Source organism: Clostridium sp. CM037 (genome assembly GCF_055081095.1).
In genome coordinates, this window is the sequence record NZ_CM143650.1 from 3,577,552 (window position 1) to 3,635,222 (window position 57,671).

General features: G+C 30.9%; 51 protein-coding genes, 6 pseudogenes and 1 other annotated feature (2 of these 58 only partly in view). Of the genes and pseudogenes, 23 read left to right on the forward strand and 34 right to left on the reverse strand.

The window, feature by feature from the left end; translation table 11 throughout:
• The 6 genes from ACWJKP_RS17080 to ACWJKP_RS17105 all read left to right on the forward strand — a co-directional run.
• Nucleotides 1–88, forward strand: the 3' portion of a protein-coding gene (locus ACWJKP_RS17080) for a spore germination protein (protein ID WP_165413018.1). The gene continues 1,412 nt to the left of window position 1, outside the view; only the last 88 of its 1,500 coding nucleotides appear in the window; the start codon falls outside the window, past its left edge; it ends in the stop codon at nucleotides 86–88.
• Nucleotides 85–1,239 carry a Ger(x)C family spore germination protein gene (locus tag ACWJKP_RS17085; protein WP_165413019.1) on the forward strand — a complete coding sequence of 385 codons (1,155 nt, stop codon included), beginning with the start codon at nucleotides 85–87 and terminating at the stop codon, nucleotides 1,237–1,239. The genes ACWJKP_RS17080 and ACWJKP_RS17085 overlap by 4 nt, the downstream gene beginning before the upstream one ends.
• 18 nt (nucleotides 1,240–1,257) lie before the next feature.
• Nucleotides 1,258–1,473 carry a hypothetical protein gene (locus ACWJKP_RS17090; RefSeq protein ID WP_165413020.1) on the forward strand — a complete coding sequence of 72 codons (216 nt, stop codon included), beginning with the start codon at nucleotides 1,258–1,260 and terminating at the stop codon, nucleotides 1,471–1,473.
• A gap of 46 nt (nucleotides 1,474–1,519) precedes the next feature.
• Nucleotides 1,520–2,620: a GerAB/ArcD/ProY family transporter gene (locus tag ACWJKP_RS17095; protein WP_165413021.1), complete on the forward strand. Its 1,101-nt coding sequence runs from the start codon at nucleotides 1,520–1,522 to the stop codon at nucleotides 2,618–2,620.
• Between the two features lie 144 nt (nucleotides 2,621–2,764).
• The gene (gene mscL, locus ACWJKP_RS17100; RefSeq protein ID WP_165413022.1) at nucleotides 2,765–3,160 is read left to right on the forward strand and encodes a large-conductance mechanosensitive channel protein MscL; all 396 of its coding nucleotides are present in this window, start codon (nucleotides 2,765–2,767) and stop codon (nucleotides 3,158–3,160) included.
• A gap of 90 nt (nucleotides 3,161–3,250) precedes the next feature.
• On the forward strand, nucleotides 3,251–4,345 hold the full coding sequence (locus ACWJKP_RS17105; RefSeq protein ID WP_165413023.1) for a DUF3810 domain-containing protein: 1,095 nt from the start codon (nucleotides 3,251–3,253) through the stop codon (nucleotides 4,343–4,345).
• 103 nt (nucleotides 4,346–4,448) lie between these two features.
• Here ACWJKP_RS17105 and ACWJKP_RS17110 read toward each other — a convergent pair whose 3' ends face one another.
• Together ACWJKP_RS17110 and ACWJKP_RS17115 are read right to left on the reverse strand one after the other, a co-directional pair.
• On the reverse strand, nucleotides 4,449–5,672 hold the full coding sequence (locus ACWJKP_RS17110) for a C40 family peptidase (protein ID WP_165413024.1): 1,224 nt from the start codon (nucleotides 5,670–5,672) through the stop codon (nucleotides 4,449–4,451).
• A gap of 194 nt (nucleotides 5,673–5,866) precedes the next feature.
• Entirely contained in the window at nucleotides 5,867–7,075 is a 1,209-nt protein-coding gene (locus tag ACWJKP_RS17115; protein ID WP_165413025.1) for a serine/threonine-protein kinase, read from the reverse strand.
• A 487-nt stretch (nucleotides 7,076–7,562) separates the two neighbouring features.
• Here ACWJKP_RS17115 and ACWJKP_RS17120 point away from each other — a divergent pair, with 487 nt between their 5' ends.
• Both ACWJKP_RS17120 and ACWJKP_RS17125 read left to right on the forward strand, forming a co-directional pair.
• Entirely contained in the window at nucleotides 7,563–8,003 is a 441-nt protein-coding gene (locus tag ACWJKP_RS17120) for a cell wall hydrolase (RefSeq protein WP_165413026.1), read from the forward strand.
• Nucleotides 8,004–8,068: 65 nt separating this feature from the next.
• Entirely contained in the window at nucleotides 8,069–8,515 is a 447-nt protein-coding gene (locus tag ACWJKP_RS17125; RefSeq protein WP_165413027.1) for a hypothetical protein, read from the forward strand.
• Between the two features lie 74 nt (nucleotides 8,516–8,589).
• Here ACWJKP_RS17125 and ACWJKP_RS17130 read toward each other — a convergent pair whose 3' ends face one another.
• From ACWJKP_RS17130 to ACWJKP_RS17140, 3 genes are all read right to left on the reverse strand, one after another.
• Nucleotides 8,590–9,285, reverse strand: coding sequence for a peptidylprolyl isomerase (locus ACWJKP_RS17130; RefSeq protein ID WP_165413028.1), 696 nt, complete (start codon nucleotides 9,283–9,285; stop codon nucleotides 8,590–8,592).
• 169 nt (nucleotides 9,286–9,454) lie between these two features.
• Nucleotides 9,455–10,285: a type I phosphomannose isomerase catalytic subunit gene (locus ACWJKP_RS17135; protein ID WP_224578776.1), complete on the reverse strand. Its 831-nt coding sequence runs from the start codon at nucleotides 10,283–10,285 to the stop codon at nucleotides 9,455–9,457.
• 20 nt (nucleotides 10,286–10,305) lie between these two features.
• Nucleotides 10,306–10,800 carry a hypothetical protein gene (locus tag ACWJKP_RS17140; RefSeq protein WP_165413029.1) on the reverse strand — a complete coding sequence of 165 codons (495 nt, stop codon included), beginning with the start codon at nucleotides 10,798–10,800 and terminating at the stop codon, nucleotides 10,306–10,308.
• Between the two features lie 240 nt (nucleotides 10,801–11,040).
• Between ACWJKP_RS17140 and ACWJKP_RS17145 the strand changes: the two genes are divergently transcribed.
• Complete coding sequence (locus tag ACWJKP_RS17145) at nucleotides 11,041–11,184, forward strand: hypothetical protein (protein ID WP_165413030.1); 144 nt, start codon at nucleotides 11,041–11,043, stop codon at nucleotides 11,182–11,184.
• A gap of 82 nt (nucleotides 11,185–11,266) precedes the next feature.
• Here ACWJKP_RS17145 and cysS read toward each other — a convergent pair whose 3' ends face one another.
• The 4 genes from cysS to ymfI form a co-directional block, all read right to left on the reverse strand.
• On the reverse strand, nucleotides 11,267–12,673 hold the full coding sequence (gene cysS / locus ACWJKP_RS17150; protein WP_165413031.1) for a cysteine--tRNA ligase: 1,407 nt from the start codon (nucleotides 12,671–12,673) through the stop codon (nucleotides 11,267–11,269).
• 370 nt (nucleotides 12,674–13,043) lie between these two features.
• On the reverse strand, nucleotides 13,044–13,175 hold the full coding sequence (locus tag ACWJKP_RS17155) for a hypothetical protein (RefSeq protein WP_411955877.1): 132 nt from the start codon (nucleotides 13,173–13,175) through the stop codon (nucleotides 13,044–13,046).
• 197 nt (nucleotides 13,176–13,372) lie between these two features.
• On the reverse strand, nucleotides 13,373–13,702 hold the full coding sequence (locus tag ACWJKP_RS17160; RefSeq protein ID WP_165413032.1) for a hypothetical protein: 330 nt from the start codon (nucleotides 13,700–13,702) through the stop codon (nucleotides 13,373–13,375).
• A gap of 126 nt (nucleotides 13,703–13,828) precedes the next feature.
• Nucleotides 13,829–14,569: an elongation factor P 5-aminopentanone reductase gene (gene ymfI / locus ACWJKP_RS17165; RefSeq protein ID WP_165413033.1), complete on the reverse strand. Its 741-nt coding sequence runs from the start codon at nucleotides 14,567–14,569 to the stop codon at nucleotides 13,829–13,831.
• A 272-nt stretch (nucleotides 14,570–14,841) separates the two neighbouring features.
• Here ymfI and ACWJKP_RS17170 point away from each other — a divergent pair, with 272 nt between their 5' ends.
• Both ACWJKP_RS17170 and ACWJKP_RS17175 read left to right on the forward strand, forming a co-directional pair.
• On the forward strand, nucleotides 14,842–15,573 hold the full coding sequence (locus ACWJKP_RS17170; RefSeq protein ID WP_165413034.1) for a YesL family protein: 732 nt from the start codon (nucleotides 14,842–14,844) through the stop codon (nucleotides 15,571–15,573).
• Complete coding sequence (locus ACWJKP_RS17175) at nucleotides 15,566–16,873, forward strand: chloride channel protein (RefSeq protein WP_462961326.1); 1,308 nt, start codon at nucleotides 15,566–15,568, stop codon at nucleotides 16,871–16,873. Before ACWJKP_RS17170 ends, ACWJKP_RS17175 begins: the two co-directional genes overlap by 8 nt.
• A 7-nt stretch (nucleotides 16,874–16,880) precedes the next feature.
• Here the strand turns inward: ACWJKP_RS17175 and ACWJKP_RS17180 are convergent, their stop codons facing one another.
• Together ACWJKP_RS17180 and ACWJKP_RS17185 are read right to left on the reverse strand one after the other, a co-directional pair.
• On the reverse strand, nucleotides 16,881–17,120 hold the full coding sequence (locus tag ACWJKP_RS17180; RefSeq protein WP_165415064.1) for a hypothetical protein: 240 nt from the start codon (nucleotides 17,118–17,120) through the stop codon (nucleotides 16,881–16,883).
• Entirely contained in the window at nucleotides 17,101–18,324 is a 1,224-nt protein-coding gene (locus ACWJKP_RS17185) for an IS91 family transposase (protein ID WP_224578775.1), read from the reverse strand. Before ACWJKP_RS17185 ends, ACWJKP_RS17180 begins: the two co-directional genes overlap by 20 nt.
• 419 nt (nucleotides 18,325–18,743) lie before the next feature.
• Between ACWJKP_RS17185 and tkt the strand changes: the two genes are divergently transcribed.
• Both tkt and ACWJKP_RS17195 read left to right on the forward strand, forming a co-directional pair.
• On the forward strand, nucleotides 18,744–20,735 hold the full coding sequence (tkt, locus tag ACWJKP_RS17190; protein WP_165414304.1) for a transketolase: 1,992 nt from the start codon (nucleotides 18,744–18,746) through the stop codon (nucleotides 20,733–20,735).
• Nucleotides 20,736–21,150: 415 nt separating this feature from the next.
• Nucleotides 21,151–21,321: a DUF362 domain-containing protein gene (locus ACWJKP_RS17195; protein ID WP_165414303.1), complete on the forward strand. Its 171-nt coding sequence runs from the start codon at nucleotides 21,151–21,153 to the stop codon at nucleotides 21,319–21,321.
• A gap of 126 nt (nucleotides 21,322–21,447) precedes the next feature.
• On the opposite strand, the gene ACWJKP_RS17200 is transcribed toward ACWJKP_RS17195, so the two are convergent.
• Nucleotides 21,448–21,669, reverse strand: a complete 222-nt coding sequence (locus ACWJKP_RS17200; protein WP_165414302.1) for a CbiQ family ECF transporter T component — start codon at nucleotides 21,667–21,669, stop codon at nucleotides 21,448–21,450.
• 13 nt (nucleotides 21,670–21,682) lie between these two features.
• On the opposite strand from ACWJKP_RS17200, the gene ACWJKP_RS17205 reads away from it, so the two are divergent.
• Both ACWJKP_RS17205 and ACWJKP_RS17210 read left to right on the forward strand, forming a co-directional pair.
• Nucleotides 21,683–23,002 (forward strand): hypothetical protein, encoded by a 1,320-nt coding sequence (locus tag ACWJKP_RS17205; RefSeq protein ID WP_165414301.1) that lies wholly within the window; start codon nucleotides 21,683–21,685, stop codon nucleotides 23,000–23,002.
• Nucleotides 23,003–23,232: 230 nt separating this feature from the next.
• Nucleotides 23,233–24,021, forward strand: a complete 789-nt coding sequence (locus ACWJKP_RS17210) for a hypothetical protein (protein ID WP_165414300.1) — start codon at nucleotides 23,233–23,235, stop codon at nucleotides 24,019–24,021.
• Between the two features lie 306 nt (nucleotides 24,022–24,327).
• Here ACWJKP_RS17210 and asnS read toward each other — a convergent pair whose 3' ends face one another.
• The 4 genes from asnS to ACWJKP_RS17230 form a co-directional block, all read right to left on the reverse strand.
• On the reverse strand, nucleotides 24,328–25,719 hold the full coding sequence (asnS, locus tag ACWJKP_RS17215; protein WP_165414299.1) for an asparagine--tRNA ligase: 1,392 nt from the start codon (nucleotides 25,717–25,719) through the stop codon (nucleotides 24,328–24,330).
• Nucleotides 25,720–25,785: 66 nt separating this feature from the next.
• Nucleotides 25,786–26,061 (reverse strand) — a binding site (T-box leader).
• A 188-nt stretch (nucleotides 26,062–26,249) separates the two neighbouring features.
• Entirely contained in the window at nucleotides 26,250–26,483 is a 234-nt protein-coding gene (locus ACWJKP_RS17220) for a hypothetical protein (RefSeq protein ID WP_165414298.1), read from the reverse strand.
• A gap of 84 nt (nucleotides 26,484–26,567) precedes the next feature.
• Nucleotides 26,568–27,431, reverse strand: coding sequence for a YitT family protein (locus ACWJKP_RS17225; RefSeq protein ID WP_165414297.1), 864 nt, complete (start codon nucleotides 27,429–27,431; stop codon nucleotides 26,568–26,570).
• 240 nt (nucleotides 27,432–27,671) lie between these two features.
• Entirely contained in the window at nucleotides 27,672–28,421 is a 750-nt protein-coding gene (locus ACWJKP_RS17230) for an MBL fold metallo-hydrolase (protein WP_165414296.1), read from the reverse strand.
• Between the two features lie 329 nt (nucleotides 28,422–28,750).
• Here ACWJKP_RS17230 and ACWJKP_RS17235 point away from each other — a divergent pair.
• Nucleotides 28,751–29,047: pseudogene (locus ACWJKP_RS17235) on the forward strand (site-specific integrase); the annotation flags it as partial.
• A gap of 41 nt (nucleotides 29,048–29,088) precedes the next feature.
• On the opposite strand, the pseudogene ACWJKP_RS17240 reads toward ACWJKP_RS17235, so the two are convergent.
• Nucleotides 29,089–30,165, reverse strand: a pseudogene (locus tag ACWJKP_RS17240) (IS3 family transposase); the annotation flags it as partial.
• Nucleotides 30,166–30,344: 179 nt separating this feature from the next.
• Between ACWJKP_RS17240 and ACWJKP_RS17245 the strand changes: the two are divergent.
• The 5 genes and pseudogenes from ACWJKP_RS17245 to ACWJKP_RS17265 all read left to right on the forward strand — a co-directional run.
• Nucleotides 30,345–31,184, forward strand: a pseudogene (locus ACWJKP_RS17245) (tyrosine-type recombinase/integrase); the annotation flags it as partial.
• 1 nt (nucleotide 31,185) lies between these two features.
• Nucleotides 31,186–33,143: pseudogene (locus ACWJKP_RS17250) on the forward strand (tyrosine-type recombinase/integrase); the annotation flags it as partial.
• Nucleotides 33,136–33,515 (forward strand): annotated as a pseudogene (locus ACWJKP_RS17255) (DUF6262 family protein). The pseudogenes ACWJKP_RS17250 and ACWJKP_RS17255, both read left to right, overlap by 8 nt.
• Before the next feature lie 89 nt (nucleotides 33,516–33,604).
• On the forward strand, nucleotides 33,605–34,135 hold the full coding sequence (locus tag ACWJKP_RS17260) for a VanZ family protein (RefSeq protein WP_165414295.1): 531 nt from the start codon (nucleotides 33,605–33,607) through the stop codon (nucleotides 34,133–34,135).
• 221 nt (nucleotides 34,136–34,356) lie between these two features.
• Complete coding sequence (locus ACWJKP_RS17265; RefSeq protein ID WP_165414294.1) at nucleotides 34,357–34,725, forward strand: VOC family protein; 369 nt, start codon at nucleotides 34,357–34,359, stop codon at nucleotides 34,723–34,725.
• 71 nt (nucleotides 34,726–34,796) lie between these two features.
• Here ACWJKP_RS17265 and clpA read toward each other — a convergent pair whose 3' ends face one another.
• Nucleotides 34,797–37,094, reverse strand: a complete 2,298-nt coding sequence (gene clpA / locus ACWJKP_RS17270) for an ATP-dependent Clp protease ATP-binding subunit ClpA (protein WP_165414293.1) — start codon at nucleotides 37,092–37,094, stop codon at nucleotides 34,797–34,799.
• A 2-nt stretch (nucleotides 37,095–37,096) separates the two neighbouring features.
• Nucleotides 37,097–37,414, reverse strand: coding sequence for an ATP-dependent Clp protease adaptor ClpS (locus tag ACWJKP_RS17275; RefSeq protein ID WP_165414292.1), 318 nt, complete (start codon nucleotides 37,412–37,414; stop codon nucleotides 37,097–37,099).
• Between the two features lie 406 nt (nucleotides 37,415–37,820).
• Here ACWJKP_RS17275 and ACWJKP_RS17280 point away from each other — a divergent pair, with 406 nt between their 5' ends.
• Nucleotides 37,821–38,804, forward strand: coding sequence for a hypothetical protein (locus ACWJKP_RS17280; protein WP_462961327.1), 984 nt, complete (start codon nucleotides 37,821–37,823; stop codon nucleotides 38,802–38,804).
• Between the two features lie 11 nt (nucleotides 38,805–38,815).
• Nucleotides 38,816–39,298 carry a DUF7852 domain-containing protein gene (locus tag ACWJKP_RS17285; protein WP_462961328.1) on the forward strand — a complete coding sequence of 161 codons (483 nt, stop codon included), beginning with the start codon at nucleotides 38,816–38,818 and terminating at the stop codon, nucleotides 39,296–39,298.
• 76 nt (nucleotides 39,299–39,374) lie between these two features.
• On the opposite strand, the gene ACWJKP_RS17290 is transcribed toward ACWJKP_RS17285, so the two are convergent.
• From ACWJKP_RS17290 to ygfK, 15 genes and pseudogenes are all read right to left on the reverse strand, one after another.
• Nucleotides 39,375–40,794 (reverse strand): IS1182 family transposase gene (locus ACWJKP_RS17290; protein ID WP_462961329.1). Its coding sequence is split into 2 segments (ribosomal slippage): nucleotides 39,375–39,491 and nucleotides 39,493–40,794, totalling 1,419 coding nucleotides; the frame shifts between segments, so codons are not numbered across the junction.
• 199 nt (nucleotides 40,795–40,993) lie between these two features.
• Nucleotides 40,994–42,102, reverse strand: a protein-coding gene (locus ACWJKP_RS17295) for an IS3 family transposase (RefSeq protein ID WP_165415076.1) whose coding sequence is annotated in 2 segments (ribosomal slippage) — nucleotides 40,994–41,856 and nucleotides 41,856–42,102 — 1,110 coding nt in all. Because the reading frame shifts where the segments join, the coding sequence is not laid out codon by codon here.
• A 77-nt stretch (nucleotides 42,103–42,179) separates the two neighbouring features.
• Nucleotides 42,180–42,821 (reverse strand): annotated as a pseudogene (locus ACWJKP_RS17300) (transposase); the annotation flags it as partial.
• Between the two features lie 274 nt (nucleotides 42,822–43,095).
• Nucleotides 43,096–44,247 (reverse strand): CsxC family protein, encoded by a 1,152-nt coding sequence (locus ACWJKP_RS17305; RefSeq protein ID WP_165412666.1) that lies wholly within the window; start codon nucleotides 44,245–44,247, stop codon nucleotides 43,096–43,098.
• Nucleotides 44,248–44,638: 391 nt separating this feature from the next.
• A complete protein-coding gene (locus ACWJKP_RS17310) occupies nucleotides 44,639–45,430 on the reverse strand; it encodes a CsxC family protein (RefSeq protein ID WP_224578767.1) in 792 nt (263 codons plus the stop codon).
• Nucleotides 45,431–45,947: 517 nt separating this feature from the next.
• A complete protein-coding gene (locus tag ACWJKP_RS17315; RefSeq protein WP_462961330.1) occupies nucleotides 45,948–46,796 on the reverse strand; it encodes a CsxC family protein in 849 nt (282 codons plus the stop codon).
• A 672-nt stretch (nucleotides 46,797–47,468) separates the two neighbouring features.
• Complete coding sequence (gene modA, locus ACWJKP_RS17320; protein WP_165412665.1) at nucleotides 47,469–48,281, reverse strand: molybdate ABC transporter substrate-binding protein; 813 nt, start codon at nucleotides 48,279–48,281, stop codon at nucleotides 47,469–47,471.
• 79 nt (nucleotides 48,282–48,360) lie between these two features.
• Nucleotides 48,361–49,146, reverse strand: coding sequence for an ABC transporter permease (locus ACWJKP_RS17325; protein WP_165412664.1), 786 nt, complete (start codon nucleotides 49,144–49,146; stop codon nucleotides 48,361–48,363).
• Between the two features lie 52 nt (nucleotides 49,147–49,198).
• Nucleotides 49,199–50,221: a molybdopterin-binding protein gene (locus tag ACWJKP_RS17330; RefSeq protein WP_165412663.1), complete on the reverse strand. Its 1,023-nt coding sequence runs from the start codon at nucleotides 50,219–50,221 to the stop codon at nucleotides 49,199–49,201.
• 150 nt (nucleotides 50,222–50,371) lie between these two features.
• Nucleotides 50,372–51,181, reverse strand: a complete 810-nt coding sequence (yqeB, locus tag ACWJKP_RS17335; RefSeq protein WP_165412662.1) for a selenium-dependent molybdenum cofactor biosynthesis protein YqeB — start codon at nucleotides 51,179–51,181, stop codon at nucleotides 50,372–50,374.
• Nucleotides 51,174–51,767 (reverse strand): molybdenum cofactor cytidylyltransferase, encoded by a 594-nt coding sequence (gene mocA / locus ACWJKP_RS17340; RefSeq protein WP_165412661.1) that lies wholly within the window; start codon nucleotides 51,765–51,767, stop codon nucleotides 51,174–51,176. Before mocA ends, yqeB begins: the two co-directional genes overlap by 8 nt.
• A gap of 59 nt (nucleotides 51,768–51,826) precedes the next feature.
• Nucleotides 51,827–52,555 (reverse strand): selenium cofactor biosynthesis protein YqeC, encoded by a 729-nt coding sequence (gene yqeC / locus ACWJKP_RS17345; RefSeq protein WP_165412660.1) that lies wholly within the window; start codon nucleotides 52,553–52,555, stop codon nucleotides 51,827–51,829.
• A 114-nt stretch (nucleotides 52,556–52,669) separates the two neighbouring features.
• Nucleotides 52,670–55,228 carry a selenium-dependent xanthine dehydrogenase gene (xdh, locus tag ACWJKP_RS17350; protein ID WP_165412659.1) on the reverse strand — a complete coding sequence of 853 codons (2,559 nt, stop codon included), beginning with the start codon at nucleotides 55,226–55,228 and terminating at the stop codon, nucleotides 52,670–52,672.
• On the reverse strand, nucleotides 55,221–56,594 hold the full coding sequence (hydA, locus tag ACWJKP_RS17355) for a dihydropyrimidinase (protein ID WP_165412658.1): 1,374 nt from the start codon (nucleotides 56,592–56,594) through the stop codon (nucleotides 55,221–55,223). The genes xdh and hydA overlap by 8 nt, the downstream gene beginning before the upstream one ends.
• 20 nt (nucleotides 56,595–56,614) lie before the next feature.
• On the reverse strand, nucleotides 56,615–57,671 hold the 3' portion of the coding sequence (gene ygfK / locus ACWJKP_RS17360; RefSeq protein WP_165412657.1) for a putative selenate reductase subunit YgfK. 1,946 nt of this gene lie beyond the right edge of the window; 1,057 of the gene's 3,003 nt are visible here — the last part of the coding sequence; its start codon lies off the right edge, out of view — the gene reads right to left on this strand; it ends in the stop codon at nucleotides 56,615–56,617.

A 57,671-nucleotide genomic window follows, 5' to 3' on the forward strand; every position in this document is an offset into this window, starting at 1 on the left:
TCCCTGGTGGGATATGTATTTAAGACCGAAGCTGTTTACAAAAAATAAAAAGCGTCAAAAAAAATTAAGAAAGAGAGACTCCAAATGAAAAAAAAAATTGTAATAATAATTTTTATTATAGCTATATGTCCTATTATATTATGCGGGTGCTGGGACTATAGCGAAATAGACACATTAGCAATAGTAGCTGGCGTTGCTATAGATAAGGATATATCAACAAATAAATATATTGTTACAACAGAAGTTATAACTACGCAACGTCAAGGTGGTTCCTCAACCATTGGTTCTGAGCTTTATAGTTCCGAAGGTGACAGTATATTTAATGCGGTGAGAAATATGATAGAAAAAACTGGTTTAAAACTTTTTTGGAGTGATGAAAAGGTGCTAATAATAAGTGAGCCAGTCGCAAATGAAGGGGTAATTCCGGTAATTGATTGGGCCTATAGAGACTCCAGGCTTAGATCAGATATGTGGATTCTAATAGCAAAGGGTGATAGTGCTGCAGAAATTTTAAAACCTAAGGTTAATCTTAATAACGTAACTTCGTTTCATCTTAATGATGCCATGACTTCATGGGAAACACTCTCTAAATTTCCCAATTCAATGTTATGGTCATTTGTCGATGCAATGTCTTCAGAAGGTAAGTCTGAAGCAATAGCTACAGTTAAAAGTGATCTTAATGCTGGAACTATAGTCCCTATTTTAAATGGCTCTGCTATTTTTAAGTCAGATAAGCTTGTAGGATATATAGATGGGGACGAAACCCTATACATGCTTATGATTCAGAACAAAATAGAACAAGGGTTAATTACTTTGAAAGATGTTTCAGGTTCTGGCACCAGCATCACCTTAGAAATACATGAAAATAAAACTAAATTAACCCCCATTTATAACAATGGAGTATCATCGCTTATAATTGATATATACCCAGTTGTAACTATATCTGAGGTTGGAGGAACTAAAGATTTTATTCAAGAGGGAAATTTAAAAATACTTAAGAGTGAAGCAGAAAAAAAAATAGAAGGTAATATACAATCTATAATTAGTAAATTACAGAAAAATTACCATAGCGACGTTTTAGGTTTTGGAGAGATTTTCAAAAAAGAAAAACCAAAAGTAAGTGAGACTTACAAAAATAATGGAGAAGATATTTTGATAAGTCTAAAGACTGAAGTTAACGTGCACCTGAAAATAAAGGGTAGTGGGACAACAACAAACCCTATTCCAATAGGAAAATAATCAAAGGAGAATTTATAAATGTTTTTACTTGTAATAATTTTTTATATCATAGTAATATTTTTTGAAACTGTCGTATTATTAAAAGAAAAAAATATTGGTAAAATAGCACTTTATTTTTCTCTTATTATATTTTCAATGATAATTAGCACTCTTCTAACCTTAGGAGTACAGTTACCAAGTCCATCGAATCAAATAAAAGATATTGTAGTTTCAATATTTGGTAAAACAAATTAGTTTTATTTACTGTTTATCATTACAGTAAATAGTATGGGAGGCATAAATGAAAAATGAAGTTATTTCTGAAAGACAAGCTACAATACTTATAATACTTTTTATAATTGGAACTACTTTTCTAAACGGATCTGGAGGCGCTGCAAAACAAGATGCGTGGATAGCAATAATTATTGCTATTTTATGGTCTATTATATTGTTACTTATGTTTTCTAAAATTTTATCTTTATATCCTGGGAAAGATTTATTTGATATACTTCAAATCGTTATGGGGAAGTTTATAGGAAAAACAATAAGTATACTAATGATATGGTTTGCCTTTCATGATGGATCCTTAGTTCTTAGAAGTTTATCAGAATTTACTAATATCTCAGCGTTACCTGATACACCAGTGGTAGTACCTATGATTTTTTTTACTATACTTCTTATATGGAGTTTAAAAGAAGGTATTGAAGTCTTAGGAAGATGGTCTGAGTTCTTCATTTGGGTTGTAATTCTAATATTTTTTACTGTCTCTATATTTTCAATTTCACAAATGAATATAAGCAAATTAAAGCCAATACTAAGTAGCGGTTCCGCTCCACTTTTAAGAGGTGCTTTCTCAAGTTTTACTTATCCATTTGGTGAAACCGTAATTTTTACAATGGTATTTTCTAATATATCTAAAGTTAAAAATTATAAAAAAACATTTATGGTAGGCTTACTAGTGGGTGGAGGGCTTATATTTTTAGTAACATTAAGAAATATTTTAGTATTAGGTAATGAAACCTTATCAAGATTATATTTCCCTTCTCCCATGGTAATAAGCCTTATTCGCCTAGGTAATTTACTTGAAAGACTTGAAATGACAGTAGCTATTGAATTCTTAGTATGTGTCTTTGTTAAAGTAATTATATGTCTCTTTGCAGTTTGCAATGGAATTTCCAAGGTTTTTGGGTTTGATGATTACAAATTTATTGCAACACCTATAGCTCTTCTAATGTTTAACTTCTCTTTTTTTGTTTACGAGAGTACCATGGAAATGTTATCCTGGACTTTGAATATATGGCCATATTATTCCTTTGTTTTTGAAGTTATAATACCTTTAGTTATTTTTATTGTGGTGGAGATTAGGAGTAGAAGAGCAAAAACAACAAGCGTAACTAAATAATTATTTAGTATTTCTTCAGCTAAGTCACATGCAAATGACTTTAACAATCATATTTTTCAAATTTTTTTTTTAATATAAATAATATATGATATAATATAAATACTTTTAAACTTAATATATGCTTTGAAAGGAAGTGTTCCACATATGTTGAAAGAATTTAAGAAATTTGCTCTTAAAGGGAGTGTATTAGATTTAGCAATAGCTGTTGTTATAGGTGCGGCATTTTCTAAAATAGTTACCTCTTTAGTGAATGAAATTATAATGCCCTTCCTTGGCATATTAATGGGTGGAATTAATTTTAGTAGTTTACAATATGATATACCATCATCTATAGCCGGTGGAGTAGCATTGTCAATTAAATATGGTTTATTTATTCAATCCATCATAGACTTTTTAATAATTGCTTTTTCACTTTTTATATTTATAAAAGCTATACACTCTGTTAAAAAGAAAGAAATCGAAAAAATTGTCGCTCCCAAAATTTCAAATGAAGAAGTGCTATTAAGTGAAATTAGAGACTTATTACAGCAAAAAAAATAATATAAAAAATCTCCAAGTAAACATTTCACTTGGAGATTTTTGTATAATTAATTATATTTACATTCAATTTATATAAAGAAGGTGCTTAGTTTGAAGTTTTTTCCCTGTAAGAAGAAATCATTTTTAATCTTGCTTTTCCCCTTAGGTATTCTCCTAACTCAAATATCTAGAATGTTTCCAACTCTTATAGAAAAATACTATTCATCATTTTTTTATAAAATAATTGCTAATATTTTAAGTGCAATTACTCGCTTCTTACCATTTTCTCTTGCAGAACTTACAATTATTTTCTTTGTAACTTTCGCGTTATTGTATATTTTAAAAACAACTTTTGACTTATACAAATATGAAAATAAAAGATTAGGTATTTTAAAACACTTTGTTTTAAATATACTTGCTGCATCCGGATTAATATATTTTTCATTCCAGTTTTTATGGGGATTTAATTATCAAAGACTTACACTCAATAAAATATTTCAGTTAAATGTCCGCTCGTCATCTTCAAATGAACTTGCTTCACTTTGCATGCATCTTATAAATAGTTCAAGTTCTCTAAGAAAAAAAACAAACGAAAACCAATATGGTGTAATGGAACTTTCTTATAATAAAAAGTATATCCTAAAAACTGCTCAATTAGGATATGATAAAGCTTCACTTCAATATGATGCATTAAAAGGTAACTATGGAATACCTAAGGGTATATTACTTTCAAGTCCAATGTGCTATACAGGAATTACAGGTTTTTATTTTCCTTTTACTAACGAAGCAAATATTAATATGGCAGAACCTGATTCATTCCTTCCATTTACCACTGTTCACGAAATGGCCCATCAAAGAGGCTTTGCTAAAGAAGATGAAGCAAACTATATTGCATATATAGCTTGTATAAATCATCCGTATATAGATTTTCAATACTCTGGAACACTTGCAGCATTATCTTATTCATTAAATGCATTACAAAAAAGTGATTCTCAAAAATATAAAGAATTGATTTCAACTTGTAGCACAGGTGTAATTAATGACTTGAAGTACAACCAATCTTTTTGGGAAATGTACTCTGGTCCTATAGAGAAAATAGAAGATAAAATTAACGACACTTATCTTAAATCTCAAAATCAACAATCTGGAACAAAAAGCTATGGTGCAATGGTCGACTTACTTCTTGCTGATTATAGAGAAAAATGATTTTAAAACACCGTGGTTAAAATTAACCACGGTGTTTTAAAAATCATCAATCAAACCTATTTATATTATTTTTGTGAATCATTTTATGTTATTTTACATGTTACTATCTAACTCTTCTTGCAGACATATAATCACTTCTCGTTAATTGTGATATTTTAACTACATCCCCTGTGCTTGGTGCATGTATGTATGAATTATTTCCTACATAAATACCAACATGGTGAGGACTTCCTGATCCAAAGAATACCAAATCTCCTGGTTGTAAATTCTCTCTAGACACATATGATCCGTGAGTTATCTGATCATATGTGGACCGTCCTGTAGTAACTCCAAAATGTGCATATACATATTGAGTAAACCCTGAACAATCAAATGAATTTGGACCCGTTGCTCCCCACACATATGGTGTTCCCAGGAAAGTTTTAGCATACTCTATTACTTCATTTGAACCAACTGGTAAAGTTGGTTTTGGTAAAGTTGGTTTTGGTTTACTTACCTCTTCTACTATTTCTTTTTCATCATTTGTTTCATTTTTCACTGCGGTACTTACTTGCCCTCTTGATGGGGTATTTTCTTGAGTTTTTTTAGCAGCTATTGCCATATCATATTTACGTTTTTGATCTGCTTCATCTTTTATTTGATTCGTAGTACTGTCTACTGAAGCCTGTATTTTTATCATTTCATTTTTATTCAATTCTTCCTGTTTATTTGCTTCTGCTACTAGTAGTCCTTGTTCTTTTTTCTTTGCACTAAGCTCGTCCAATTTAAGCTCATTATTAGCTTTTAACGCTAGAACTTTTTCTTTGTTATCATTAAGAGCTTTTTTTCTATCCTCAATAATTTTCTTTTTCTCATTTAATTCTTTAATAATTTTGTTATCATATTCTACAATTTTTTTAACATTTTCAACTCTTGAGATAAGGTCTTCGACTCCTTCAGAATCAAGTAGTATCTCTAAATAACTATCTGCTCCGTTCATATACATTGCTCTCATTCTTTCATTAAATACAGATTCCTCGCCCTTTATATTGTTCTCAGCAACTACTATATCTTTTGTAGTCTTCTCTATTTTTTTCTCAGTACTATATATCTCATTTTTTGCTTTATCAATTCCCGCGTTCATGTTCCCAATATCTAAATCTAACATTTCGATAGATATCTCTAATTGGTCAGAATTCTTTTGTGACAAACTATATGAACCCTGTTGTTCTAGCAGCTGCCTCTTTTGATTATCTAACTGCTGCGTTAGTGACACTGCGAACATCGGCTTACTTACTGACATAACTAATCCAATAGCTATAAGTAAAGGTAATATTCTTCTTCTCATTGTTACTCCCCCTATATCTTATGTTGTAAAATCATCATTAATTCTCATATTATTATTTCCTAACCATATTATAGCACTATATTAGGCAATTGGAACGATTAATATAAATTAACCCTTATTAACAGTCCAAATTAATTTAAATTATTATTACCTGTCCAGCTCAATACATCTACATCCATTTCTAAACATCTCATTTATTTAATCTTTTTTACTATGCTCGTTTGTTTGTTTTTTCGTTTTTCTTTATCCTTTGCTTTAGATAATTGCGGCGTTTTTTCTTTTATTGAGCTATCTTGTGTAATATAACTAGTTGCTACCTTTACAGGACTTATAATAGGTGTCTTAACAGACTTCTTTATAGCCTCCTTAATAGCATCTTTCTCTATACTTGATGAACCTACTACGGGGCTCACTATTTCGGTCCTATCTACAGTGTTCATAACTGTACTTTCTTTTTTATTCCCATGAAAAATATAAATGCTTGCTAGAGTTACAACTAGACAACAGAAAAACCCATTTTTAATTATTGTTAGCTTACCTTTATTTGTGATTTTTGTTTTAGTTTTTTTAGTCCCCACATTTGTGCTAATATTATAGTCACTCAAACCCGCTATTTTTTCATATTTATCTTTTTTTAATACTTCTAAAATTTCTTTTTTTAGAGCTTTAACCGAAATATATCTATCCTTAATATCAATCTTAACGCACTTCTGTATTATTATTTTTAATTTTCCATTAATATCGGGCCCATAATTTTCGTCCAAAAGAGGCTCTATACCTGTGAAAGGGGTCTTCCCTTTCACCATAAAGTATACTAACATTCCGATGCCATATATATCTGTTTGCGTACAACATTTCCCTAAGCCGTATTGCTCTGGAGCCGCATATCCATTAGAACATGCACACACTGTGTCTTGTGACTTGTCACCCTTATAAATTTTCGAAATACCAAAATCAATCAAAACAACTTTTTCACTTATTGTTATAATTATGTTCGATGGTTTTATATCTCTATATATAATAGCTGGATTTTGATTATGTAAATATCCTATAATATCACATAAATCAGATGTAATCCGGCAAGTTTTTTCTGTCTGTATTCTACCATTTACCTTAACATACTCCTTTAGTGTTTGACCCTCTACGTAATCTTGAACCATATATAGATTGTTATTTTCATAAAATATATCAACTATTCTCCGAATACCTGGATGGCTTAGATTTTTTAAAATGTTAGCCTCTGTTAAAATATCTATATTTTTTGTATTTTTTATTACTTCTTTTATAGCCCAAAAATTACCATGAATTATATTTTCGCATAAATAAACGGTGCCCATTCCACCCTTGCCTAAAATTTTAATTACTACATATTTTTTGTCTAATATATCTCCACTATTTAGCATAATTCACCTCTTGTATAAATGTTTCATAACTTATTCATCTAATAACATATGTATAAATATAAAATTTTAAGTGATATTTTCTTTTTATAGTCATACCTTATCCAATAATAATATATATATAAATATAGGTATATTGGGTATCTAATATCCTTTACGCGAAAGTATATACAAAATATAAAATGCATTTGCTATTATTGTTTTACCACAAATAATAATAGCTTAACAAAAGAGAACACAAATACAAGGTAATTATATCAAACTTCCCATTGATTTACCATATATTCATGTTAAATGTTACTAAGAATATGACAATAGGATTTTTATTAGAGTTTCTTTAATGTTATATAGCTATCTCTCACAATTTATTAAATACCCAATAAATCTTACAATTTCCTTGTAAATAAAAAATTTCTTTGTTTTTTTAAGTACCATTATTAACTCCCTGAATATAATAACACTGTAGAGCGAATTAAGGAGATGACTATTTATGGCTTTCAGTGCTAGGGAGTTATTGGCTAGAATACTACAATGTGAGGCTGGTGGAGAAGGCGAAAATGGGATGAAAGCTGTCGCCTCTGTAGTTATGAACAGAGTGCACGTAGCAGATGGTGAATATCTTAGGATAGGTCAAGGTGATTTAAGAAGGATTATATTTCAGGAAGGACAATTTGATTGTGCAAGATCTGAAATTCGTGGCGTGATTAACCCACAAACCATTTGGGCAAGTCGACCAGAGCAGATACATTATGATATTGCTGATTGGGCTTTAGCTGGCAATAGATTATATACAACAGGTGAGTCCTTATGGTATTTTAATCCCTATGCACCATGTCCAGATGAATTCCCTTTCAATGGTAGTGGTATCTATCAAGTCAGTGTAGGTCTACATTGCTTTTACAATCCCACAGCGAAGTATTTTACTACTTAATTAAAAAGCATTATTAACAATACCTTTAGATAATGATTTAATATAATTTTTAAGGAGGATATTTTATGTTTATAGCACCACCTAACAATTTTAATCAAATTCCAATGTGGGACAGTGTTCCTGTGTTTTCTGAACCCCCAATGGCACCTATTCCAAAATTTGGTACAGATGATAATACAAGAGAAAGACCTGCGATGCCAACCCCTGATAATAACCAGCACCGTGAAATCCCACCTGTCTCACCCATAGTAGATAATCCACTTTATAATCAAGGTTGGTTATCTACCCAAATAGGTAAATATATAAAAGTAGAATTTTTAATTGGAACTGGTATGTGGGTTGATCGCGAAGGCATATTAAAAGAAGTTGGTATTAGTTTTATTGTCATTCAAGAAAGTGGTTCAAATGATATGGTAATGTGTGATATATTCTCTATTAGATTTGTAAGAATTTTTAAAAACCAGTCTAAATGTACAGATAATTATGAAAAACAGACAAAATCCTCGTATTAATGTAATTTAAAATCACGAAACATATAAAAGATGCCCCTAGTGAACTTAACTCACTAGGGGCATTTCTTATAATTTTATTTTACCTTCTCAACTTCACCATACTTTACTCCAAACGTGTCCACAGTAACTTTTTTCATCTTTTGATCTTTTTTAGGTTTATCATTACTACCAGTCTCAACAGCTACTATTTTATCCACTGTTTCCATACCTTCTGTAACCTTACCAAAAGCAGCATAATCACCATCTAAGTTGCTACTTTCCTTAATCATTATAAAAAACTGTGAACCAGCTGAGTCTTTATCAGCACTTCTAGCCATAGATACTACTCCTCTTTCATGTTTTAAAGGGTTGTCGAAACTATTATTACTAAACTCGCCGCTTATTGTATACCCGGGGCCACCCGTGCCCGTTCCTTCTGGGTCTCCTCCTTGTATCATAAAACCTGGTATTACCCTATGAAAAATTAATCCATTATAATAACCACTTTGGACTAAAGAAACAAAATTTCTAACTGTATTCGGTGCAATTTCTGGATATAATTCTACCTTAATAGTCGAGCCATCTTCCATTACTATAGTAACCATTGGATTTTTGTCATTAGCTCCTTTTTCTGTTTGTTTTTTAACTACTGGAGTAGGTTCTACCTCTTTTGTTGCTTTAGGTTTACTATCGACATTATCTTTTTCCTTATTAGTGCATCCAGCTGCCAAAAACACAAAAATCACTGTACCCAATATCATTGTTTTTTTTAAAAACTTCATCCTTTTCATTTTTAAACGCTCCTCCATATCTCGCCTAGCATTAACTATCTTCCGCGAAGCTACAATATTAACGACTTCGGAAGGAGATTTTCACTCCCACTGAAGTTTTATTTTTGTTATAACACGGAACCCTCACTTGTAGAAGTTTAAGACCTTCCTTTTAAATGTCATTAATCCTCTACACACTAGATTTAATTAATTCCATATTACCTTCAAGTGTATACTCTATTCCTTTTGATATATAAACTGTTTCTTCTTCTTTTAATTTCATTTGCTCATTACTCACTTTTATTACTCCCTCGCCACATATTACAGTGTAGCTATGGAAGCTATCATTAACTATGTCTATATAATTGTTATTGACAATAATTTTTTCCACTTTAAAATAAGGTGTCTCTAATTTATTAAAATTATCAATTTTTCCACCTTTATTCTTACCATCATAATCTATAACATCTAAGGATTTTTCAATATGCACTTCTCTGCCTCGTCCCCAGTCATGAAGTCTATAAGTAATGTTGCTATTTTGTTGCACCTCAATAAGCTTTACACCAGATTCTATAGCATGTACCGTACCCGCTGGTATGTAGATGAAATCTCCCCTGCTTATATTGATTCGTTCTAAATAATCTTCTAGTTTACCTTCTTTTATAATTTGCCTTAGCTTTTCTTTATTTAAACCTTTCTTTATTCCTGATACTAAGGTCGCCCCCTCTTCAGCTTCCAATATATACCAACATTCTGTTTTTCCATTAGCATTTTCAACCCTTTTAGCATAATCATCATTTGGATGTACTTGTACTGATAAGGTATCTTCTGCTTTTATAATTTTATTTAGTATAGGAAAATCACTACCACATCCTAAAATTTCAGACAATTCTCGTCCTTCATAAATTCCTTCTTGCACCGTAGAATTTCCCTCTTCATGACATGAAAGTACCCATTTCTCCCATCCCCATATTTTTTCACTTAAGTATGGCTTTAATTTTAAAATTAATTCTTTAGACAATACAACTCCTCCAATACACGTTAATTATTTTTTCCCATATTTGTTATTATACCTTTTGCCTCTTTCACAGTACTACTTGGCCCACAAATATCAAATTTACCATTATATTTGTTATCTACTTCAGCTACTCTTATAAGTATTTCATTGAAGTTCTTTGATGTATTAAGCGTTCCAGTCACTTCATATTGCCCTGTTTTACTATTTTTAGCTTCTATAAAAGTGCTATATCCCGTAGTCTTAAAAACATTGTTCTTCGCCCATATTCTCTTTAGAATAACCTTCTCTTTAATACCATCTACTTCTACACTTCCAGTAAATTCATAATTCAAAGATAATTTCTTTTTTAATTCTCCAACAAGCTTAATTTCAGTTGATTTGTTAAATTCACTATTCTCATCATACATATATCCACCATAGTTTCTTTCAATGCTCACCGGTCTAAAATATATAACTGATATTAAAATCATACCAATAACTGCAATTACTATTGAAGCTTTCAAAGCTGATCTATCCATATTTATCACCTCAGATTTTAATTGTTTTATTTAAAATATATTACTTTCTGCCTTAAGCTATACATAATATTATAAACTAAATTTTCTTATCACTTCCTTTTTTAAAATTTTATCACATTATTAATTTAATTTCTATTATTTTGTAAAAACATTGGAAATTTAGTTATAATTTAGATGCATTATACTCTGAATATTGGAGAAACTAATATTTCATTAAACTTTAGAAAGGTGGCAATATCCATGGCAAGAAAAGATTCAAAAAACTACAATTACACTACCCAAGAGCAAATTATGATTAAGAAAAATGATGATGCTAGATTACCAAAACGACTTGGCAGCGATGAAAAAATCCAGGCGGCTTCAAAAAGAAGTAAAATAGAATAATTCCTACTCGGTCCATCCTATTTAGTTTAGATAAAACAAGGCATCTATGATTATTGCCCATAGATGCCTTATTAATTCATACTTATTTAACTTTCCAAGTCGTTCCTTCCTTAGTATCAAAAAGTTCGATATTCATAGCTATAAATTCATTTCTTATCTCATCTGCTCTTGCCCAGTTTTTACTCTCTCTTGCGTCAGTTCTTTCAATTATAAGCTTATTTATAAGCTCTTCATCTACATTTGTATCTTCCTTTTCAATTGTCATAAGATCTAATGAGAATATTTTATCAAAATCTTCTATAAGTATAGCTTTTTCCTTATTATTAAGTTCACCATCTTTTAAAACATCAAAAAGTACAGTGAAAGCATTTGCTATATTTAAATCATCACTGATATATGATGAGAATTTTTCTTTGTATGCGTTAGTTTTCTCACCACTCGTTACATCATTTTGATTTATAGAGTTTAAAACAGTAGCAATTCTCTCTTTAAGTTTTTTGTAGCCATTCCTAGCGTCATTTAAACTGTCGAAACTAAACACTAACTGTTTTCTATATTTAGATTGAAGACAGAAATATCTATAATCAAGAGGACTATATCCTTCTTCTTCAAGTCTTGCTACAGTTAAAAAATTCCCAGTAGATTTTGACATTTTACCACTATCTAGCACTAAAAACTCTCCATGCATCCAGTATTTTACCCATTTATGTCCTAATACTCCTTCAGATTGAGCTACTTCATTAGTGTGATGTATCGCAATATGATCCACTCCACCACAGTGAATATCTAAACATTCACCAATATATTTAACAGACATTGCCGAGCATTCTAAATGCCAACCTGGAAACCCCTTGCCCCATGGTGACTCCCACTGCATAATTTGATTAGAAAACTTAGAGTTTGTAAACCATAGTACAAAATCAAGTGGGTTTTTCTTATTAGGATCTATTTCTATTCTACTTCCTGCTTTCAGTTCATCTATACTAAGGTTTGCAAGCTTAGTATAGTCTTCAAATTTATCAATTTCAAAATACACATTTCCATTAGAAACATAAGTGTATCCTTTTTCTTCAAGTTTTTTTATAAAATCTATCATATCCTGTATATGATCTGTAGCTCTACATACAATAGTAGGTCTTTTTATATTAAGTTTTTTACAATCTTCAAAAAAAGCATCTTCATAAAACTTAGCAATTTCCCATACTGTTTTATGCTCACGGCTTGCACCTAATGCCATTTTATCTTCCCCTTCATCCCCATCCGATTGAAGGTGCCCTACGTCAGTTACATTCATTACATGTTTAACTTTATAATTAAAATACTCTAAGGATTTTTTAAGTACATCTTCAAAAATATATGTCCTTAAATTGCCTATATGTGCATAGTTGTACACTGTAGGTCCACAAGTATACATTCCCACCTTACCTTCTTTATAAGGTACAAACTCATCTTTTTTTCTAGTCATAGTATTATAAACATTAAAACTCAATATATTCACTCCTTCTTAAATAGTACAAAAGTATCCAAATCTTTCCGGCAACTCTTACTAATAATCGAATCTTTTCATTTAAAATATAAAAAGCTACAGGCATGCTGCAGCTTTAAACTTCAAAGTATAAACAAGCACAGATTTTCAAATACAAAAGTAACTCTAATTATTTAGAATCTTAAAACAATAACATATATATAAATTCTAACATAATAATAAGATAATGCAATAAATTATGTTAATAATCTTTTATTTGCTTCAAATTTATAAAATTTGCAGATACGTTAATTAAATTATTTATAATTCTACAATTTCCTATAAAATAAAAGTAGCAGAGCATATAGACAAAAGTTTATATGCTCTGCTCTTTTTATTTTCTGTCAGCAGACTGTTTTTTTGTTGTAGCATTTTGATTTTTTGCAGATTCTCTAGTTATAGGAGTATCATAATTACTCTTAACTAATCTAGAAAATTTATTGTCAGGTTGGCTATCTTTAGGCATAAAAACATCTCCTTTATTTATATTGCTATTTATATGTTTTGCTATTTCCCAAAAAATATTCTACTTAATTACAATTGTAGATCTCATTTTCATAAATTTATTTCTTATAGTATCTAGAAAACAAAAACCAATCTAAAATATAGACTGGTTTTTAAAAGATCATTTATATATTGGGTTTAACTTCATTAGAATGTACCTTATAGTATCTCTTCATAATCAACATCAACAATAACACTATCATCATAATTAATATCAATCGAATCTGAAGTATTTTTATCACTACTAAACATATCAGCTTTTGCAGCAAAATTTTTCTTTGTACTTAATTTGTAGATGAAATTTTTAGTACCCTTTATTAGTTTAAAACTATACCATACTAAAGCTCCAAAAACTACAATTGCAAATAAGGCTTTAATAACAAAGATAGCTATATAAGGTAATGTTATTAATAAAACAATAAATGTACCAATTGATAAAACTGATTTAAATAACTTTGAAATTATATTTCTGCCCTTTGTATATTCCATGATAATCCTAGCCTTCTTTCATTTCATAAGATTTATTTATTAAATATTAATCTAATTATAACATATAATTAGATTCTAATATTAGAGATTGCTTAAGAAATTATTAATAAATTATTAATAATATTATTATTGCATTCCTCCATCTATTGTTATCACCTGTCCAGTAATATATTTTGAATTTTCACTAGCTAAAAAGGTTACAAGCATGCCAACATCTCGCACCTCTCCAAATTTCATCATAGGTATTTCATTAGTTAAAGATTTGCGTTCGCCATCAGTTAGCCAACCATTCATTTCTGTATCTATAACCCCTGGAGCTATTGCATTAACCCTAATATTAGATGGTGCAAGTTCCTTAGCTAGTGCCTTTGTAAAAGAGTTAATCGCACCCTTAGATGCTGAGTAAATCACTTCACAAGAGGCACCTACATTACCCCACATTGAAGATATATTTATTATGCTTCCACTTTTCTGTTTTATCATCTCTTTAACAGCACTGTGCGAACAATTAATTGTTCCTTTAAGATTTACATTTAAAATATTGTCCCATTCTTCTGGCATAGCATCCATAAACAGCCCGACCTTTGAGATTCCTGCATTATTTATCAAAATATCTATTTTACCTAATTTTTCAACAGTAGTTTTTATCATACCCTTTGAAAATTCATAATTACTTACATCACCTTTGATTTTCAAGGCATAAGCTCCTAGCTCTCTAATTTCTTGCAAGGTTTTTTCAGCTGCTTCATCATTGCTTTTATAATTTATAACAACGCAAGCCCCAGCCTTAGCTAGCTCTATAGCAATACCTTTCCCAATTCCTCTAGATGCTCCTGTAACTATAGCTACTTTACCTTTTAAATTCATATATACCGCCCCTAACTTAAAATGTTTTCTTTTTTATTTATTATACCGCTAATTTACTAAATATTAAAACATCCCTTCATTTAATATCTTGTAAATAATTATCTATTCAATTATTCTTCTGTTCAGAATTCCAAAATTCAATCAACTTTTTTATGACTTCTACCTATTTAAATTTCACACAATTTATGTTACATTTTAGTTAGTTATAAAAAAATCCAAATTATTATATCTATTTACACAGTAGCATTTGATAAATGCAGTTGGAGGGAAAAATGGCTAATTTAAAAAGAAAATTTTGTGAAGGACCTATATATACGATAACTAATTATATATTTTGGTTTTTCTTGGGCAATCTGTACTTTCTACTTCTCAATATTCCACTACTTTTCATATTAATTGCACTCTTTTCTAATGATTCAAATACAATTCCACAGGGGTTTATTTCTATTATCCTTATATGTTGTATCCCAATAGGCCCTGCCGCAACAGCCCTTCTTAGTGTTATGGGCAAACTTATCCGGGAAAAAGATATAAATATTACGAAAGATTTTTTTAAGGCTTATAAAGTTAACTTTTTTCAATCATTATTCTTTTGGTCTCTAGAAATAATTATACTATCTATACTATTTATTGACATCAAATTGGTTATTTCAAGTAGTTACCCAAAATTTTTAACTGTTTTTATTTTTATAGTTGTAGCTTTTATTTTTTCAATGAGTCTTTATGTATTCCCAATAATCTCAAGATTTTATTTAAGTACAAAAGATATTCTTAAAACTGCTGCCTACTATACCATTCGTAAATTTCATATTACAATTTTGAATTTAGCAAGTTTTTTGGTTGTAATACTCATATTTTTTAAGGTTTCTACCTTTATATTAGTATTTATATCAAGTATTATCTGTTATTTAATAATGTTCTATCAGCAAAAAATACTATCGGAAATTGAGTGTAATATTAAAAAAAATACTGAGAAAATTCAAGAAGAAGGCCAAAATGGATAAAAACATTAAAAAATACTTCAAATCAGAATCAATTTTTTTCATAAGTGCTGTAAAATGGATAAGTATTTCAACTTTAATTGGCGTTATAGTAGGAACTATAGTAGCTCTTTTTATAAAACTAGTTTCGTTTGGAGTTAAATATGTGTCAAGTATAAATTATTATTATCTTTTCCTTCCTATAGCCTTATTTTTAAGTTCTTATATAATAATAAAACTTGCCCCTAATGCGAAAGGGCACGGAACAGAAAAAGCAATTGAGGCTATTCATAAAAATTCAGGAAGAAGTGACTTTAAAATTGTACCAGTTAAACTTGTTTCCACTTTAGTCACCATCATTTTTGGTGGCTCAGTAGGAATGGAAGGACCTGGAACCCAGATAGGAAGTGGAATCGCATCACTTGTGAGTAAGCTTTTTAAAATGGATGATATAGACACAAAGCGACTAGTAGTCTGCGGGATAAGCGCAGGGTTTGTTGCAGTTTTTGGTGCCCCCATTGGTGCGGCAGTATTTGCAGCTGAAGTTTTATATATCGGAAAGATTTCATATGTGTCGCTCCTACCATCAGTCATAGCATCTTATTCCAGCTATTTTACGGGTTTATATATAGGAACTAATGCATTGAATTATTCAATAACATATATCCCCAAAATTCATATATTAATGTTTTTAAAGATAGTTGCATTCGGCATATTCATTGGTATTGCTGCAAGATTATTTATTGCCTTTATAAATTTCACAGAAAATATATTTGGAAGAATAAGATTTTTTAATCCTCTTAAGGGCATAATAGGTGGAGTAATTATTGTTATATTTGTACTCCTTGTTGGATCTAACGACTACATTGGAATAGGCGAAAATGTTATAGATACAGCTCTTTCTGGTGGCAAACTAAATAACCTTTCGTCTTTATTTAAGGCCTTTACCACTTCTATACCCCTTTCAAGTGGAGGAAGTGGAGGGATTTTAACACCTATGCTTTACATAGGCGCCTCTCTTGGTAATATATGGGCCATAATTTTCAACCAAAACATAGCATTTTTCTCAGCTATTGGAATGGCAACGTTTTTTGGTTGCTGTGCTAATACCCCTATTGCTGCGATTATAATATCCTTAGAACTTTTTGGACATTCTACTAGTATATATACATCTGTAGCATGTATGGTTGCATATTTGATTATGGGACATATGAGTATTTATCCAACTCAAATTCTTGTAACAAGTAAATCGCCATCAATTAAATATGATGCTAAGAACAAAATCTCCCTACGGTCGAGTATTAAAGTGATGCTCCACAAATAGTGTGGCATCACCTCTTAATTATCATATCTGAACCACATTCTATACACAAAACAATAGGACTACCACTTTTCTTGTCATATTCTTCAGGCGTATAACATTCAAACGCAACAAAGTCAGGCACTTCTTCTTCAAACCCACATTTTTTACATTTAAAAAGTATCATTTTATCACGTTCTTGTGGTCGAAATGGTATGCTATCCTCATTCACTTTACCTTTAAAAATTCTTTTAATACGTTCCCATATCATATATATACCCATACTTTCTATGCCATATTTGCCACAATTCCATTAGCTGGCCGCATTTTAAACACTTTCTCGGATCTTTGGAAAAATTAATAATCATTAATTCTCTATAAGTCATTTTTCTTGTTTCCTTTTTCCAATTTATTTTTAGTGTGAACTGAATTGCCTTAAGACCACTTTTTATGTATTGCAAAAGACCAAAACACTTCCGAACTTTTACACTTATACTGCCTGCATATACTCCGTATAGTCTAACCATCTTGAAATATTTAGGGGTAATATGCATTAATAATCTACCTACAAATACTTGCGCTGTAACTGTTTCTTCTACTCTTTCATTGGTTTCATGACTCTTATACCAAAACGTTACATTTTTCCCATCATAACTAAGTATTCTATATTCTGCTATCGCGGGCCTTGCTAAATATCTACCGATATATCTTGCTGCACCTCTTGCGCTTTTCATTCTTGATTTTGCATTTATATAAAATCCATCTGGATAATCTTTGAACATTTTTAAGTACTCTGTTTTTTTCTCTGGATTTTTACTAATCATATAATTTATTAATTTGTACTGCCATACCTTCCTAAAATACTCATAGTCGAAGAAGCACATATCTTTAACTTCGTTACTCCTTGTTTTTATTTCTGGAACCAATGCATGCACATGAGGGTTAAATCCTATATTCCTTCCAAATGCATGAACTACTCCAATCATTCCACTTTGCCAAAGTACTCCTCCTTTTTTGCTCCTTTTCTTCTTTTGATATTCTTCTCTATTTTTATAGTTTACACCATTTGCAAACTCATTTATAACCTCATACACCATGTCTTGCAGGTCTTTAAGACTCTCTCTATTCCAGAAAAAATATTTTCTGTACTCAGCGGGTATTGTGAACACACAATGTCTATGTGGTACATCTAAAATCTTGTTTACTTGTTTTTCTACCCATTCACTTATGTACTTTTTCCCACATTTACTGCAAAATCTACTTTTGCATGTAAATCCTATTTTAAATACTTCTAAACATTTTAAGCATATATACGCAACAAAACCTAATGAAATATCTCCACATCCTATCATTTTCATTACTTCGATATTCATATGTTCTCTCATCTTTTCAGGATACTTTTCTTTATTCAATTTCCAAAACTCTGGATAATTATCTTCAAATATTTGTTTTATAGTAATCTTATTTTTTTTCATGATTTAATCATCTCATATTTATCTGATTTTTTCTATCTATTTTTTAGCTAGAATGTTATCCACAGCGGTTTCCGCAAGCTGTTTCCTATATAACAAAGAAATTTGCGATTGCAAAAACAAGGATGTTAACTTAAAGTATAGGTTCCAGAAAAAAATGTTTGGAGATAAAGATAAGGATTAAGTCATCTTCAAAAGGAGATTTATACTCCCACTGAAGTCTTCTCTTTGTTACAAATTGGACCACCTTATACAATAGGGAGACTTTCCTTTTGAAATATCGTTAAACTAACTTCTTTTAAAAAACAATATATCCTTGCAATACAGAGAGTAATCTTTTATATTAAATATAGGACATACATCTATTATAAATAATTTAAAATATCATAATAATTAAGATATATAACAAGGAGGAATTTACATTGAGTAAAATTGAACAACTAACCGTAGATACTATAAGGATTTTATCAGCTGAGGCAATAGAAAAAGCAAAATCTGGACATCCAGGGCTTCCGCTCGGAGCGGCACCCATGGCATATACATTATGGGCGAAGCATATGAAGCATAATCCTTGCAATTCAAAATGGCAGGATAGAGATAGATTTGTATTGTCAGCTGGGCATGGATCAATGCTAGAATATTCTCTACTTCATCTTTTGGGATATGGTCTAACTATTGAAGATTTAAAGAATTTTAGACAATTGGGAAGTTTAACACCCGGTCATCCTGAGTATGGTCATACAAATGGTGTTGAAGTTACCACAGGACCACTCGGACAAGGTATTGCTAATGCGGTAGGTATGGCAATAGCCGAAAGCCATCTTGCAGCAAAATTTAATACAAAAGAATATACTATTGTGGATCATTATACCTATGCTATATGTGGTGACGGATGTAATATGGAAGGAATCTCTGGAGAAGCAGCATCCCTGGCAGGCACCTTAGGCCTTGGAAAACTTATTTTAATGTATGACTCAAATAGTATAACTATAGAAGGAAATACCGATATCGCTTTTAGAGAAGATGTAGGTAAACGATTTGATGCCTATGGATGGCAGGTCTTATATGTAGAAGATGGCAATGATATGGACGCAATAAGTAGTGCCATTGAAACTGCAAAACTTGAGTTAAATAAACCTACATTTATTAAAATTAAAACTATTATTGGATTCGGTTGTGCTAAAAAACAAGGTACTGCCTCAGCACATGGGGAACCACTAGGAGAATCTAATATAACTGAAATGAAAAAATGCCTAGGCTGGAACCTCGATCCATTTACAGTTCCCGATGAAGTAACTAATCATATGGAAAATGTAAAGTCATATCTTAGGGAAAAAGAAGAAACTTGGAACACACTTTATGCGCAGTATAGTGAAAAAAATCCTGAACTTGCTAAGGAATATGAAGCATGGCAAAGCGGGGAACTTTCTGTTGATTTACTTAAGATCCAAGATATGTGGAAGTTTGAAGGCACAGCAGCAACAAGAAACTCTTCTGGCGCAATAATAAATATATTAGCAAAACATGTACCAAACCTTATAGGTGGTTCAGCAGATCTTGCTCCTTCTAATAAAACCTATATGGAGGGCAAAGGTGATTTTTCTATGGAAGATAGAACTGGCACTAACCTTCATTTTGGAGTAAGAGAGCATGCAATGGCTGCTATTGCAAATGGAATATATGTTCATGGAGGTCTTAAACCCTTTGTTTCAACTTTCTTTGTATTTAGTGATTATATGAAGGGTGCAATGAGATTATCTTCCCTTATGAGTCTTCCAGTAATTTATGTTTTAACTCATGATAGTATAGCAGTTGGTGAAGATGGTCCAACTCATGAACCAATTGAACAGCTTGCAGCTTTGCGATCTCTACCAAACTTTAATGTCTTTAGACCAGCTGATTCAAGAGAAACAGCTGTTGGCTTTTATGCTGCAATGACTTCAAAAACAACTCCTACTGCATTAATACTAACAAGGCAGAATCTACCTTTGTATGAAGAAACCTCAATTGAGGCTTTAAAGGGTGCCTATGTCTTAAAAACCTATGAAGAAAAAGGTAGAAACCCTGATATAATTTTAATGGCTTCTGGTTCTGAAGTAGAATTTATTTATGAAGGAGCTAAGATATTAAATGACCGTGGTATCAAAGCTAGAGTAGTAAGTATGCCATCCTTAGATTTGTTTGATGCACAATCAAAAGAGTACAGGGAATCTATATTACCATCAGACCTAAGATCCCGCTTGGCAGTTGAAGCTGCTTCTTCCTTTGGTTGGCATAAATATGTTGGAATAGACGGAGATGTAATCTCTATTGATAGATTTGGAGCTTCAGGTAAAGCCGACGATTTATTCAAAATATTCGGCTTTACAACAGAAAATGTTGTTAATAGAGCAATTAAATTGCTCCGTAAGTAATTTAATTAAGTTATAATTTTATTCTGAATAATTTTTTAAATCTTACACATAATATTATTAATAGTTATTAACTCACAGCTAGATAGATGAGCTCATCATTAATATAGATACAGCTAAAAGTTACTAACTACCATATGTATTAAATGAACTGTTTTAAATTTAGTTTTTAGCTGTAACTATTATTTAATGCAGTTTATTTAATATTGTATTTTAAAAGCATTTATAAATTATTAATATAAATATTTATTTAATTTAACATATAAAAATAAGCAAAATAATTATGCCATATAGAATTACTAATACCCCCATTAATTATTACATATGTTCCACCATCTTCTATTTCTAAAAAACTCTTTATTTATTAGCTCAATTATGATATTATGTAGTAAATTAGTTAAAAAGGAGGTTGATTATTATGTCATATAAAATTACTGATGCATGTGTAAGCTGTGGAGCTTGCGAACCTGAATGCCCAGTTAACGCTATAAGCCAAGGAGATTCACTATTTGTTATCGATGCTGATACTTGTATCGATTGTGGAGCTTGTGCAGGTGTTTGTCCTACAGGCGCTCCAGTTGAAGCTTAATTAGAACATAGATCTTATGATCACTATACAAGCTACTGATTTTTGTCAGTAGCTTGTATTTTTTTATACTTATTCCTACAAGCCAAAATATAATAAACATCCATTATACAATAATATTAATACCACTCAACCTCTTGAATAATCAATTTTTTTTTGAAGATAACTCATATTACCCCTATAACACCTAGTGTTTATTGCATTTTTTATATCTTGCCATCGTTTCATAGTGTTAACAAACTGAAGACCTGCCATTTTACCAGTATTTTTAATTTTAAGTGATAAACTACTGAATCCATTCCTACTCTTTATGGCATTATATAAGACAACGTATTCATCCTCAATAAGCATGATAAAACGTTCCATGCTTTTTGCAATATCTGAAACATCTCTTAAATATCATCCATGGGCGTTGTTAAAGCCAAATAACTTAAACATATTTGAGATACTACAAATTAGCCCAAGTACATATTATAACAAATTAGAATGGCTTTATAAGAAATACCTTGAATTTTTAGATAGCCATGAAAGAAAAGCATTTGAAACTCACACATTTGAAAGAATATGGTTAAATACCGATAACATGGTGTATAGTCTAAATAATATTAGAAGGCGTGGTAACGGTGGGGAAAGGTATGATGATGTAGAAGAATTGAATTTTCCAACACATATTGTAGTGAGTGGAGACTCAAATTCAAAGTATATTTCCAGAGCAGATATTGCTTATGATTGTAACATAACACAGGAGGAAATAACTGCTGATACAAAATTGCTAAAAGAGGACCATCTATATAATTTTGCTTGTAAAAATGCAAGATATAGATTTTCATACTGTCCTCACCCACCAACAGAGAATGATACACAATCATATGAAGAATATATAGAAAAATACAGGAAATTTAATATCAGAGATAGTTATATCAATGAATTACATGTTATATCTTCTTATACTGCATTTGCCCACTACTGGCTTATTAAGAATATGGTAAAGGCTAATAAGTGGAGATTTGTTTCGGATGAAGATAATTCCTTAATAACACCATTATTTAGAGTATTTGCTACTGAAATTAAGGAAGGCAATGCTTTACATTTCCTTTGTAAAGTTGAAAAAGGAAAAACAAATAAAGAAGCCTATAATGAATATGTGGAAGCGAGAGAGTTGTTAAAAGAATGGAAGAAAACAAATGAGATTACCAAAATATCGGATACTAATGTTGCCATTTTAAAACTGATGGAGAAGTTAAAATTCCATAATATTATTGAGCATGGAGGGCATAGTTATCCAGTGTGGGTAAACAGACTTCTTAAACACTCACTACCATCTATTGATGAAGGTACAAGAATTATAAATTGTACAACTAATGTTTCTGACTACGATACAGATCATTTAGCAAGGTTGCTAATAAATGTAAATAAATATGCAGTAAACTCTTTTATGCAACAAATCCATCGAAGATTATCAATATTGGAGAGACCATTTACTACTGCAAGAGGAGAATGTAAAAGTTACGTTTATGCTAATTTTAACCCCAAATATGCACAATATGCTATTACAATATTAAGGACATACTATAATTTTTGTATGCCTTACAAAACATTAGATAAACAACTCTTAACCCCTACTCAAAAATTGGGTATAACAAATAAAAAATTTGATTTAAACGATATAAAATATTTCAAATAAAATTCAAAATTCTTAAAAGTAAATATAACATATTTGAAATCAAGATTACCTATACCAGTATAATAAAACTTGACTTTCTTAACTATAATTATATCAACTGTGATAAATATGGTATTAGGTATCTAATAAAATAATGAAGGATAACAACCATTATAAAAGATACTCATTGTTTTGATAAACAATTGTATTTTAAGACGCAACAAATGATATTAAGAAGGAGGAATAAATAGATGAAGGTATATGAGTTTGGCAATATAGAAAATCCAAAGTTATTAATGTTTCATGGAATGGCATGTACATGGAAACAGAATTTTGGACAAGTTATTGAGAAGTTGAAAGAGCAATTTTATTTGATTATCCCTGCCTATAATGGACATAATCCAGATGAAAATAAAGATTTCACTTCCATTACACAGACAGCAAGTGAGATTGATGATTATATTATGAAAAATCATAATGGAAAAATCTATGCTTCATACGGTTTATCAATGGGAGCAAATATCTTGGTTGAAGTCTTATCAAATCAAAGAATACAAATGGAAAAGGCAATTATTGACGCACCAGATTTTGTACCATTCCCGAGTTGGTTTGTGAAGCCCGTTTCTAAAATGGTAGCCTCTGTCGGAGTAAAAGTATTACAAAATCCCAAAAAATTAAATTCGATTATTTTATTCTTAATGACTGGAAGCACTTCAAAGGATTATGGTGAAGAAATGATAAACTCTTCAGTCTTTTCAGGACTAACTAAAAATACTATTTATAATGCATATTATGCTGACCATGTTCAGCATATCCCTAAAGCATTTAAGGATACAAATGTGCAAGTAATATGTTGGTGTGGAAGTACAGAAAACTGGGCAATTAAATCTATTAAAAATTTGAAGAAATACATTCCACAACTGCGGGAAAAACAATTTGAAGGATATAAGCATGGTGAATTGATTATTATACATTCAGAACTATTCATAGCAGAATTGGAAACAGTATTGCTAACTGATTTGGTAGGAAAAATCTCATAAAAAAAACACCATTATGAACATAATTTTTACTAAATAGCGAAAAATAAAAATAAGCAGAATGTTAGTTAAACCTTCTGCTTATTCTATTATTAAAATACATGCTATTTGATGTGCTAATTACTACATATGCACCTCAAAACCGAACCCGTTGTTCTACACATAGTGAGCTACTTTTAAATATTGTAATTTACTATTAAATCATCTCCTGCGTAGCCGCAACAGCTTCGCAGAAGATGCATTGACGACTTTAGAAGGAGATTTATACTTCCACTTATACAAATGGGAGACTTTCCTTCTGAAATGTCGTTAAAATTCAGCAGACCCAGTTGTTCTTGGGAATGGGATAACGTCTCTTATGTTGCTCATACCTGTAATATACATAATAGCTCTTTCAAACCCTAGTCCAAATCCAGCATGCTTAGTTCCGCCGTATTTTCTTAACTCTAAATACCACCAGTAATCTTCTTTATTAAGACCACATTCTTCCATCCTAGCCTCTAAAATATCTTGTCTTTCTTCTCTTTGGCTTCCACCGATAATTTCTCCTATTCCCGGTACAAGTAAGTCCATTGCTGCAACTGTCTTATTATCGTCATTTATTCTCATATAAAAAGATTTTATTTCCTTTGGATAATCCGTTACAAATAATGGTTTTTTAAACACTTCTTCTGTTAAATATCTTTCATGCTCAGTTTGAAGATCACAGCCCCAAGTTACCGGGTACTGGAATTCATTTCCTGATTTTTGTAGAATATCCACAGCCTCAGTATATGTTATCTGGCCAAACTCTGCGTTTACAACACCATTTAATCTTTCAATTAAACCTTTATCTACAAAACTATTGAAAAACTCCATCTCTTCTGGAGCGTTTTCCATAACATATTTTATTATATATTTCATCATGTCTTCTGCGAGTTTCATATCATCTTTTAAATCCGCAAATGCTATTTCAGGCTCTATCATCCAGAACTCAGCTGCATGTCTTCCTGTATTAGAATTTTCTGCTCTAAATGTTGGCCCAAAAGTATAAACATTTCTAAACGCTAAAGCAAAAGCCTCTGCTGCTAACTGTCCACTTACAGTTAAGCTAGTTTCTTTACCAAAAAAGTCTTGCGCGTAATCAACTTTTTTATCTTCGCCTAGCGGAACATTGCTAAAATCAAGGGTAGATATTCTAAACATTTCACCCGCACCTTCGCAATCACTACCAGTTATTATTGGTGTATGGGTATATACAAATCCTCTCTTTTGAAAAAACTCATGTATAGCAAAAGCAGTTAATGAACGCACCCTGAACACTGCTGAGAAAGCATTACTTCTTGGCCTTAAGTGTGCAATAGTTCTTAAATACTCAAAAGAATGTCTTTTCTTTTGCAATGGATAATCGGTATTTGACATCCCTTCTAAAACTATTTTAGTAGCTTTAATCTCAAATGGTTGCTTAGCTTCTGGCGTTACAACAAGTTTCCCTTCTATAGTCAAAGATGAACTTATAGGTAATTTAGCTATTTCAGCAAAATTTTCTAAGCCTTCCTCAAAAACTACCTGAATATTTTTGAAGAAGCTTCCATCATTAACTTCTATAAACCCGAACGCTTTAGAAGATCTTAAAGTTCTTATCCATCCAGAGATAGATACTACTTGATCTGCATATTTTTCTTTTTCTCTATAAATTTGTTTTACTAACAATTTTTCCATAAAATTGCCCTCCTTATAATTTTATATTTACCTTAATAATAAAAAAAGCCTTCCATCCCTTAATAATAAAGGGACGAAAGGCTATAATTTCGCTATGCCACCCAGTTTTGTCATATAATATGACCAATCTAATCAGTACATAATTATATATTCGTTGATACGAGTTATACAATTGATACTGCCCAACAGTTAACGGATTGGAGCCGTCTAAGCCTACTACCTTAAAGATTTCGGTTAGAAACTCTGAGATGTTCTTCGATATAAACTTCGTATTGGTCTTTCACCATCACCAACTCGCTATTACTACCCCTTTATATCTACTCTTCTCTTCACAGTCTTTATATGTAAATATTAGTATATGTTTTAATTATTTTTATATTCAATTAAAATTATAATATTTTTAATAATAAATGTCAAATATTTTTATAATAAAAATAGATGCCTAAAATAATTTTTCAATCATTTTAGGCATCCCTTAAGTTTTTCTCTTAATTATATATATTATAATTCTTTTAAACAAGTATATCTATTTAATCAAATTCTTCATCTTCATTTTCATCTTCAACTATCTCACCAATAACTTCATCTCTCTTTGCCGTTTCTCCAGTAGCCTTATTTTCAAGAACAATGTTACATTTCACACATCCATCTTCTTCATTAATGAAAGTTTTTGCTACAACATCATCTTTTTCTAAAGATACACCCTGCGTAAGTTTCTCTGGGTGGTCAAATATAATAGGTTTACTATTTAATCTATCATCCATGTATAATCACTTCCTTTCTAAATTTAGTCTTTACATGAAGACTTCAAAATATACTTTGAAAATGTTGCCTATTATACTTGTATTTTATTTTGTAAATCCTTCTCCCGATACTTCTCTTACATCTGCAACAGTAATAAATGCGTTGGCATCAATTAATTTAACCATTTTTTGAAGAGGTACTATTTCATTTTTGCCAACTACTATATATAGCACCTGTTTAGATCCATTTGTATACATTCCAGTAGCATTTATTCCTGTTACACCTCTCTTTAAATCCTTCATTAATATTTCCGCTATTTCCTTAGAACTATTTGAAATAATAAATACCGCTTTAGAATAATTTATTCCTTCAAGTATACCATCTATAACCTTACTAACTATATAAGTAGATATTAGTGCATACATAGCTTTTTGAACACCAAATACAAAAGCACCTGTTAGTATTATAATCGAATCAATAGCTAATATAATTTTAGCTATTGGCATATTTTTTAAATAAACCTTTATGATGTTTGCAGCTAAATCAGTTCCTCCAGTACTAGCTGATGCTCTTAATACAAACCCTAAGCCTATACCAACAAATACTCCACCAAATATACTAACCAACAAAATATCGACCTGTGGCATCGGTATAAAGCTTGTATAAAACAACGCGAAAGATAGATATGCCGCAGCAAACATGGATTTACCGACAAATTTTTTCCCCTTAAGTTTTCTAGCAATGATAAGCAATGGTATATTTATCACAATATTGGTAAACCATAGAGGCACTCCTATTCCGTAATGCTTTTCTGCAATATATTGAATAACAATGGCAATACCTGCTACTCCACCTGTTACCAATTTAAATTTTGCCAAAAACATATTTATGCCTGCTGCGAGTATTGTAGTCCCTATAATAATGTAAATATAATTTAAAACGTTCTCATTTTTAGTTTCTGTTCTCATTTAATCTATCCTACTTTCTACTTACTGCTTTATAATAATAAAGTTATCACAATTATAAAATTATGTAAATAGAAATTATAGTTTTTAATTATTTTATAAGTTTTGCATCATAAATCCACCTAAATATAAAAAGCATCACATGTAATATTAATTTAGGGGGACTAAAAAATACTGCATGTGATGCTTTTTTATTTGGTTATTTAAATTATAGACATAAATAACTATTTCTATCCATATATATTAAAAATTTTTTTTATATATTATCTCTTGCCTAGGATGATTTATTTCAACTGCTTTTATGTTAATTTTTCTCATTATACTAGCAAATTCTTTAGTAATAGCTACTTCATCTCCGAAATGCATAGGTATAAGTAGTTTAGGCCTAATTTCTTTTGCAAAATATTCTCCGCCTATATAATAAAACTCTTGAAGTCTTGGATCTACAGGAAAAAAAGCTATGTCGATAGATTTTTCTTCTTTTAATTTCTCTATGTGAGTTTTAAATGAAGCCTCTGCTTCAGATCGCTCCTCTGAACTGTCCTCTTTCCAGTGCCACCAATTAAGATCTCCAGCATGAAAAATAGTTACCCCATCAACTTTTACTAAAAAAGATATTCCAATATCAGTTGAACCATAAGCTTTTACATAAACGTCTTTAAATAATTTTTCTTCACCTTCCTTTATAAATCTATAATTCGATTTATTTTTATCTATTTTTATATCACTACTAAGTATATATTGTATATCACTATTATAATTTTCCCAATCCAAAATACAAGAATTAAAATGATCCTCGTGACTATGTGATGAAAACACATAAACATTTTTCATGTCTTTAATATTTTCAGCTGATAACAATGCTGTCTGCTTATGGGCTTTATCATTTATTACAGGTTCTTTATAGTAATCAAATATTAAAAAATGATTTTTAGTTTTAATGGCAAACCCACTATGGTATATATAGTATATTTTTGTTTCTATTTCTTTCATATATTTTCACTCCTTCATAATTCTGTGATAGTAAACTCATATCATACATTCTATGCAAATATAAATATATTTTAAATCAGATATTTTTATTTTTAAACTTCTATGAATAAAATTTAAGTAAGCATATAATGATTCTATGGCATATGTGATATATTAAATTTTTAAAAAGGAATATAGTGTAGTTAATTAGACCGAATTTATAGTATTCTATGATACATTCTTATATAGATATAAAACGATAAGTATTAAATATATAGTTTGAAATATTATAGTATTCATAGTAAACTATATGTAGAATATAATCGAATTATAGAAGTGTATATAGAAGTATGGAAGTAGTAAAAGTAAAAACAGAAGATGGTAAGGAAAGATATTTTGTTGCAGATGATGATGGATTACCCATAGAACCTATATTAAAGTTTATTAGGTTTAAAGATAACACCAATTTTGCAAGGAATACTTTAAGAATGTATTGTCAGCATTTAAAGTTATGCTTTGAATACTTGCAACAAAGAGATCTAGATTTCCAAAAGGTAACTATTGATGACTTAGCTTTATTCGTGAACTGGTTACAAAATCCATATAAGAGTTTAAAGGTAATTCCAACACATCAAGTTGATGAAGCGGATTGCTACCCCTATTATGGACATCTTCTAACGAATGCTAACTAATTCATAGCTTCCCTTATAAATTGATTTGGACTTATATAATTTAAGCTCCCATGGATTCTTTCTTCATTATAGAATTTTATATATTCATCAATAAGTCTGTAGCCATCAGTGAAGTTTTTAATCTCATTCCAAGCTATACATTCCTTAGAAAGTAAGGAATGAAATGATTCTATATGTGCATTATAGTTAGGTGAATTTACAGGAATACGCTCATGATATATATTGTTCACCTTACATAATTGTTCAAACTTAATTGAAGTAAATTGTGGTCCATTATCACTTCTGAGAATTAAGTTTGAGGTAATTTCATTCTCTGTAAGTGCCCTTTTTATTGCTATAATTACATCATCAGTAGTGGCAGTTTTAGTTATTTCTCTACCAACAATTTTTCTAGAACAAACATCAATAATATCTGTAAGCATAATAAATTGCCCATTTAATGCCTTAACATATTTTATGTCTATTTGCCATAGCTGATTTATAACTGTGATGTTTCTTGCAATCGCAAGATGACCTTGTTTAGTATGCTTTACATATGGTAAAAGTAGTCCTAGCTTCTTAGCTAATCTATATACTTTTTTAGCATTTATATGTAACCCATGGTTTCGGCAAAGAATTTTAGTGATTTTTTTGTAACCATAGAATGGAGTTTTTTCACATGCTTCATGTAAAAAAATTTCAATGACAGAATCATCCACAATGCAATTGTTTATTCCGTATGAAAATCCAGGAAAAGGTCTACCGACCTTAGAATTTGTATCATCATTTTTTATAGCCTTTTTCTTTGGATAAAATGCTGATCTTGATATTTGTAGCAGCATGCATGTTCTAGCTATTTTAAGACCCTTTTGAGTATATTCTTTAGCTAAAGCTAATTTATCCTCTACCGTAGGTAATTCTTTTTTTTTTAGTAGATCTTGAAGCATATTAAGTTCTAATTCTTTCTTACCAACGAGTTCTCTCAGCTTACGATTTTCATCTTCTAGGGCTCTTTCCTTAGCACTTGGCTGATGATTTTTTGGCTCTGTCGCATTAATTACATCAAGCTGTCTCTTAAAGGTGGATAGTGTGGATGAAGATAATCCTTACTTCTTGCAAACTTGGGCATGAGTAAATCCATTATTTAATTCTTCAATAATCCTTATTTTATCATCTAATGTAAATCGTCTTCTTGCCATATTTCTAACCTCCATTGTATATTTTTATATTAACATGCTCGTTAGAAACTGTCGAAGACTGTTATGGGGTCAGAATGGAAGCAAGAAGTCCAAGAACGATAAATATTATAGTAAATGCAGTTTTATCGTTTTATGACTATATTTTAAGACATGATGAGTATAGCAATAACATTTCAGATAGGCTTAAAAAATTTGTATCTACACCGAGTAGATACTTTAAAGGTTTCCTGTATGGGATAGCTCATGAGCAAAAGAAAGTTTCAAGTAATATATTAAAGCTAAAAGTTCCTAAGTCTAAACCTAAGACTTTATCTAAAGATGAAATAGGAACGCTCGTTAGAGCTTGTAACAACCTTAGAGATAAGTTTCTATTAACACTACTTTATGAAACTGGAATGAGAATAGGCGAAGCCTTATCGTTATGGATTGAAGATTTTGATATAAGCGACATGATTATAGACCTCCAAGATAGAGGTGAACTTGAAAATAACGCTAAAATTAAAACAGTATCAAGTCCAAGAAGGATTGACATATCTCAAAATCTTGCTGATATGTTTATGGAATATATAGCTGAATATCATACCGAAGAAGTTGAAACTAACCATATATTCATAAAGATAAGTGGTGAAAACAGATATAAGGCTATGGATTATGTTGATGTTGATAATTTATTTAGAACGTTAAAGAGAAAAACTAATATATATGTTACGCCACATATGTTTAGGCATAGTTCACTAACTGTTCTTCGAATGGCAGGATGGCAACCCGAACTACTTAGAGTAAGAGCAGGTCATAAGAATATCTACACTACTATGAATACCTATATTCACCCTTCTGACGAAGAAATAACGGAAGAGTTTAATAAAACTCAACCGAATTTGGACTTAGATATTTATAATAAAGGGGATGAATAAGGTGGAAAATTTAAAACTGATAAAAAGTAATCAGAAAAGTAAGTATGATGAAATAATTGAATACTTGAAACAAAATAATGAGTATTGGCTAGAAAATGATAAATGGGATTTAACAGAGGAATTTTTGTTGAAAAAAAAATCTATAACTCAAGATACATTGATTTTTCTTCTTTTAAAAATGAATATATAAAAAATGAGATTAAGTATTATATTCTATTTAATTTTAAGAAATACCATCTTAAAAAATCACATTTGTTAAATATAAGTTACAGGCTAAATCCTAAGGGAACATTCTTTAAAGAATGTTATAAGGATATAAAAAATATATCGGAAATCAAAGGCAAAAGTTTAGCAATAACAAGATGGAAAAGTTTCTTAATTAATTCAAATATTAATACTGATGACAGTTTAAATATTTGTAATGCGATAATGGTTAGCATTTTAGATTTCATTAAAGATTTTCATGATGATAGAGAAGAAACTGAAAAGGATATATGGTATTCAGAAAATATTAAAGGTGCTAAAATTCCTGCAAGTGGAGCAAAAGGTTCTTTAAATTTTAATACTATACCGATTTACTATAAAGATATGGTCAAACACTATTTTAAAACTATAGTAACCAAAAAATCTTGGAGTACCTGTTATGAATATTTACTAAGAATAAATTATTTCTTTAATTATTATTATCAAAACAATTATGGAGATGGATTTTTAGAGGATATGAACAGAAATGATATAGAAAAATATATATTTTATGTTAGCAATGACAGAAAAGATAAAGCTAAGACAGAAACATCTAAATATATAAGTTGGGTTAGAACATTTTTAGAATATATTTAAATAGCTCAATATGATAAAGCTCCTAAAAAAGAAGTAACATTTTTAATATTTCAAGACGATATTCCCAAAAGAGAGTTAAATAAAGATGAGGTTAAGAAAGCTAAATTTATACCTGAACCTATATTAAAGCAATTAGATAATAATATTATGGATTTAGATAGACCACTGTATATACCTATTTATATCCTTCTTAGAGAAACAGGGTGGCGTGGTACTGATATATTAAATCTTAGATATCATAATTGTTTAGAACAAATATGGAATAGTAAAGAGAAATCATATAACTACTACCTATGTGGTGAAATAACAAAAACAGGTATATCATTGCTTAAAATACCTATAAGAGATAAGGTTTCTGAAATGGTTCAAAAATCTATTGATAAAGCTAAAAAACTGAGTACAAAAGAAAATAACCCTAAAAAGTATTTGTTTAATACTTTCGAAGGTAAATTAATAGAAAAACCACTAAATAAACCAGTTCTATTATATACAATTCAAAGATTAATTGAACAAAAGGATATTAGAAATGTCAATGGTGATTTATATCACTTAAAACTTCATTCTCTAAGACGCACAAGAGCTAAAGAATATGTAGAACAAGGTATGAAAATTAGCATAATACAACAAATATTAGGGCATAGAAGTCTCCAAATGACCGTTCATTATGCAACAGTTAGTGAAAATATTTTATATGAGAAATAGAAGAATACCGAGGATTTAGAGTTGTTTGAAGTAAATACTGAAACAAATGAACTTATAGAAGTAGATACATCAACTGATGCAGGAGAAAATCTTATCAGATATGAATATGTTAAGAAGAATTTAGACGCTGTAAGAGTACCATTTGGAGTATGCTTTAAACCTTCTAAAACACTTTGTAAGCAACAAATGAATCATTGTTTAACTTGTGGTAGTTTTTGCACTACTATTGAAAATATCCCTGAATACGAGGAAGAAATACTAAAAGTCAAAACACAGATTGAAGTTAGTGATAATTTTGGTAGAGAGCTATGGGCTGAAAAGAATAAGCAGTATTTAAATATATTAGAGAAAACATTAGAAAAAGTTAAGGAACACAAATTAGTTCATAAAAACAGTAAATCAAGGGAGGATTCATAATGGCAACCATACTAAAGAATTAAGAGAATTTTCGAAAAACAAAAGTAAAATTACTTTAGAAAAGGTTGATAAAGCTATTAGAGAGCTTTCTTTGACTGAGCAGAAAATCAACTTTAATAGTGTTTCACAACTTAGTGGAGTGTCTAAGACATTTCTATATAAAAATGAAGAGCTAAAAAAAGAATTGAAGAAATTAGAGATAAACAAGTAAGCAAAACTATAAATCAGAGAACTAAACATTATAAAACTTCAAAATCAAAAGATATTGTCATAATGGCTAAAGATAAAAAAATAAAAGAATTAGAAGAAGAAAATAAAAAACTCAAAGAACAATTAGAAGTTCTTAGCGGTAAGTTATATGAAAAAATGTAATTTACACAATTGTAGATAAATGCGGACTAGCAGTTATTTATATAATCTTATCGATAAACATGAATTTGCAAAAATATTGGAGGGACAATATGAAAGATAATAATAAAACAAACAAGTTAACTAATGTATTATTTATAATTTATTTGATTGCATTATTTTGGATTATAGTATTTAAATTTAATGTACGATTACCTTCTTTGAGAAATATGAGAAGTATAAACTTAATTCCGTTTAGTGAACCTTTAATCTTAAATGGTAAAATTGCTTTTAGTGAAATCATTATGAATGTAGTGATTTTTGTACCGCTTGGTATATATGCAGGAATTTTATTTAAAAGATGGATTATTGGAAAAAAACTTTTCTTATTTGTCTTAATTAGCTTAATATGTGAAGTATTCCAATTTATTTTGAATGTTGGGGCTTCTGATATTACGGATATAATTAATAATACTTTAGGTGGAATAATTGGATTAATGATATATAAAGGAATTGAAAAAGTATTCAAAAATAGTGTTAAGGCACAAAAATCCATAAATATAATTGCAACAATAGGAACTATCTTAATGATTTTATTGTTATTATTACTAATGATAAACAACCTATGGATATTTAGACATTAATACTTTACATACTACTAGTGAACTATAAATAAAAGTTAAATTCCAATGTATACAAATTATATGAGGTTGGTATATAATTAGTACGCATTTTTCTTAAATTGTGTACCAATTATAATCATAAAACAATTTAACTATAGATTATATGTAGTCTATGTATAAAGTAAGTAAAATAAAGCCTTGTGTTGAGATATACACGAGATATAAAAAGGTGGTTATATTAAATGAAGTTTTCTTTTGATCATAATAATATAAATGTATTGAATTTAGAAAAAAGCGTGGAATTTTATAAAAATGCTTTAGGATTTATAGAAACTAGGCGCTTTCATTCATCAGATGGTAGTTTTACTCTTGTATTTTTAGGTGATGAAACAACTAATCATAAGTTAGAACTTACTTGTCTTAAGGACAGAACGCAATCATACAATTTAGGCGAAAATGAATTCCACCTTGCTGTAGTTACAGACGATTTTGATGAAGCCTACTCATACCATAAAAAAATGGGTTGTATTTGCTATGAAAATAAATCTATGGAAATATATTTCATTATAGATCCAGACGGTTACTGGACAGAGGTTATTCCTAGAAAATAATAATAGTATAATACAACTTAACACAAATTCAAATAAAAAGATGTTGCTGTTTTTATTAGCAACATCTTTTTTTAATTTCCTTTAATAATTGTAAGTTTACCATCCACAATATCAACTATTGCGCTACCGCCTGTGCAAAGGTCTCCAAACAGCACTTCATCTACAAAATAAGTCTTTATTTCTTTTTGGACCACTCTATTGATTTCTCTCGCGCCATACTCCGCTGAAAAACCCTTTTTACTTAACCAATCATATAAATTATCTGTAACCTTTAATTTTATGTTTTTAGTTAAAAGTTTTTCTTCAAACTGTTTCATTGCCTTCTTAGCTATTTGAAGAGCCATAGCTTCATCAATTTTATTAAATGCAATTATGTTATCCAATCTATTCCTAAATTCGGGTGAGAATACTCTTTCCACTTCTTTAGTAATTGCTTTCCTAGACTCTATTCTGTCTCCAAACCCAATTATATTTTTGCTAGCCTCTCTCGCTCCTGCATTAGAAGTCATTATTAAAATCACATTTCTGAAATCTGCCTTTTTACCAGTATTATCCGTTAAAGTTGCATAGTCCATAACCTGCAATAACACATTAAATATATCATGGTGAGCTTTTTCAATCTCATCTAGAAGTAGCACGCAATAAGGATTTCTTTTAATATCCTCAATTAACATTCCGCCCTCTTCATAACCTACATATCCTGGTGGTGCACCGATAAGCCTTGCAACAGTATGTTTTTCCTGGTACTCACTCATATCAAATCTAATAAGTGGAATAGCTAAGCTAATCGACAATTGTTTACTTATTTCTGTCTTCCCAACTCCTGTAGGACCAACAAAGAGGAGAGACGCTATTGGCTTATCTTCTTCATTAAAACCTGCCCTAGATCGCTTTATAGCTCTTACTAAAGTGTCTATAGCGTCGCTTTGCCCAAAAACTTGTTTCTTTAAATTAATGTCTAGATTTTTCAGTATATCTACTTCATTATTTGATACACTTTGCTCTGGAATTTTTGCAATAGAAGCTACTATTTTTTCCACTGCACCCACCGTAATAACAATAGTTTCTTCATTGTCCCCAGCATAAAGCCTTGCATAAGCACCTGCTTCATCCATAATATCTATAGCCTTATCAGGAAGAAATCTATCCTTAATGTACTTGCTAGATAATTCTACTGCTGTTTTTAAAGCTTCATCTTTGTATGTAACATTATGGTAAGTTTCGTATTTATCTTTTAACCCCCTAAGAATATCGAAAGTATCCTCAATTGAAGGCTCTGGCACCTCAATTTTTTGAAATCTTCTAGCTAGTGCACTGTCTTTTTCAAAATGCTTCTTATATTCATCATAAGTAGTTGATCCAATAAATCTTACCTTACCATCCGCAAGAAAGGGTTTTAAAATATTAGAAGCATCCATAGAACCTCCAGAAACTGCACCTGCTCCAACTATAGTATGGATTTCATCTATATACACTATAGGTTTTTCTTCCTTACTAATTTCGCTTAACACTTTTTTAATACGTTCTTCAAAATCTCCTCTATACTTTGTACCTGCAAGGAGAGAGCCCATATCCAAATAATATATTTTACTCCCTTGCAATAACTTTGGTACTTTATTTTCTACAATTAAATGTGCAAGCCCCTCGGTAATAGCAGTTTTCCCTACTCCAGGTTCCCCTACATGTACCGGATTATTTTTAAGCCTCCTGCACAATACCTGTAAGGTTCTTAGCAGAATATCTTGTCTCCCTATAAGAGGATCCATCTCTCCTTTGCCCGCTTGTTCTGTTAACTCTACAGTAAAATCACTTAAAAAATTTTCATTATCATTTGGATTTTCAATTTCCTCTTCATAGGTGTATTCTATATCTTCTTCATTTTCAGTAAATCTCACCGGCTCTTCTATCTCATTATTTGTTGTAGACGCAAAATCAAAAGTATCTACTACAGAGATACCATGAGCTATATAATTAAGAAGATCTCTTCTCTTTATTTGCTGTTTACGCAAAAAATAAGAAGCAAAGCTTTCATCATCATCATACATGGCCACAATCACATCGCCTATCTTAACTATCTCTTTACCCGAAAGCATAACATGATCTGCAGCCGTTGATAGAATGGTTTGAATTCCAATTGTTTGGATTGGCTCTGCATCTTCAACGGTTTCTATATTTTCCTTTAAAAATTTTGTTATTTGTTTTTTAAGTCTTTTAACATTACCACCGCTATTCTCTACTATTTCAATTCCCTCTTCAAAAAATAAAGAAGCGTAAAGAATATGTTCTGGTGTAAAATATTCATGATTTGACATTTGAGCTTCATTAAAAGCCGCAGTAATAATCTCATTTACTATATTATCTAATTGCATAATTACTCCTCTTCTAAGGTTAATTTCAGTGGAAAGCCACTTTCCTCACACATCTCCATCGCTTGATCAATTTTCGTTATACCTACGTCATAACTATATATTCCTGCAATACCGCTACCTTTTTTATGGACTTCAAACATGATTTTTGTGGCTTCCACAACCTGTTTTTTAAAAACTCCAACTAAAACCTGCACAACAAACTCCATACTTGTATAATCATCATTATGAATGATTACCATGTACTTACTAGGCTTCTTAATCTTCATTTCTATTTTTTCTTTAATACTAATTTCCTCATCAAAGGTCCTTTTTTCTGACATAATTAACAACCCCACCGTTTTAATCAAATTTATATTTATGCATCTAAAAAAATAGCTAGTAAGCGTGCTCGTCTATTTTATTTTCTATACCTTGATCCAATACTATTATATCCTACTTGTTTATATATTACTGCATTTACCTATACTATTTCAACTATTTTATACTTTTATATTTCATATCTAAAATCTAAGATGTACCGATGTTTAAAGTAACACTTTTTTTATTTTCCACATATTATGTAATATGTCTTAAGACACAAAAAATAAGAAAATTTACGGTTGAAAAATAATCAAATTTTTCGCCCTAATGATATTTAAATACATAAGACATCTTAAAGAATAAAAAGTCAGTATCTAGTCTATTTTACTTCTATGCCTAATCTCTATAATAAAGGAGTATTTTTCTATGATGCCATACAATAATTGTGACAAATTAAACTTGCTGAAATTGTCTATAATCATTACAATTTTACAAGAATCATGTTGTAATGAAAATATTAATAAAACATATAAAAAAAACTCAACAAATGTTAAGCATAAAAATAATGTAACCCCACATAATTTAAGCGTGAAAAAAAATGCAAAAGACAAAATGAATACAGAATGTATACATCCAGTGCAACAAATAGATGTTAAAGATGATTCAGAATATATACTTCCTGTGCAACAAGTAAATGTTGAAGATGATTCAGAATATATACTTCCGGTGCAACAAGTAAATGTTGAAGATAATTCAGAATGTATACCTCCAGTGCAACAAGTAAATGTTGAAGATGATTCAGAATGTATATCTCCAGTGCAACAAATAGATGTTAAAGATGATTCAGAATATATATCTCCAGTGCAACAAGTAAATGTTGAAAATGATTCAGAATGTATACCTCCAGTGCAACAAATAGATGTTAAAGATGATTCAGAATATATACTTCCGGTGCAACAAGTAAATGTTGAAGATGATTCAGAATATATACTTCCGGTGCAACAAGTAAATGTTGAAGATAATTCAGAATATATACTTCCGGTGCAACAAGTAAATGTTGAAGATGATTCAGAATATATACTTCCGGTGCAACAAGTAAATGTTGAAGATGATTCAAAATATATACTTCCGGTGCAACAAGTAAATGCTAAAGATGATTCAGAATATATACTTACGGTGCAACAAGTAAATGCTGAAGATGATTCAGAATACTTCATATCAACACTTCCCATAATAATAGCAGAAAAAAATATAAACATTTCTATTGAATCAACATTAAGATTAAAAAATGATACATTAGATATAAAAAACATGAAAAGCCACATATATTTAACTAGTAGTAAGGTACTACCTATGTATGAAAATCATGATAATAAATCTTTTATTAACATACAAAAAACAAGAACATAAGATTTACTCTTATGTTCTTAGAATATATACTTCCGGTGCAACAAGTAAATGTTGAAGATGATTCAGAATATATACTTCCGGTGCAACAAGTAAATGTTGAAGATAATTCAGAATATATACTTCCGGTGCAACAAGTAAATGTTGAAGATGATTCAGAATATATACTTCCGGTGCAACAAGTAAATGTTGAAGATGATTCAAAATATATACTTCCGGTGCAACAAGTAAATGCTAAAGATGATTCAGAATATATACTTACGGTGCAACAAGTAAATGCTGAAGATGATTCAGAATACTTCATATCAACACTTCCCATAATAATAGCAGAAAAAAATATAAACATTTCTATTGAATCAACATTAAGATTAAAAAATGATACATTAGATATAAAAAACATGAAAAGCCACATATATTTAACTAGTAGTAAGGTACTACCTATGTATGAAAATCATGATAATAAATCTTTTATTAACATACAAAAAACAAGAACATAAGATTTACTCTTATGTTCTTCAGGTTGTTTACAAACCCAGTATAATTTTTTTATTATACTGGGCTTTTTACATGCAATTATGCGATAGCATTTTGAGTTATGGATAAATTTAAAATAACAACTATGTTCTTAGTTAGAAAATCAAAAAACCTTAAAGATAGCAGTCTAGCTATCTTTTTCATATTCTGCACTTTTTGCTGTAAGCAGACACTGCTCTTGCACATTTTCTAATCCACGCATATGGCAATAGCGAAGCCCATGCAGTTGTTTTGAATCTGCGAAGCTTCGCTCTATAGTTTCTTTTCTTCTTTTATATATATTTCTGCCTTTATCTGTTCTGGTGAACTTTACAACATCTTCTTTATACGTTTCCCAAACATGTCTTCTAATAGTTTTAAACTTGCTTTTTGCAGAAAAGCATTGAGCTCTGTTTGGACATATGTCGCAATATTTTACATTACCAACATATTCTTTATATCCTTCTCTTGTTGTTGTTTTATAATGTAAAGCCCTTAAGGCAGGGCATACGTAAATGTCCTGCTCTTTAACATATTGGAATTTATTTTTTGTGTACATTCCTTTTGTATGTGGAGACCTACGGTATCCCATTACAGATTTTAATTCCCTCTCATATAGTTTTTTACATATAAGATTTGTAGCATAACCAGCATCTGCACCAACATATTTTGTATTAAAATTAAACTTTTTTATTTGCACATCTAATCTATCGATATAAGGATCAACATCATTTATGTTTCCAGGAGTAACATACACATCAGTAATTATATTATGTCTGCTATCGACAGTTCTGTGATCTAAATATGAGAAGCCTTCCGGCTTGCCATCTCTCATCATATATCCACTGTCGGGGTCGGTTGTGCTAACTTTAGTTTCTTTTATTTTGGTAACAGGTTCTTTTTCTTTTAAAGGTTTTTTACCATGGTTTATTCTATCTTCTTCCACTGCTTTATTAAGTTCAGCTACATATTCTTTCGGCGTTTTTTCAACTTCAATTTTCACAAGCTTTCGCTTATTAGCATTTGCTTTTAGGTGTGTAGAATCTGTGTAAAGTATTTTACCGGTTACCATCTTAAGATTTATAGCCTTAAATACTACTTCGTCAAATATTTTTTGAAACACATCTGTTCCTTTAAATCGTCTACGTCTATTTTGGCTAATTGTTGAATGATCTGGAATAGTATCAGTAAGACTTAGCCCTAGGAACCATCTATAAGCCACATTTACTTCAATTTCCTTTACAAGTTGTCGTTCAGATTTTATTCCAAGTAAGTACCCAATAAACAGCATTTTAAAAAGTAGAATGGGATCTACGCCAGGTCTTCCATTATCTAAGCAGTAATATTTTTTAGTCAGTTCTCTTATAAAAGAGAAATCCATGTATTTATCTATATTTCTCAAAATATGGTCTTTAGGAACTAAATCTTCTAAATACACCATTTCTAGTTTTTGTTGTGTGAAGTTTTTTTCATTAATCATAATAATGCCCTCCGAATTATAAAGTTTGTATACTATATATATTCGACATTGATGTCCTAAAATCCTTTTTGAATATGAAAAAAACACTCCAATTTTAAATTAGAGTGTTTTACATTTTATGTTTGTCAACGGTCTGAAGAACATAAGATTTACTCTTATGTTCTTCAGGTTGGATTGTCAATACTTTTTTGTACAAACTTTATTCGGACATCTTAACCTTATATTCCTTTGGTGTCATATAGTCTAACGAACCATGAATTCTATGGTTATTATACCAGTTTACGTAATCAAATAACTCTCGTTCCAATTCTTCAAAACTGCTAAATACTCTATCATATGCAAATTCTGTTTTTATTATTTTATACGTTGCTTCTGCAACTGCATTATCGTATGGACAGCCTTTTTTACTAAGTGACCTTTGGATCTTAAATGTTTCTAAAACCTCATCTATAATCTTATTTTTAAATTCGTTGCCCCTGTCTGTATGGAATATATTTATGTTGCTTAGATTACAATCTGCCCTCATAAAGGCCTCATATACAAGCTTAGCATCCTTATTCTTGCCCACAGAGTAACTTATTAACTCTCTATTATGTAAATTTATAAGAAGGCATATGTAGTGCCATTTTCCAGCAACATTTACATAGGTTAGGTCACTTACAACAACATCTAGATTGGATCTATTTTGAAAATCTCTATTAACGATGTTGTCAACTTTATCATTGTTACAACCAGATTTATGTATTTTAAACTGTTTAATAGTATAATTTGATACTAGTCCATATTTCTTCATTATGCATGCTATTTTAGCTCTTGATGCCTGAATTTCTATCTTGGATAGCTCAACCTTTATTTTTCTTGTACCGTAGTTATTTTTACTATCTTTGAAAATCTTTATAATTGCATTTTCTAACTCTGAATTAAACCTGCGTTCTTTACGTTTATAGTAAACTAACCCTCTTGGAATGCCTAGTGCTCTGCACATTGCGCTAATACTGTATTTATACTTATTTGCTAAAATAAGTTCTATTTTCGTCCCATTATCAGCGCTGCTTGCTTTAAAATATCATTTTCCATCTCTAATCTAGCATTTTCTTTTTTCAATCTAAGCAACTCATTTTCGGCATCGCTGCGATTATCTTTTGCTTTAAATGATCCAGTACTACTATAATCTGCAACCCATTTATTAATAGTGGATTTAGCCACCCCGTATTCTCTTGATATTTCTGCAATAACCTTACCATTATTCCTAAGTGCTACTAGTTGTTTTTTAAATTCCTCAGTATAATTTTTCCCATTTCTCCCCATGATATAAACCACTCTCTCTTTCTCATATTTTTATATTATACCATGTCCGAATATTTATTGTACAACTAATTATAACCTATCCATCCACTGTCAGGGTCGGTTGTGCTAACTTTAGTTTCTTTTATTTTGGTAACAGGTTCTTTTTCTTTTAAAGGTTTTTTACCATGGTTTATTCTATCTTCTTCTACTGCTTTATTAAGTTCAGCTATATATTTCGGCGTTTTTTCAACTTCAATTTTCACAAGCTTTCGCTTATTAGCATTTGCTTTTAGGTGTGTAGAATCTGTGTAAAGTATTTTACCGGTTACCATCTTAAGATTTATAGCCTTAAATACTACTTTGTCAAATATTTTTTGAAACACATCTGTACCTTTAAACCGTCTACGTCTATTTTGGCTAATTGTTGAATGATCTGGAATAGGATCAGTAAGACTTAGTCCTAGAAACCATCTATAAGCCACATTTACTTCAATGTCCTTTACAAGTTGTCGTTCAGATTTTATTCCAAATAAGTACCCAATAAACAGCATTTTAAAAAGTATAATAGGATCTACGCCAGGTCTTCCATTATCTAAGCAGTAATATTTTTTAGTCAGTTCTCTTATAAAAGAGAAATCCATGTATTTATCTATATTTCTCAGAATATGGTCTTTAGGAACTAAATCTTCTAAATACACCATTTCTAGTTTTTGTTGTGTGAAGTTCTTTTCATTAATCATAATAATGCCCTCCGAATTATAAAGTTTGTATACTATATATATTCGACATTGATGTCCTAAAATCCTTTTTGAATATGAAAAAAACACTCCAATTTTAAATTAGAGTGTTTTACATTTTATGTTTGTCAACGGTCTGAAGAACATAAGATTTACTCTTATGTTCTTGTTTTTTGTATGTTAGCATATAGGCTCATTACCAGTTAGCATTCCTTTTAGGATAGCATAACCTCATAAAACTTTATAGAAGTTACACTCTTTAGATATTTCATTATCGCTACTGATGTTTTTGTGGAATTTCCACATGCTGATTTTGCAATAATTTTATTGTTAGAAATAGTACTACCTTTTCAGTAATATCATGAAATCCTTGTTCTAAAGGTGTTCTACACTCTTTATTTATTGGATTTTCAAGAATGTCAGATTCAACAATTTCAGCACTAACTAATTCACAGAATACTTTTTCATTAAAGAATTCAATCATTTTAAAACCTTGCTCTCGAATATCTCTTCCAGTTATATCTGCTCCGCAAGGATCGAAAACTTTAATGCTAGTTTGTAGTATTTCCACTTCATCTTGATAAGTATTTGGTTTAAATTTAGGGTAAGTGTTGAACGTGACTCTGGTAGTGCATTTAAAAGGAACTTTAACTGTAGCATGTTTAACCTTTCCGCATGATACTCCTTCATCATTATGGTCTTTAGTGATGTATTCTATATTCTTCCTAATAAAGCCATCTATAAATAGTATTCCGGTATTCGGCTTGCCATTTTCAGAATTAGGAATAAGTTTGCACTGATTTAAATATACATTTTTTTTAATGTGTTTAATTTGTAATACAATATCATCTAGCTTAAGAGAAGACTCAATAGTAATAGCTATCGTACTTTCTGTTAACACCACCGGAATTTTTACCGTTACAGCCTCCACAGTGACTTCAGAAGTATGAGGGATATTCTCACAAAGAGGTAGCATTTCAGAAGTAACCGTTGTTTTACAATTTTTAATTGTAAGCTCATCCACTTGATCTTTATAGGTTTCTTTAGATAACTCTTCTTTTTCAATGGTATTATGATTTTCTTCTAGTAAATCTTCATTATATACATCTTCAAACCTAGTATAATTCTTATTTTCTAAGCCATCATCCTTGGATAAATCTTGGTCTTTATTTTGCACATTATTTTTTAAGGGAACATATTTGAATAAATCTTGCTTTTTATCTTCTACATTATTTTCTAAGGGAATATAGTTATTGATTTCCGCAATAAATGTTTTAAAAGAATTAAGAAAATCTTTTTCTGGATGATAATTTTTATCATATTTTCTTTTAAGTCGCTCATCATTATGTTCCTTTTTATGATGTTCTTCATCATATTTTCTCTTATGTCGATTATTATCATATTCTCTTTGATTGCGTAATCTGGACACAGCCTCTCCTCCTATTAAAAATGTTATAAATTAAAGTATTTGAAAGATATTATTACTTTTAAAACAAATCGGTAATAGGTCCTTTGGGATTAATAATATTTTTTATGAAGTTTTTCGTCGTAACTAAAATTAGATTATTAATTTTATGTTGTACTTTTTTATGTTTTATTTTAGCTAAGGGTAAGCTATATCTACATAATAATTCTAGTTATTTCCTTCGTATGTCCAATATTTACCTCATCCTAAAAACAGACCCAAAACCACTCTTAGTAAGCTTTGGATCTACAGCATGTAAATTAATTAATATCTAATAGAATGATTATGATATTAAATTCAGTTTTCAATTTAAATTTTAGTGCTAATAACCTTATATACTTATGGTGGATATGGATTAGATTGCTGTAACTCTTACCTGCTGGTTTTGTAATACTTTTAGTGTTAAATTTACTACTATTTTCTCAGTGAGTTGTGTGAACGTTTGTTCTGTTGGAGTTTCAGTTGGATTTGTGTGAATATCAATTTCAGTAATATCTGCCTTTACTAATTCAACATAAGGTTTTTCATTAAAGAATTCTGTTAAGAAGAAATTCTGATCGCACGGATTACGTCCAAGTACTGAATCTGCACAATTATCACAGCCTTCAAGTTTATCTGCAAAGAATTCTAGTTCACTTGGAGTAGTGTTTTCATTAAAAACAGGTGCCCTAAGGAAATTAACTCTAGTAGTGAAATTAAAAGGGACTTGAACTGTACAGTGCCTTATATCTCCACATACATTTACGCTTGTACCTACCGGACAAGTTTGAGTTGCATACTCAATATTCTTTCTAACAAAACCTGCTATAAATAATATTCCAGTGCAATTATGGCTGTCTTGAGAAAATGGAATAAGACGAGATTGAGTTAAAAATACATTTTTTTTAATACGTTTAATCTCCATGACTGTTTGGTCTAATGTGATAGTAGCCTCAACAGGAATTGTTATATTGGTCTCTGCTAGTACAACTGGGATCTTAACTACTACAGGTCCAGCATTAATAACGTCAGGCGATGAATCAATTTGTTCAGTTATTGATTCAGATTGAGTAGTAACGTTTGCACAAGGATCGCTTGGTTTATAACACTCTTCAGTAAACGCATCATCTATTTGATTTTCTTGATCTGGTTCAGAGTCAATATTCATAATAATGGAATCCTCCTTTTTATCTAACCAAAGTATAAGTATAATCAGTGAATCTTGTATATATAGATTACACTAAATTTATTACATTCTGCCCTCTATTCTCCCGGTTGAAGCTTTCGTTAGCTACTCAATAAAATGTAAGATTTTTAGCATGACCTTTATAGTATATACTATTGTAATTTATGGTTTTGTGTTACTGAAAAAGGGGTTAAAAAATAAAAATTAACTATTATATCCTTTGGAGATGAAATTTAAAATTGTTTTAAGACAAAAAACACCGGACTATTTTTGTCCCATTCACTAAAAAAAGCACTCCTTTTATATATTTATAATAAAAAAAGTAATTATAAAATTTAGTATATAATACTCGAGAATTATTTAATAAACAAAGAGTGAATTTTAACCATAAATATGGGATAAAATCCACTCTTAATCCAAAAATCATAATATTACTTAAATTCAGTTTCTAATTTAAATTTTATTTCTAACAACCCTATGCAGTTATGCTAGATATAGATTAGATGTCGATTGCTGTAACTCTTACCTGCTGGTTTTGTAATACTTTTAGTGTTAAATTTATCACTATTTTTTCGGTGAGTTTTGTGAACTTTTGTTCTATTGGAGTTTGGCAGTTTGAAGTTGGATTTGTGTGAATATCAATTTCAGTAACATCTGCCCTTACTAATTCAACATAAGGTTTTTCATTAAAGTATTCTGTGAAGAAGAAACTCTGATCGCAAGGATTACGTCCAATTACTGGATCTGAACAAACATCGCAGTCTTGTATTTTATCTGTAAAGAATTCTAGTTCACTTGGAGTAGTGTTTTCATTAAAAACAGGTTTCTTAAGGAAAGTAACTCTAGTAGTAAAATTAAAAGGAACTTCAACTGTACAGTGCCTTATATCGCCACATACATTTACACTTGTACCTATCGGACAAGTTTGAGTTGCATACTCTATATTTTTTCTAACAAAACCTGCTATAAATAATATCCCAGTGCCATGACGGCTGTCTTGAGAAAATGGAATAAGACGGGATTGAGTTAAAAATACATTCTTTTTAATACGTTTAATTTCCATGGCTACTTGGTCTAATGTGATAGTAGCTTCAACAGGAATTGTTATATTTGTCTCTGCTAATACAACTGGGACCTTAACTACTACAGGTCCATCTTTAATAACAATAGGTTTTACATCCATTTGTTCAGTTATTGATTCAGCTTGAGTAGTAACTGTTGCACAAGGATGACTTGGTGTACAACAAGCTGCAGTATAAGAATCATTACTCGTAATTTGATTTTCTTGATTTTCTTGATTTACTTGATTTTCTTGATTTTCTTGATTTGATTTATAATTAATATTCATAAAAATATTATCCCCCTTATTATCTAACGAAAGTATTAGTAAATCTTGTATATATAGATTGCACTAAATCTATTACATTCTGACCTCTACTCTCCCTGTTGAATATTACGCTAGCCGATCGGTTTAATGTAAGATTTCCTGTGCAATCTTTACTGTATATACTATTACGATTTATGGTTTTGTGTTACTGAAAAATGGACAAAAACAAAAATTCTATCATGATTAAATAAAAATAATATGGCAAAACTATCAAACCATCTACAATCAATATATTGTCAATATCAAACATTTTGAAATCTTTATTTTTTTGATTATGCGCATCACAAATTCTGAGGTTTAAATTCTTTTCTTTTTTATCACCAGTCTTAATTAAGAATAGTACATTTCCTTGTAAATCAATATTAAACAACTAATAATCCATCGAGGCTTATTCTTGTTTACATGCTCCATTTTGTATGATAAAAACTTTAAAATACCGATTTCTAAATTCATTTACCAACTAATTTAAATGAATATTTATTCATATGCTTGCATGTTTTTTCATTGAGAAATTAAAATATAGTGCATTATAAAATGAGCAACTTAAATACCCCTTAATAACCTTATCCTATCATTAGTTAATAATTTAATAGTTTATTCTTATATCAAATAAAAAACAGCCCTATAAACTTATTAAGGCTGCTGCTTTGCACTATTAAATCCATATTTTCGAAAAATTTCCTTACCTTCTTTACTCAATAAAAATGAATATAACTCCTCTGCATATTTATTTTCTTCTTCATTCTTTAATTTAGAAGTCCAGTACTCTGCCTCTACATTATGTTTAGGATCAATATCAATTATCTTAACTTTATCCCTCACGCCTTTTGTAATATCTGATGAATAAACAAATGCTGCATCTGCTTCTCCTATTACAACCTTATTTACCACCTGTTTTACGTTACTCTCCTCTGATACTATGTTGCTTAGTACCTTTCCCTCATATTGTGTTCCTAATTGCTGATTTAGAGAATGAATTATCTTTCTCGTGTACTCTCCAGCTGGCACCTCCTTCTGAGCTATAACAAGTTTACATTTATTCTGTAAATCATCAAGCTTTTCAATCTCAGCTGGATTACTTTTTGGAACAATCAGAACCATGGAATTATGTAAAAAGGCTTCTCCTTCTGAAATATATCCTTCTTCTTTTAAGGCATCATAATGCTCTTTATTTGCTGATAGAAACAAGTCAGCTTTTATTCCCTGCTCTATCTGAACTCTTAATCTACTTGTACTGTCCAGATTCAGCGTTACTTTTACCTTAGGATTTTCTTTTTCAAATAATTTAATAATTTCTTCAAGGCTTTCTGTTAATGAAGATGCTGCCAAAACAATAATTTCTTGTTTTGAGGCTTTATCTGCCTGTTTTGCTTTACATCCTCCGCTTAACATAATTAATAACAAAGTCATAACTATTAATATTTCTCTCACTAACCTCTTTTTCATTATTTCTCTGCCCCCTGACTTCACAATTCTATATATCTCATTTAAAGTCAAAAATTCTCTTCCGTATTAATCAAGCCTCTTAATCCTCCTCAGTTTTAGTGATATACTTCAATATACCCAAAACTCCAACTGATACAATAACCAATAATACTGCCATTCCCATAGATAGGTTTAAGTCCTTTTCCATTGCCGTATATATAGCTAACGGCAGCGTCTGTGTTTTTCCTGCCAAATTTCCTGCAAATAAGATAGTCGCTCCAAACTCGGCAAGGGATCTTGCCCAAGAAAGAACAGCACCAGTTAACAATGCATTTTTAGATAATGGGAGTGTAACGTAAAAAAATATCTGCAAATGCGAACCTCCCAAAACTGCTGCTGAGTTCTCTAGTTCTCTATCCACCCTTTTGAATCCAGCCCGTGCTGATTGAATAAATATAGGCATTGCTATAAACACCTGTGCTGTAACCACAGCTATAAAAGTGAATGGTAGCTGAATACCAAATGGAGATAGATATTTTCCTATAAGTCCATTTCTCCCAAAAGTAACTAATAATAGTAAACCAGCCACTGCTGGAGGCAGTACAAGAGGCAACTGTACAATGATTTCAACAAGCCTCTTTCCCCAAAATGAGTACCTTTCCATGTAATATGCTGTTGGTATACCTAATGCAATAATTATTAGTAAAGAAAGAAAAGTGCTTTTCAAGCTTATTATAAGTGCCTGTAAGACAAATGAGTCTAAAATCAACTCTAAAGATTTCTCCCATGGAAATATAAAAAGTGCAATGATAGGGCTTAATAAAAACAAAACACATATACTGCATGTTAAAGCTAAAATTACCTTGAATAATCCTTCATACTTCATAAAAAACCTCTATTCATTATAAGTCCATGTGCCACTCTTAATTTTAAATTTATTATACTCCCTTTCCAAAGGTACAATCAGGATATCTACATTCCTCACACTCCATACAAAGTCCCCCATGACCATATGCTGCTATATCAGCAAAACTCAATTTTTCCTTTGCGAGTACCCTTGGTAATACCAAATCAAATATAGTTCTCTTAGAGTACATTACACAACCCGGCAGTCCTAAGATTGGAATATTACCTTTATAAGCTAGCAAAAACATTGCGCCTGGAAGCACGGGCAATCCATATGTTACAATTTCTGCCCCTGTATTTTGAATTGCTGTAGGCGTAACGTCATCTGGATCTACTGACATTCCACCGGTACAGATTACCATTTCAGCCCCCTGCTCTATCCAAGCGTCTACTGCTTCTGTTATCTTATTCTCATCATCCGAAAGTATGGCTTGTCCAAGTACTTCACAACCGTATTCCTCCACCTTACTTCTTATTACAGGACCAAAAGCATCCTTTATTCTACCATGATATACTTCATTCCCTGTAGTAACAATTCCAACTTTCATTGGTGCATACGGTATGATGCTTACAATTTTCGCGTCACCGATTAACTCCTCTGCTTTTTTTATCTTATCCTCCTCAATTACAAGTGGAATAACTCTTGTTCCTGCTACCTTCTGTCCCTTTTTTACAGGATAGTTATTATGTAATGTAGCTAAAATTATCTCACCTAAGGAATTAAGTCCATATAACAATTTTGTATTAATTATAAGAAGTCCATCGTATTCTGCTATGAAATTAATTTTACCTTCTTTTACTTCGCTAAATGTAAGTCCTACTCCTGCTGTAAGGCATCGCAATCGTTCTGCTGCATCATTTTCATGAAGGTATCCTTGTTTCTCCTCCCATACATATATGTTGCCTTTTCCTAATGAAAGCAATAATTGAATATCTTCTTCTTTAATTACATGTCCTTTTTTAAATGCTCTATCCTTTACTACTCCTGGGACAATTTGAGTAATATCATGACATAAAACGGACCCGACTGACTTTCTTACAGGTATTTTTTTCATATCAATCACCTCTAATTTATATTTTAAAATAAATATTGTTTAATCCAACACTCACCAGTATGCCAAGAAGAATTTGTAATCTATGATGAACACTATCTAATATACATTCTAAAGATTCTCTAACTAACTCTGTCTTTTTCTTCCATAATATTAGCCCTCCTTCTGAAATGTCGTTAAATAAAGTACTGCTTCTAATACCCCCCCTGCTATATTTCTTGCTTTATCAGAAATAGTATAACAATTCATTTTTTCCGACACCCTTGGATCGATATCTGCAATCTTAAATCCCTCTTTTACAGTGCTTCCACTACGTAGAATCCCTCTTAATAATCCTGATATTGTTGCTTTTATTTGATTCTCTCCGATATAGGCAATAACTTCATCTTTTTCAACCACAGCACCAATATCAAGAACATTCTTAATTATTCCAGCGCAAGTCGAATGTATAACTCTTTCTTTAGAGTACCCCATGATATTTCCTGGAATCCCTGTGTTTTTAGCAGCTTGTCCATGAAAAATAAGTCTACCAAGATTATGTCCTCTAGTGGTCTCTATTACAACATCTACATCTTTACCTGCTGTAAACCCAGGCCCAATAGCAATAGTTATATCTGCCATATCCTTTGTTGTTCCCATATTCTTCTTAGCAATAATAGCATCAACTACAATTTTAGGTTTTATTTTTTGAATATATTTACCTTCTTCATCTATAATCACTGGAATTTTTTTATTACTCCAGGCATTTTCTACTTCACTTAAAGAGCACACATGTGCAGCTATAATTCCTTCTATTTTTACTTCTCTTTCATATACTGCTTCACTAAAAGAAACACTTCGTCTAATAGCAGTAGGTTTTGCTACTTCTAAAACCAATACTCTAAATCCACTTCTATGCAGTTTTTGAATTGTGCCAGATGCTAAATCTCCTCCACCACGTATAATCACAATATCATTAAACATACTCATTATTCTCCTCTAGTTTTAGAATATACTCATAATTTTCATTAGTATCAATATCAAATAACTTTGCACTATCATGTATTTCTACAAATTTAACTTTCTCTAAATTCTTATTTATTATTATTTTCCCACCGACATCTCCCTCTAACTGCAAAAACTCTTCCTTAAACACATACGGAAATATTACAGGATTACCACGTCTACCCTCACACCTTGGAACAATTATATAATTTGAATTTTCTCTAAATTCGTCAATTAATTCTTTTATCGTATCTACATCTAAAAAAGGCTGGTCCGCCGTAAAAAACATATATCCATCTGTTTCTGCTGTATGTGTTACACCCAATTTAACTGATTCGCTTATTCCTTTAACTGCATTTTCATTTTTAATAACTTTCAAACCATTTTTTTTACCAATTTCTATTATTCCAACTTCTCTAGCTACAATAATTATCTCTGAAAAGCAACATTGTTTAATTACTTCTATAGTATGTTCAATTAGCATTTTACCTTTATATTTTAAAAAAAGCTTATTTTTTCTCATTCTCCTTGAATAACCTGATGCTAATATTATAGCACTTATCAATATAATATCACCTACTCTCACCCATAATGAATAGTTAATCCTTAATTTCATACATAAGATTATCGAAAATATACGTTAGTTTTTAAACTTCCAATAAATACTTTATTTAATAACTTTTTATTCCTTGAATTTATTTCCTTAACTAACAACCTGGCTAACATTAAATGATTGGGGTCTTCTATTTTATTTATGTATAGTATTTTTTCTCCTTGTGCTCCCTTGAACAACCCCTTAGGATGAAATATTAGCTTAGATATGTGTCCAAGTTTAACAGTTTCTTCCTCTTTTGCCCCCGTTATTTCACAAAATATCTTACTTCTATGAATATTGCTCTCATTAATTAGAGTACCGCATGACTGTATATCTATAATTCCTACAGTTTTTGTAGTTTTTCCGTATATAACTGGTTCAAATTCATTCCACCCTTTTAGCTGTTTTTCTCTTGCTCCATCTGCCTCTATTAGTATATAGTCAAAATATGGTGCTAACTCATCTAATTCTTTTGTGCTTAGCCCCAATATTTTATTTTCTCCATTTACAGCTAATCCTAAAATATAAATTCCATTTTTATTCATAGTAATATACCTTGAAATCATTTCTTTATCAGTGCATATAAAGTCATACTTATCATCTAATGGAATGTATATCTTAGTGGTTGTAGTTACTAAGACTCTATTATTCGCTCTCAGCTCTTCTGCAAGCTTAAACATCATTGTGGTTTTGCCACCTGCACCTACAAAAGATATAATATCATTTTTCTTCAGTTCCATATAATTACTCAGCTTCATGATATCACCCTTAATTCAGTAGAAAGTTGAGGGTTGAGAGTGGAAAGTTAATGGTGGATTTTTCCGTTCAGAAAAATCCCCTTCACTCTCAACTTTCAATTCTCAACTCTCAACTTATTTTTTCTTACTATACGGTGTATTCGAAATAGGTAGCTTTGTTCTAAACTCCCCATCATAGTTATAATACGCACCAGCAACAGCAGGCGCAGTAGGTATTGAACATATCTCCCCTATTCCCTTTGCCCCATATGCAAGGTTCATATTTCCTCTACCTAATATAATAGATTCTATTTTCGGTACTTCTGTTGTTTTAAACAATCCTAGTGTTCCAAATTTTGCAGTTGGTACGCTGCCCCTAAGCGGATAATCTTCTGTTAGAGCATATCCAAGGCTCATAACAACACCGCCTTCAATCTGTCCCTCAATACTTTTAGGATTTATAGGAGTACCAACATCATGAACCGCAATAACCTTCAAAAGTTTACCCTCATCATTCAAAATAACTACCTGTGTAGCATAGCCATAAGCTACATGACTTACAGGGTTTTGTTTAATTGAGCTCATTTTATCAGTTATCCCTTTAAATTCTCCATAGAATTCTTGCCCATCTAAGTTTTCTAATGTTTGATATGTTAATGCATCAAGAAGTTCTCTAGCTGCTCTTTTTACTGCCTCACCTGTGAATAATGTTTGGCGTGAAGCTGTTGTATTCCCAGAATCAGGGCAAGTCAAAGTATCTGGCGCTGCATGTACCACTTTATCCGATGACATATTAAGGGTTTCACAAACTATTTGCGTTAATATAGTCCCAAGCCCTTGTCCAATACAAGCCGCACTGGTATGAATATATACGCTACCATCCTTTATAACCAGCGTGCAACGTCCAATATCAGGGATTCCGACTCCTAGTCCACTGTTTTTAATAGAACAAGCTATTCCTGCTTTAGGATTTTGCTTGCATATTTCTTTCACTGCTTCCAAAGTTTCAACAATAGATGTTGATGAATCTGCAATTTGACCATTAGGAAGTACTTGGCCTGGTCTAATTGCGTTTCTATATCTTATTTCAAAGGGAGTTATTGAAGCCAAATGCGCAAGCTGATTTAAATTGCTTTCTATTGCAAAACAGCTCTGTGTTACCCCAAACCCTCTAAATGCACCAGCTGGTGGATTATTTGTATATACTGCTTTCCCAATTATATCAATATTATGATAATTATACGGTCCTGCTGCATGGGTGCATGCTCTTTGCAGCACAGGTCCCCCCAGCGACGCATATGCTCCTGTATCAGCTATTATGATGGCTTTCATAGCAGTCAAATATCCATTTTCATCACACGCAGTTGTAACCTCCATCTCCATAGCATGACGTTTGGGATGTATCATCATGCTTTCCCTGCGACTTAATGCAACCTTCACAGGTTTGTTACATAAATAGGCAAGAATTGATGCATGGTGTTGAACGCTCATATCTTCTTTTCCACCAAAACCACCACCAACTATTTTACTTACAACCCTTACTTTACTTTGATCAAGCCCTAAAGCTTCTGCACATTCTTTTCGAGTTTGATAAATTCCTTGGTCTCCGCAATATATTATTATTCCATCATTACCATCTGGCGCAGCTACTGCCGTTTCGGTTTCTAAAAAAGCATGTTCTGTAAATGGCGTGCTGTATTTATTTGTTACGCTGTATTTAGAACTTTTTATATATTTATCTGCATTACCAAATACCATGCTTTCAGTTACTAATAAATTACCGCTTGCATGTACCTCCGGCGCACCTCCCTTCAGTGCATCTTCCGGACATGTAACTGGTGTTAATTCTTCAAAATCAATTTTAACTAAAGATTTAGCCTTTTCTAGTAATTCTTTCGTTCGGGCAGCTATTAGAACTATAGCATCTCCTATGCAGTGAGTTATCTTTCCCATTGGTATTAATACATCCCAATCCTTTATAATATGACCAACTTTTGGGCTTCCAGGAAGCTCATCCGCTGTAATTACTAGATAAACACCTTGTAGTCTTTTAGCTTCACTAATATCTATACTTTTTACTAAGGCACGTGGATATTTAGTTCTAACCGCTCCACCGTAAATCATACCATCTATACGCATATCATCTACATATTCTGCTGTGCCAAGCACTTTGTCTACAGCATCAATTCTATTTAAATTTTCTCCTATTAAACCTTTACAAGTAGATTTAGGTACCTTTGTATTTTCTCGTAATAGTTTAGCCGCGAGCTTTACCGCTTCAATTATTTTCACATATCCCGTGCAGCGGCAGATGTTATTTTTCAAAGCATTTCTTATTCCGACCTCAGTTGGATTTTCTACCTTATCAATAAGACTCTTTGCACTTATGACCATTCCCGGAGTACAAAAACCACACTGTACTGCTCCTGCTTCCATAAAAGCATGTCCATATACATCTTTTTCTCTATCCGAAAGGCCTTCAACCGTTATAATATTTTTATCTACAAGCTTGCTTGTTTTTAATATACATGCTTTTTTTGCCTCGCCGTTTACTAAAACCATACATGTTCCACAGGCACCCTCAGAGCAACCATTTTTAACTGATGTTAAATTCAAATCTTCCCTTAAGAATGTAATTAACTTTTTATCTTCCTTAGCCCTAACTTTATTCCCATTTACAACAAAGTTAAACATTACAGCCACCCCGTTTTATATATTGCCCAAAATTCTGCTTTATAATATTTCCATTCTCCAGAATCTGTGTCCCTCTTAGAAAAACATGCTTAGCTGATCCTACAGTTCTAAATCCTTCAAAAGGTGTATAATCTACATTTTGTGTTTGATTATCTTTAGATATAATTCCTTGATTTTTTATATCCCATATAACTATATCCGCATCACTTCCAACTTGTAATGCGCCCTTTCTAGGATACATTCCAAAAATCTTTGCAATATTTTCACTAAGCATAGAACACATTTGTTCTTTACTTATTCTACCTTTATCTACTCCATATGTGTACATAAGGATTGGTCTATGTTCAACCCCTGGTATACCATTGGGTATTTTACTAAAATCGTTTATGCCATGATCTTTTTGACCTTTAAAATTAAAACTACAGTGATCTGTTCCAATTGTATCAATATCTTCCTTTGATAAAGCTTGCCATAATCTTTCTAGATCATCTTTTTTTCTTAAAGGTGGTGACATAACATACTTAGCACTTTCAAAATCCTCTGATAAATATGAACTATCTTCTAAAAGCAGATATTGAGGGCATGTTTCTACATATACCTTTTGTCCTCTTTTTCGCCCTTTTAATACCTCTTCTAAAGCTTCTTTTGTACTTAGATGTACGATATAAATAGGTGCGTCTGCTAAATTTGCAATGTCTATATATCTTGATACTGCTTCTGATTCCACAATATTAGGTCGTGACAGTGGATGGGCAGCCGGAGTCATATTTCCACTATTAAGCTGTTCTTTTATCATAGTATTTACAAGATCCCCATTTTCACAATGAACACAAAGCAAACCATTATATTTTTTCAAACACTTTAAAAGATCATATATCTCTCCATCATTAAGACGCAAATTGTCATAGGCCATATATGCTTTAAATGATGTTATTCCCTGGTCTTTCATTTTTTTAAGTTCATCTTTTATATCTGCATTCCACTGCGTTATTGCCATATGAAAGCCATAATCGCAACTTGAAACACCTTTAGCTAAATTATGCCAATTTATTAGCGCTTCACTTAGAGTTTCTCCTTTGTTTTGCGTTGCAAAATCCAAAATCGTTGTGGTTCCACCTACAATAGCCGCGGCAGTACCTGTTTTAAAATTATCTGCAGTTCTAGTGTATCCTGTATCTAAATCAAAGTGAGTATGAGAATCAATAAATCCTGGAAATACTAAACAACCTGCTGCATCTATAATTTGTGCTTTATCATCTTCTAAATTTTCACCAATATAGGTAATTATTTCATCTTCAATTTTAATATCAGAAATATAGCTTTTTCTAGGAGTTACAATAGTTCCACTTTTTATAATAATTGACATTTAACCCACCTCTTCAATTTTTAAATTATATAACTATAATTCGAAATTACAGCCCAAATCATATTCTCAATGTCTTTAGATATAACTGTATTGCTTTCCTTAAGATTAACTTCTAAAACTTCGCCATCTAATCTAACTTTTACTATTTTTTCATCTTTATTAATTAATACAAATCCCACGTTTTGGCTATTTTCAAAATCAACTTCTGTAGCAAATAGTGTAAATTTTTCTTTATATGGAGCGCTATTATATGGGCAGAACATTTCACAGTTTCCACACTCATTGCACATTTTATCAAGATGAATTATTTGATGCATTTTATTACCTTTTACTTTTATAGTAACATTTGCACGGTTAGGACAGACATCAACACAAGCTTCACATATTGTTGAACACTCAAGACATCTTTCACACTCTTTAGGACCGCGCGTTTCCATTTTGAGTATCCCTTTTTTAGCTGTTGGTGATTCGCTATTTGTGCTTACTTTTGGCAAATTCATTGTCAAATCACAATTTTTCTCTTCTTTAACTACAGCTCTTGCAAATTTTGTTGCATCTGCTATACCCTCAACTACTGTAGCTGGTCCATGTAACCCATCTCCGGCAACATATACTTTTTCAATATTTGTTTCGAGTGTTGTTAAATCTACAATAGCTTGCGCCTTTTCATTTACTTTAATATTATTTTCTTCAAATATCTTAGTATCTATCTTCTCACCAACTGCCGATATAACAATGTCTGCTGGTATATCTACCATACCTCCGCTTGAAACTGGTCTTCGTCTTCCACTTTCATCTGGTTCTCCGAGTTTCATAACCTCACATTTAAGAACACCGTTACTAACTTTTACAGGTGATAATAATTCCTTAAATTCTACCCCTTCTTCAATTGCTAATTGCAATTCTTGGGTATCCGCTGGCATGTATTTTTTAGTTCTACGATATACTACATATACATGTTCTATTCCATCTACTCTTTTAGCTGCTCTAGCTGCATCCATAGCAGTGTTACCGCCACCTACAACTACTACATTTTTACCAATGTTTAATTTTTTATCATTATTCTTTAATCTCTCT

Coding starts and splice junctions, on each gene's coding strand:
- ACWJKP_RS17085 (WP_165413019.1), top strand. CDS start 85: ATGAAAAAAAAAATTGTAATAATAATTTTTATTATAGCTATATGTCCT.
- ACWJKP_RS17090 (WP_165413020.1), top strand. CDS start 1,258: ATGTTTTTACTTGTAATAATTTTTTATATCATAGTAATATTTTTTGAA.
- ACWJKP_RS17095 (WP_165413021.1), top strand. CDS start 1,520: ATGAAAAATGAAGTTATTTCTGAAAGACAAGCTACAATACTTATAATA.
- mscL (WP_165413022.1), top strand. CDS start 2,765: ATGTTGAAAGAATTTAAGAAATTTGCTCTTAAAGGGAGTGTATTAGAT.
- ACWJKP_RS17110 (WP_165413024.1), bottom strand. CDS start 5,672: ATGAGAAGAAGAATATTACCTTTACTTATAGCTATTGGATTAGTTATG.
- ACWJKP_RS17115 (WP_165413025.1), bottom strand. CDS start 7,075: ATGCTAAATAGTGGAGATATATTAGACAAAAAATATGTAGTAATTAAA.
- ACWJKP_RS17120 (WP_165413026.1), top strand. CDS start 7,563: ATGGCTTTCAGTGCTAGGGAGTTATTGGCTAGAATACTACAATGTGAG.
- ACWJKP_RS17125 (WP_165413027.1), top strand. CDS start 8,069: ATGTTTATAGCACCACCTAACAATTTTAATCAAATTCCAATGTGGGAC.
- ACWJKP_RS17130 (WP_165413028.1), bottom strand. CDS start 9,285: ATGAAAAGGATGAAGTTTTTAAAAAAAACAATGATATTGGGTACAGTG.
- ACWJKP_RS17140 (WP_165413029.1), bottom strand. CDS start 10,800: ATGGATAGATCAGCTTTGAAAGCTTCAATAGTAATTGCAGTTATTGGT.
- ACWJKP_RS17145 (WP_165413030.1), top strand. CDS start 11,041: ATGGCAAGAAAAGATTCAAAAAACTACAATTACACTACCCAAGAGCAA.
- ACWJKP_RS17155 (WP_411955877.1), bottom strand. CDS start 13,175: ATGCCTAAAGATAGCCAACCTGACAATAAATTTTCTAGATTAGTTAAG.
- ACWJKP_RS17160 (WP_165413032.1), bottom strand. CDS start 13,702: ATGGAATATACAAAGGGCAGAAATATAATTTCAAAGTTATTTAAATCA.
- ymfI (WP_165413033.1), bottom strand. CDS start 14,569: ATGAATTTAAAAGGTAAAGTAGCTATAGTTACAGGAGCATCTAGAGGA.
- ACWJKP_RS17170 (WP_165413034.1), top strand. CDS start 14,842: ATGGCTAATTTAAAAAGAAAATTTTGTGAAGGACCTATATATACGATA.
- ACWJKP_RS17175 (WP_462961326.1), top strand. CDS start 15,566: ATGGATAAAAACATTAAAAAATACTTCAAATCAGAATCAATTTTTTTC.
- ACWJKP_RS17180 (WP_165415064.1), bottom strand. CDS start 17,120: ATGATATGGGAACGTATTAAAAGAATTTTTAAAGGTAAAGTGAATGAG.
- ACWJKP_RS17185 (WP_224578775.1), bottom strand. CDS start 18,324: ATGAAAAAAAATAAGATTACTATAAAACAAATATTTGAAGATAATTAT.
- ACWJKP_RS17195 (WP_165414303.1), top strand. CDS start 21,151: ATGTCATATAAAATTACTGATGCATGTGTAAGCTGTGGAGCTTGCGAA.
- ACWJKP_RS17200 (WP_165414302.1), bottom strand. CDS start 21,669: ATGCTTATTGAGGATGAATACGTTGTCTTATATAATGCCATAAAGAGT.
- ACWJKP_RS17205 (WP_165414301.1), top strand. CDS start 21,683: ATGCTTTTTGCAATATCTGAAACATCTCTTAAATATCATCCATGGGCG.
- ACWJKP_RS17210 (WP_165414300.1), top strand. CDS start 23,233: ATGAAGGTATATGAGTTTGGCAATATAGAAAATCCAAAGTTATTAATG.
- asnS (WP_165414299.1), bottom strand. CDS start 25,719: ATGGAAAAATTGTTAGTAAAACAAATTTATAGAGAAAAAGAAAAATAT.
- ACWJKP_RS17220 (WP_165414298.1), bottom strand. CDS start 26,483: ATGGATGATAGATTAAATAGTAAACCTATTATATTTGACCACCCAGAG.
- ACWJKP_RS17225 (WP_165414297.1), bottom strand. CDS start 27,431: ATGAGAACAGAAACTAAAAATGAGAACGTTTTAAATTATATTTACATT.
- ACWJKP_RS17230 (WP_165414296.1), bottom strand. CDS start 28,421: ATGAAAGAAATAGAAACAAAAATATACTATATATACCATAGTGGGTTT.
- ACWJKP_RS17260 (WP_165414295.1), top strand. CDS start 33,605: ATGAAAGATAATAATAAAACAAACAAGTTAACTAATGTATTATTTATA.
- ACWJKP_RS17265 (WP_165414294.1), top strand. CDS start 34,357: ATGAAGTTTTCTTTTGATCATAATAATATAAATGTATTGAATTTAGAA.
- clpA (WP_165414293.1), bottom strand. CDS start 37,094: ATGCAATTAGATAATATAGTAAATGAGATTATTACTGCGGCTTTTAAT.
- ACWJKP_RS17275 (WP_165414292.1), bottom strand. CDS start 37,414: ATGTCAGAAAAAAGGACCTTTGATGAGGAAATTAGTATTAAAGAAAAA.
- ACWJKP_RS17280 (WP_462961327.1), top strand. CDS start 37,821: ATGATGCCATACAATAATTGTGACAAATTAAACTTGCTGAAATTGTCT.
- ACWJKP_RS17285 (WP_462961328.1), top strand. CDS start 38,816: ATGTTCTTAGAATATATACTTCCGGTGCAACAAGTAAATGTTGAAGAT.
- ACWJKP_RS17310 (WP_224578767.1), bottom strand. CDS start 45,430: ATGAATATTGACTCTGAACCAGATCAAGAAAATCAAATAGATGATGCG.
- ACWJKP_RS17315 (WP_462961330.1), bottom strand. CDS start 46,796: ATGAATATTAATTATAAATCAAATCAAGAAAATCAAGAAAATCAAGTA.
- modA (WP_165412665.1), bottom strand. CDS start 48,281: ATGAAAAAGAGGTTAGTGAGAGAAATATTAATAGTTATGACTTTGTTA.
- ACWJKP_RS17325 (WP_165412664.1), bottom strand. CDS start 49,146: ATGAAGTATGAAGGATTATTCAAGGTAATTTTAGCTTTAACATGCAGT.
- ACWJKP_RS17330 (WP_165412663.1), bottom strand. CDS start 50,221: ATGAAAAAAATACCTGTAAGAAAGTCAGTCGGGTCCGTTTTATGTCAT.
- yqeB (WP_165412662.1), bottom strand. CDS start 51,181: ATGTTTAATGATATTGTGATTATACGTGGTGGAGGAGATTTAGCATCT.
- yqeC (WP_165412660.1), bottom strand. CDS start 52,555: ATGAAGCTGAGTAATTATATGGAACTGAAGAAAAATGATATTATATCT.
- xdh (WP_165412659.1), bottom strand. CDS start 55,228: ATGTTTAACTTTGTTGTAAATGGGAATAAAGTTAGGGCTAAGGAAGAT.
- hydA (WP_165412658.1), bottom strand. CDS start 56,594: ATGTCAATTATTATAAAAAGTGGAACTATTGTAACTCCTAGAAAAAGC.